The sequence below is a fragment of the Streptomyces cupreus genome (assembly GCF_014257025.1).
GTDB lineage: Bacteria > Actinomycetota > Actinomycetes > Streptomycetales > Streptomycetaceae > Streptomyces > Streptomyces cupreus.
On the sequence record NZ_JACMSF010000032.1, the window covers coordinates 1 to 56732 of the forward strand.

The 56732-nt window shown below is 69.8% G+C and carries 54 protein-coding genes and 2 pseudogenes (1 of these 56 running past the window's edge); 27 read left to right on the forward strand and 29 right to left on the reverse strand.

The window, feature by feature from the left end; all coding sequences use genetic code 11:
- The 3 genes from H4N64_RS26310 to glgB form a co-directional block, all read left to right on the forward strand.
- Nucleotides 1-438 (forward strand): alpha-glucosidase C-terminal domain-containing protein (locus tag H4N64_RS26310; protein WP_186284898.1); only part of this gene is annotated, 438 nt, incomplete at its 5' end.
- Nucleotides 439-519: 81 nt separating this feature from the next.
- Nucleotides 520-1932, forward strand: coding sequence for a maltokinase N-terminal cap-like domain-containing protein (locus H4N64_RS26315; protein ID WP_186284899.1), 1413 nt, complete (start codon nt 520-522; stop codon nt 1930-1932).
- The gene (gene glgB, locus H4N64_RS26320; RefSeq protein ID WP_186284900.1) at nt 1929-4415 is read left to right on the forward strand and encodes a 1,4-alpha-glucan branching enzyme; all 2487 of its coding nucleotides are present in this window, start codon (nt 1929-1931) and stop codon (nt 4413-4415) included. Before H4N64_RS26315 ends, glgB begins: the two co-directional genes overlap by 4 nt.
- Here glgB and H4N64_RS26325 read toward each other — a convergent pair.
- From H4N64_RS26325 to H4N64_RS26340, 4 genes are all read right to left on the reverse strand, one after another.
- A complete protein-coding gene (locus H4N64_RS26325; protein WP_186284984.1) occupies nt 4412-6631 on the reverse strand; it encodes a HelD family protein in 2220 nt (739 codons plus the stop codon). The genes glgB and H4N64_RS26325 overlap by 4 nt on opposite strands.
- A gap of 164 nt (nt 6632-6795) precedes the next feature.
- Nucleotides 6796-7110 (reverse strand): thioredoxin domain-containing protein, encoded by a 315-nt coding sequence (locus H4N64_RS26330; RefSeq protein ID WP_186284901.1) that lies wholly within the window; start codon nt 7108-7110, stop codon nt 6796-6798.
- 5 nt (nt 7111-7115) lie between these two features.
- The gene (locus H4N64_RS26335) at nt 7116-7487 is read right to left on the reverse strand and encodes a MerR family transcriptional regulator (RefSeq protein WP_186284902.1); all 372 of its coding nucleotides are present in this window, start codon (nt 7485-7487) and stop codon (nt 7116-7118) included.
- Between the two features lie 29 nt (nt 7488-7516).
- The gene (locus H4N64_RS26340; RefSeq protein ID WP_186284903.1) at nt 7517-7960 is read right to left on the reverse strand and encodes an AsnC family transcriptional regulator; all 444 of its coding nucleotides are present in this window, start codon (nt 7958-7960) and stop codon (nt 7517-7519) included.
- A 111-nt stretch (nt 7961-8071) separates the two neighbouring features.
- On the opposite strand from H4N64_RS26340, the gene H4N64_RS26345 reads away from it, so the two are divergent.
- Entirely contained in the window at nt 8072-8977 is a 906-nt protein-coding gene (locus H4N64_RS26345; protein ID WP_418896294.1) for an NAD-dependent epimerase/dehydratase family protein, read from the forward strand.
- 1 nt (nt 8978) lies between these two features.
- Nucleotides 8979-9878, forward strand: coding sequence for an aldo/keto reductase (locus H4N64_RS26350; protein ID WP_186284905.1), 900 nt, complete (start codon nt 8979-8981; stop codon nt 9876-9878).
- On the opposite strand, the gene H4N64_RS26355 is transcribed toward H4N64_RS26350, so the two are convergent.
- From H4N64_RS26355 to H4N64_RS26365, 3 genes are all read right to left on the reverse strand, one after another.
- Nucleotides 9865-10509, reverse strand: a complete 645-nt coding sequence (locus tag H4N64_RS26355; RefSeq protein ID WP_186284906.1) for a WHG domain-containing protein — start codon at nt 10507-10509, stop codon at nt 9865-9867. The two genes, H4N64_RS26350 and H4N64_RS26355, sit on opposite strands and share 14 nt — an antisense overlap.
- Before the next feature lie 77 nt (nt 10510-10586).
- Entirely contained in the window at nt 10587-12077 is a 1491-nt protein-coding gene (locus H4N64_RS26360) for an AAA family ATPase (RefSeq protein ID WP_260859987.1), read from the reverse strand.
- Between the two features lie 44 nt (nt 12078-12121).
- A complete protein-coding gene (locus H4N64_RS26365) occupies nt 12122-12802 on the reverse strand; it encodes a maleylpyruvate isomerase family mycothiol-dependent enzyme (RefSeq protein WP_186284985.1) in 681 nt (226 codons plus the stop codon).
- Between the two features lie 79 nt (nt 12803-12881).
- Between H4N64_RS26365 and H4N64_RS26370 the strand changes: the two genes are divergently transcribed.
- The gene (locus tag H4N64_RS26370) at nt 12882-13319 is read left to right on the forward strand and encodes a MarR family transcriptional regulator (RefSeq protein WP_186284907.1); all 438 of its coding nucleotides are present in this window, start codon (nt 12882-12884) and stop codon (nt 13317-13319) included.
- Between the two features lie 67 nt (nt 13320-13386).
- Here the strand turns inward: H4N64_RS26370 and H4N64_RS26375 are convergent, their stop codons facing one another.
- Nucleotides 13387-14799 (reverse strand): cation:dicarboxylate symporter family transporter, encoded by a 1413-nt coding sequence (locus tag H4N64_RS26375; RefSeq protein ID WP_186284986.1) that lies wholly within the window; start codon nt 14797-14799, stop codon nt 13387-13389.
- A 121-nt stretch (nt 14800-14920) separates the two neighbouring features.
- Between H4N64_RS26375 and H4N64_RS26380 the strand changes: the two genes are divergently transcribed.
- Both H4N64_RS26380 and H4N64_RS26385 read left to right on the forward strand, forming a co-directional pair.
- Nucleotides 14921-16567, forward strand: a complete 1647-nt coding sequence (locus tag H4N64_RS26380; RefSeq protein ID WP_186284908.1) for an ATP-binding protein — start codon at nt 14921-14923, stop codon at nt 16565-16567.
- The gene (locus tag H4N64_RS26385; protein WP_186284909.1) at nt 16564-17250 is read left to right on the forward strand and encodes a response regulator; all 687 of its coding nucleotides are present in this window, start codon (nt 16564-16566) and stop codon (nt 17248-17250) included. Before H4N64_RS26380 ends, H4N64_RS26385 begins: the two co-directional genes overlap by 4 nt.
- On the opposite strand, the gene H4N64_RS26390 is transcribed toward H4N64_RS26385, so the two are convergent.
- A complete protein-coding gene (locus H4N64_RS26390; protein WP_186284910.1) occupies nt 17247-17780 on the reverse strand; it encodes a hypothetical protein in 534 nt (177 codons plus the stop codon). The two genes, H4N64_RS26385 and H4N64_RS26390, sit on opposite strands and share 4 nt — an antisense overlap.
- Before the next feature lie 46 nt (nt 17781-17826).
- On the opposite strand from H4N64_RS26390, the gene H4N64_RS26395 reads away from it, so the two are divergent.
- From H4N64_RS26395 to H4N64_RS26415, 5 genes are all read left to right on the forward strand, one after another.
- Nucleotides 17827-18678, forward strand: coding sequence for a 5'-methylthioadenosine/S-adenosylhomocysteine nucleosidase (locus H4N64_RS26395; protein ID WP_336246806.1), 852 nt, complete (start codon nt 17827-17829; stop codon nt 18676-18678).
- A 225-nt stretch (nt 18679-18903) separates the two neighbouring features.
- A complete protein-coding gene (locus H4N64_RS26400; protein ID WP_336246807.1) occupies nt 18904-19200 on the forward strand; it encodes a tetratricopeptide repeat protein in 297 nt (98 codons plus the stop codon).
- A gap of 75 nt (nt 19201-19275) precedes the next feature.
- A complete protein-coding gene (locus H4N64_RS26405) occupies nt 19276-20649 on the forward strand; it encodes an extracellular solute-binding protein (RefSeq protein WP_186284912.1) in 1374 nt (457 codons plus the stop codon).
- 10 nt (nt 20650-20659) lie between these two features.
- Nucleotides 20660-21514 carry a carbohydrate ABC transporter permease gene (locus tag H4N64_RS26410; protein WP_186284913.1) on the forward strand — a complete coding sequence of 285 codons (855 nt, stop codon included), beginning with the start codon at nt 20660-20662 and terminating at the stop codon, nt 21512-21514.
- A 6-nt stretch (nt 21515-21520) separates the two neighbouring features.
- Nucleotides 21521-22348, forward strand: a complete 828-nt coding sequence (locus tag H4N64_RS26415) for an ABC transporter permease subunit (protein ID WP_186284914.1) — start codon at nt 21521-21523, stop codon at nt 22346-22348.
- Between the two features lie 115 nt (nt 22349-22463).
- On the opposite strand, the gene H4N64_RS26420 is transcribed toward H4N64_RS26415, so the two are convergent.
- A complete protein-coding gene (locus H4N64_RS26420; protein WP_186284915.1) occupies nt 22464-22904 on the reverse strand; it encodes a PPOX class F420-dependent oxidoreductase in 441 nt (146 codons plus the stop codon).
- Between the two features lie 185 nt (nt 22905-23089).
- On the opposite strand from H4N64_RS26420, the gene H4N64_RS26425 reads away from it, so the two are divergent.
- Nucleotides 23090-23815 (forward strand): helix-turn-helix domain-containing protein, encoded by a 726-nt coding sequence (locus H4N64_RS26425; RefSeq protein WP_186284916.1) that lies wholly within the window; start codon nt 23090-23092, stop codon nt 23813-23815.
- Here H4N64_RS26425 and H4N64_RS26430 read toward each other — a convergent pair.
- Together H4N64_RS26430 and H4N64_RS26435 are read right to left on the reverse strand one after the other, a co-directional pair.
- Nucleotides 23787-24968 (reverse strand): DUF3500 domain-containing protein, encoded by a 1182-nt coding sequence (locus H4N64_RS26430; RefSeq protein WP_260859988.1) that lies wholly within the window; start codon nt 24966-24968, stop codon nt 23787-23789. The genes H4N64_RS26425 and H4N64_RS26430 overlap by 29 nt on opposite strands.
- A gap of 168 nt (nt 24969-25136) precedes the next feature.
- Nucleotides 25137-26162: an ATP-dependent 6-phosphofructokinase gene (locus tag H4N64_RS26435; RefSeq protein WP_186284917.1), complete on the reverse strand. Its 1026-nt coding sequence runs from the start codon at nt 26160-26162 to the stop codon at nt 25137-25139.
- 204 nt (nt 26163-26366) lie between these two features.
- Between H4N64_RS26435 and pta the strand changes: the two are divergent.
- From pta to pyk, 3 genes and pseudogenes are all read left to right on the forward strand, one after another.
- Nucleotides 26367-28455, forward strand: a pseudogene (gene pta / locus H4N64_RS26440) (phosphate acetyltransferase).
- Nucleotides 28452-29666, forward strand: coding sequence for an acetate/propionate family kinase (locus tag H4N64_RS26445; protein WP_186284918.1), 1215 nt, complete (start codon nt 28452-28454; stop codon nt 29664-29666). Before pta ends, H4N64_RS26445 begins: the two are co-directional and overlap by 4 nt.
- Before the next feature lie 73 nt (nt 29667-29739).
- Nucleotides 29740-31170 carry a pyruvate kinase gene (gene pyk / locus H4N64_RS26450; protein ID WP_186284919.1) on the forward strand — a complete coding sequence of 477 codons (1431 nt, stop codon included), beginning with the start codon at nt 29740-29742 and terminating at the stop codon, nt 31168-31170.
- A 100-nt stretch (nt 31171-31270) separates the two neighbouring features.
- Here pyk and H4N64_RS26455 read toward each other — a convergent pair whose 3' ends face one another.
- From H4N64_RS26455 to H4N64_RS26470, 4 genes are all read right to left on the reverse strand, one after another.
- Entirely contained in the window at nt 31271-32575 is a 1305-nt protein-coding gene (locus H4N64_RS26455) for a hypothetical protein (RefSeq protein ID WP_186284920.1), read from the reverse strand.
- The gene (locus tag H4N64_RS26460) at nt 32565-33125 is read right to left on the reverse strand and encodes a DUF6114 domain-containing protein (protein ID WP_186284921.1); all 561 of its coding nucleotides are present in this window, start codon (nt 33123-33125) and stop codon (nt 32565-32567) included. The genes H4N64_RS26455 and H4N64_RS26460 overlap by 11 nt, the downstream gene beginning before the upstream one ends.
- A 129-nt stretch (nt 33126-33254) precedes the next feature.
- Nucleotides 33255-33893 carry a DUF6230 family protein gene (locus H4N64_RS26465; RefSeq protein WP_186284922.1) on the reverse strand — a complete coding sequence of 213 codons (639 nt, stop codon included), beginning with the start codon at nt 33891-33893 and terminating at the stop codon, nt 33255-33257.
- 660 nt (nt 33894-34553) lie between these two features.
- A complete protein-coding gene (locus H4N64_RS26470) occupies nt 34554-35531 on the reverse strand; it encodes a tetratricopeptide repeat protein (protein ID WP_186284923.1) in 978 nt (325 codons plus the stop codon).
- A 210-nt stretch (nt 35532-35741) separates the two neighbouring features.
- Between H4N64_RS26470 and H4N64_RS26475 the strand changes: the two genes are divergently transcribed.
- Complete coding sequence (locus H4N64_RS26475) at nt 35742-36365, forward strand: TetR/AcrR family transcriptional regulator (protein WP_186284924.1); 624 nt, start codon at nt 35742-35744, stop codon at nt 36363-36365.
- A 135-nt stretch (nt 36366-36500) separates the two neighbouring features.
- On the opposite strand, the gene H4N64_RS26480 is transcribed toward H4N64_RS26475, so the two are convergent.
- The 4 genes from H4N64_RS26480 to H4N64_RS26495 form a co-directional block, all read right to left on the reverse strand.
- On the reverse strand, nt 36501-38201 hold the full coding sequence (locus tag H4N64_RS26480) for an acyl-CoA mutase large subunit family protein (protein ID WP_186284925.1): 1701 nt from the start codon (nt 38199-38201) through the stop codon (nt 36501-36503).
- Between the two features lie 124 nt (nt 38202-38325).
- Nucleotides 38326-38664 carry a DUF3817 domain-containing protein gene (locus tag H4N64_RS26485; RefSeq protein WP_186284926.1) on the reverse strand — a complete coding sequence of 113 codons (339 nt, stop codon included), beginning with the start codon at nt 38662-38664 and terminating at the stop codon, nt 38326-38328.
- Nucleotides 38665-38728: 64 nt separating this feature from the next.
- Nucleotides 38729-39238 carry a MarR family transcriptional regulator gene (locus H4N64_RS26490; RefSeq protein WP_186284927.1) on the reverse strand — a complete coding sequence of 170 codons (510 nt, stop codon included), beginning with the start codon at nt 39236-39238 and terminating at the stop codon, nt 38729-38731.
- Nucleotides 39239-39260: 22 nt separating this feature from the next.
- Complete coding sequence (locus H4N64_RS26495) at nt 39261-39497, reverse strand: hypothetical protein (protein ID WP_186284928.1); 237 nt, start codon at nt 39495-39497, stop codon at nt 39261-39263.
- A 262-nt stretch (nt 39498-39759) separates the two neighbouring features.
- Between H4N64_RS26495 and H4N64_RS26500 the strand changes: the two are divergent.
- Nucleotides 39760-40011: pseudogene (locus tag H4N64_RS26500) on the forward strand (transcriptional regulator); the annotation flags it as partial.
- 183 nt (nt 40012-40194) lie between these two features.
- Here H4N64_RS26500 and H4N64_RS26505 read toward each other — a convergent pair.
- From H4N64_RS26505 to H4N64_RS26525, 5 genes are all read right to left on the reverse strand, one after another.
- Nucleotides 40195-40842: a TetR family transcriptional regulator gene (locus H4N64_RS26505; protein ID WP_186284929.1), complete on the reverse strand. Its 648-nt coding sequence runs from the start codon at nt 40840-40842 to the stop codon at nt 40195-40197.
- Nucleotides 40839-41522 carry a DUF4166 domain-containing protein gene (locus H4N64_RS26510; RefSeq protein WP_186284930.1) on the reverse strand — a complete coding sequence of 228 codons (684 nt, stop codon included), beginning with the start codon at nt 41520-41522 and terminating at the stop codon, nt 40839-40841. Before H4N64_RS26510 ends, H4N64_RS26505 begins: the two co-directional genes overlap by 4 nt.
- Nucleotides 41519-42280, reverse strand: coding sequence for a hypothetical protein (locus tag H4N64_RS26515; protein WP_186284931.1), 762 nt, complete (start codon nt 42278-42280; stop codon nt 41519-41521). Before H4N64_RS26515 ends, H4N64_RS26510 begins: the two co-directional genes overlap by 4 nt.
- 145 nt (nt 42281-42425) lie before the next feature.
- Nucleotides 42426-42725 carry an MTH1187 family thiamine-binding protein gene (locus H4N64_RS26520; RefSeq protein ID WP_186284932.1) on the reverse strand — a complete coding sequence of 100 codons (300 nt, stop codon included), beginning with the start codon at nt 42723-42725 and terminating at the stop codon, nt 42426-42428.
- Nucleotides 42722-43063 carry a DUF3817 domain-containing protein gene (locus H4N64_RS26525; RefSeq protein WP_186284933.1) on the reverse strand — a complete coding sequence of 114 codons (342 nt, stop codon included), beginning with the start codon at nt 43061-43063 and terminating at the stop codon, nt 42722-42724. The genes H4N64_RS26520 and H4N64_RS26525 overlap by 4 nt, the downstream gene beginning before the upstream one ends.
- 216 nt (nt 43064-43279) lie before the next feature.
- Between H4N64_RS26525 and H4N64_RS26530 the strand changes: the two genes are divergently transcribed.
- The 4 genes from H4N64_RS26530 to H4N64_RS26545 all read left to right on the forward strand — a co-directional run bounded on the left by H4N64_RS26530 (nt 43280) and on the right by H4N64_RS26545 (nt 45927).
- On the forward strand, nt 43280-43912 hold the full coding sequence (locus H4N64_RS26530) for an AIM24 family protein (RefSeq protein WP_186284987.1): 633 nt from the start codon (nt 43280-43282) through the stop codon (nt 43910-43912).
- Nucleotide 43913: 1 nt separating this feature from the next.
- Nucleotides 43914-44564, forward strand: a complete 651-nt coding sequence (locus H4N64_RS26535) for an AIM24 family protein (RefSeq protein WP_186284934.1) — start codon at nt 43914-43916, stop codon at nt 44562-44564.
- Entirely contained in the window at nt 44561-45355 is a 795-nt protein-coding gene (locus tag H4N64_RS26540) for an AIM24 family protein (RefSeq protein WP_186284935.1), read from the forward strand. The genes H4N64_RS26535 and H4N64_RS26540 overlap by 4 nt, the downstream gene beginning before the upstream one ends.
- A gap of 95 nt (nt 45356-45450) precedes the next feature.
- Nucleotides 45451-45927 (forward strand): MarR family winged helix-turn-helix transcriptional regulator, encoded by a 477-nt coding sequence (locus H4N64_RS26545; protein WP_186284936.1) that lies wholly within the window; start codon nt 45451-45453, stop codon nt 45925-45927.
- 7 nt (nt 45928-45934) lie between these two features.
- On the opposite strand, the gene H4N64_RS26550 is transcribed toward H4N64_RS26545, so the two are convergent.
- Both H4N64_RS26550 and H4N64_RS26555 read right to left on the reverse strand, forming a co-directional pair.
- A complete protein-coding gene (locus H4N64_RS26550) occupies nt 45935-47329 on the reverse strand; it encodes a sensor histidine kinase (RefSeq protein ID WP_186284937.1) in 1395 nt (464 codons plus the stop codon).
- Nucleotides 47326-47991 carry a response regulator transcription factor gene (locus H4N64_RS26555; RefSeq protein WP_186284938.1) on the reverse strand — a complete coding sequence of 222 codons (666 nt, stop codon included), beginning with the start codon at nt 47989-47991 and terminating at the stop codon, nt 47326-47328. The genes H4N64_RS26550 and H4N64_RS26555 overlap by 4 nt, the downstream gene beginning before the upstream one ends.
- A 114-nt stretch (nt 47992-48105) precedes the next feature.
- Here H4N64_RS26555 and H4N64_RS26560 point away from each other — a divergent pair, with 114 nt between their 5' ends.
- A complete protein-coding gene (locus H4N64_RS26560) occupies nt 48106-48726 on the forward strand; it encodes a PepSY domain-containing protein (RefSeq protein ID WP_186284939.1) in 621 nt (206 codons plus the stop codon).
- Between the two features lie 58 nt (nt 48727-48784).
- Here the strand turns inward: H4N64_RS26560 and meaB are convergent, their stop codons facing one another.
- Entirely contained in the window at nt 48785-49741 is a 957-nt protein-coding gene (gene meaB / locus H4N64_RS26565) for a methylmalonyl Co-A mutase-associated GTPase MeaB (RefSeq protein ID WP_186284940.1), read from the reverse strand.
- A gap of 30 nt (nt 49742-49771) precedes the next feature.
- A complete protein-coding gene (locus tag H4N64_RS26570) occupies nt 49772-50965 on the reverse strand; it encodes an acetyl-CoA C-acetyltransferase (RefSeq protein ID WP_186284941.1) in 1194 nt (397 codons plus the stop codon).
- 147 nt (nt 50966-51112) lie between these two features.
- Between H4N64_RS26570 and mce the strand changes: the two genes are divergently transcribed.
- From mce to H4N64_RS26585, 3 genes are all read left to right on the forward strand, one after another.
- Complete coding sequence (mce, locus tag H4N64_RS26575) at nt 51113-51553, forward strand: methylmalonyl-CoA epimerase (protein ID WP_186284942.1); 441 nt, start codon at nt 51113-51115, stop codon at nt 51551-51553.
- A gap of 271 nt (nt 51554-51824) precedes the next feature.
- Nucleotides 51825-55673, forward strand: coding sequence for a polarized growth protein Scy (scy, locus tag H4N64_RS26580; RefSeq protein WP_186284943.1), 3849 nt, complete (start codon nt 51825-51827; stop codon nt 55671-55673).
- A 183-nt stretch (nt 55674-55856) separates the two neighbouring features.
- Nucleotides 55857-56732, forward strand: partial view of a coiled-coil domain-containing protein gene (locus tag H4N64_RS26585; RefSeq protein WP_186284944.1) — the 5' portion only. It continues 60 nt past the right edge of the window; 876 of the gene's 936 nt are visible here — the first part of the coding sequence; it begins with the start codon at nt 55857-55859; its stop codon lies beyond the right edge, outside the window.

Consider the following 56732-nt stretch of genomic DNA (forward strand, 5'->3'; position numbering starts at 1 on the left):
AGGAACGCGGGCTTCTCGTCCTGCGATCCGGGCCGGCTCTATCTGCCCACGATCATGGACCCGGTCTACGGCTATCAGGTGACCAACGTCGAGGCGTCGATGTCCTCCCCGTCGTCCCTGCTGCACTGGACCCGGCGCATGATCGAGATCCGTAAGCAGAACCCGGCGTTCGGACTCGGCTCGTACACCGAACTCCAGTCGTCCAACCCGGCCGTGATCGCGTTCCTGCGGGAGTACGAGGACGATCTCGTCCTGTGCGTGCACAACTTCTCCCGGTTCGCGCAGCCGACCGAGCTGGATCTGCGGAGGTTCAACGGGCGGCATCCGGTGGAGCTGTTCGGCGGGGTGCGATTCCCGGCCATCGGTGAGCTGCCGTACTTGCTGACGCTGGCGGGACACGGCTTCTACTGGTTCCGGTTGCGCAAGGAGAACTCCTAGAAGCCCGGCGGGGCGGTTTCCTCCGCCCCGCCCGGGGCACGCATCACTCACACCCCGCCCCCGGGGAAAGGACGCGACGCCATGTCGGAAGCCGTCACCCGTACCCTCACCTCGACTCCGGGTTTCCTTGCGTCCCTGGACCCCCTGTTGCGGGAGTGGCTGCCGCGGCAGCGCTGGTTCGCCGGGAAGGGCCGTCCGGTCACCGGATTCTCGCTGGTGGCCGCCACCGAACTGCTGCCGGCCGACGGCAAGCTCGGCCTCTACCACCTCCTCGTGCGTGCTCATCAATCACCCCTGCCGGGCGACTGCTACCAGTTCCTCATAGGCGTGCGCGAGGCGCTGCCGCCCCGGCTCGCGCCCGCGCTGATCGGACACGTGGACGAGGGCCCGCTCACCGGACGCACGGTGTACGAGGCCCTGTACGACCCCCGGCCCGCCGAGCTGCTCCTGGAGGCGCTGCGCACCCAGGCCCGCATCGGCGGGCTGCGTTTCGAGCGGGAGCCGGACCAGGAGATCCGCCCGGGCCTGGTGCCGCGCGTGGTGACCTCCGAGCAGTCCAACTCGTCGATCGTCTACGGCGATACGTTCATCCTGAAGCTGTTGCGCCGGGTCGTACCCGGCGTCAATCCCGACTTGGAGCTGCCGCTGGCGCTGGCCCACGAGGGCTGCCCCCGGGTACCGGCGCCGACGGCATGGATCCGTGCCGAGCAGGCCGGGGAGCCGTATGTCCTCGGGGTGCTCCAGCCCTTTGTACAGGGCGCCTCGGACGGCTGGGAGCTGGCGCTGCGCGAGCTGTCCAAGGGCGAGGACTTCGCCGTAGAGGCGAGGGCGCTCGGGCGGGCCACCGCCGAGGTGCACACCGCGCTGGCCCGGGCGCTGCCGACGGTCACCCTCGGCGATGCCCAACTGGAGCTGATGGTCGACGGCATGCTGGAGCGTCTTGACGCCGCCGCGGAGGCGGTGCCCGCGCTCCGGCCGTACGCGCCCGGGCTGCGGTCCGCCTTCGAGGCGCTCGGCACGCTGGCGGCCGAGGGCCGTACCTGGACGGCCCAGCGCGTCCACGGCGATCTGCACCTCGGCCAGTGCCTGCGCTCGCCCGCCGGTCAGTGGTGGCTGATCGACTTCGAGGGCGAACCGGCCAAGCCGCTGGCCGAACGGCGGATGCCACAGCCCCCGCTGCGGGACATCGCCGGGATGCTGCGCTCCTTCGACTACGCGGCCCACTCGGCCGACCCGCCGATACCGGGCTGGGCCGAGACCTGCCGGGCCGCGTACTGCGCCGGGTACGCCGAGGTCTCCGGCGTCGATCCCCGTACCGACCCCGTGCTGCTGCGGGCGTGCGAGACGGACAAGGCGATCTACGAGGTCGTCTACGAGGCCCGCCACCGCCCCGACTGGCTCCCGGTCCCGCTGTCGGCCGTGCGCCGTCTCGCCACGGACGACGGCACTGCTCCCCCGCTCACCTCACCCTCGTCCAGGAGGCCCCACTCGTGACCCCCCGACCCCCGTCCCCCGGTCCCGATCCACACCAGTCGGCCGAGCAGGCGGCCGAGGAGAAGAGCGTCGCGAAGAAGGCGGTGGCGAAGAAAGCCGTGGCCAAGAAGGCGACTGCGAAGAAGGTCGCCGCGAAGTCGGCCGCCCCCAAGACGAAGTCCGCCGCTTCCAAGAAGACGACAGCGAAGAAGGGCACGGCGAAAAAGGCCCCCGCGAACAAGACGACCGCGAAGAAGTCGACGGCCAAGAAGGCCGCCAAGGCGCTGCCGCCGGAGCCCGTACCCGAGGTCGCCGTCTCCCCCGCCGTCGACGCCGACGACCGCGCCCGTCTCCTCGCCGGCACCCACCACTCCCCGCACTCCGTGCTCGGCGCCCACCCCGTGCCCGGTGGCGTGGCCTTCCGGGCTCTCAGGCCGTACGCACGTTCCGTGACCGTTCTCGCCGGGGAGCTGCGGGCCGAGCTGCACGACGACGGCGAGGGCTTCTTCTCGGGGCTGCTGCCGCTGCGGGGCGTGCCGGAGTACCGGCTTCTCGTGGTGTACGACGGCGCGGAGCTGGAGATCGAGGACCCGTACCGTTTCCTGCCCGCGCTGGGCGATCTGGACCTGCATCTGATCGGCGAGGGCCGGCACGAGCAGCTGTGGCAGGCGCTCGGGGCCGAGCCGATGACCCACCAGGGCGTGGCCGGGACGCGGTTCACGGTGTGGGCGCCGAACGCGCGCGGGGTGCGCCTTGCCGGGACCTTCAACTTCTGGGACGGCACCGGCTATCCGATGCGGTCGCTGGGATCGACCGGGGTGTGGGAGCTGTTCGTCCCGGCCATAGGAGAGGGCGAGCTGTACAAGTTCGAGATCACCCGGCCCGACGGTTCCCGCACCCTGCGCGCCGACCCGCTGGCCCGCCGTACGGAGGCCCCGCCCAACACCTCGTCGATCGTGCACGCCTCGCACCACGAGTGGGGCGACGAGGAGTGGCTGAAGCGGCGGCGCGGGCAGGTACCGGCGCACGAGGGCCCCTTCTCGGTCTACGAGGTCCATCTGCCGTCCTGGCGCCCGGGGCTGACATACCGTCAACTCGCCGAGCAACTCCCCGCGTACGTCAAGGACCTGGGCTTCACGCATGTGGAGCTGATGCCGGTCGCCGAGCACCCGTTCGGCGGTTCCTGGGGCTATCAGGTCACCGGCTTCTACGCGCCGACAGCCCGGCTCGGCACGCCCGACGACTTCAAGTTCCTGGTCGACGCCCTGCATCAGGCGGGCATCGGCGTGCTGATGGACTGGGTGCCCGCGCACTTCCCGCGCGACGACTGGGCGTTGGCGGAGTTCGACGGGCGTCCGCTCTACGAGCACGAGGACCCGCTGCGTTCGGCGCATCCCGACTGGGGCACGCTGGAGTTCGACTTCGGGCGCCGCGAGGTGCGCAACTTCCTGGTGGCGAACGCCATTTACTGGTGCGAGGAGTTCCATATCGACGGGCTGCGGGTGGACGCGGTCGCCTCGATGCTGTACCTCGACTACTCGCGTGAGCCGGGGCAGTGGATCCCGAATGTGCACGGCGGCCGGGAGAACCTGGACGCGGTGGCGTTCCTGCAGGAGATGAACGCCACGGTGTACCGGCGGGTGCCGGGTGTGGTGACGATCGCCGAGGAGTCCACGGCCTGGGACGGCGTCACCCGCGCCACCCACCACATGGGCCCGGGCGGCTTCGGGGGGCTGGGCTTCGGCCTGAAGTGGAACATGGGCTGGATGCACGACTCGCTGGGCTACCTGTCCCATGAGCCGATCCACCGCAAGTACCACCACAACGAGATGACCTTCTCGATGGTGTACGCCTACAGCGAGAACTACGTGCTGCCCATCTCCCACGACGAGGTCGTGCACGGCAAGCGGTCCCTGGTGTCGAAGATGCCGGGCGACTGGTGGCAGCAGCGTGCCGACCACCGCGCCTACCTGGGCTTCATGTGGGCCCACCCCGGCAAGCAACTCCTCTTCATGGGCCAGGAGTTCGCCCAGGGCGCGGAGTGGTCGGAGGCGCACGGCCCTGACTGGTGGCTGCTGGATCCGGCGTACGGGGCGGAGGCCGACCACCGGGGCGTCCGGGACCTGGTCCGGGATCTGAACATCGTCTACCGGCACACTCCGGCCCTGTGGCAGCGGGACACCGACCCGGCCGGCTTCCAGTGGGTGGTCGGGGACGCGGCGGAGGACAACGTCTTCGCCTTCCTGCGCTACGACACGGACGGCGTCCCGCTGCTGTCGGTCTCCAACTTCTCCCCGGTGGTACGGCACGACTACCGTCTGGGCGTCCCCGAGGACGTCCCGGCCTGGCACGAGACGCTGAACACCGACGGCGCGAAGTACGGCGGCAGCGATGTCACCAACCCCGATCCGCTCAAGCCGGAGCCCCAGGGCCGGCACGGCCGGGCGACCAGCATCCGCCTGACCCTGCCGCCCCTGGCGACGGTGTGGCTCCGGCCGGCCTAGCCGAGGCCGGCCGGCAGCGGTCCGGTGTGCAGTACGCCCAGTCTCTGCGTCGCCCGGGTCAGGGCGACGTAGAGGTCGCTGGTGCCGTAGCGGCCGGGCTCCACGACCAGGACCGAGTCGAACTCCAGGCCCTTGGCCTGCCTCGGGTCCAGCAGGACGACCGTCTGCGTGAGATCCGGTTCCGCGCCCGCCGTCACGCCGTCCAGGTGGGCGGCGAGCCGGCGGTGGAGGTCGCGCGGGGCGATGACCGCTAGGCGACCCTCCGCGGGGGTCAGTTCCTCGACCGCCTTGGCCACCGCGCCGGGGAGGTCGTCCGTCGCGCGGATCCACGGCCGTACGCCGGTCGAGCGGACCGAGCTCGGGGGCTCGAAGTCGGGGTTCTCGGCGCGGACCACGGCCGCCGCGAGTTCCATGATCTCGGCCGGGGTGCGGTAGTTGACGCCCAGTCGGGTGTGCTCCCAGCGGTCCTCCATGTACGGCTGGAGGATCCCGGACCATGAGCCGACCCCCGCCGCCTCGGCGGTCTGGGCCGGGTCGCCGACCAGGGTCATCGAGCGGGTCGGGCTGCGCCGCATCAGCAGCCGCCAGGCCATCGGCGACAGCTCCTGCGCCTCGTCGACGATGATGTGCCCGAACGCCCAGGTGCGGTCGGCCGCCGCGCGCTCGGCGGCGCTGCGGTGGTCGTCCTCCTCCTGCCGCTCGGCGAACCGCTCGGCGTCGATGATGTCGTGCGCGGACAGCACCTCCGAGGCGTCGGGATCACCGTCTTCCTTGTCCTCGAACTCATAGGTCCGCGAGGCGTACGACACGTCCAGCACGCCCTGCGCGTAGGCGATCTGGGTCTCCCGCTCGCGCTCCGCCCGCAGCCGCGCCGCCCGGTCGTCGTCGCCGAGCAGCTCGGCGGCCTCGTCGAGCAGCGGTACGTCCGCCACGGTCCAGCTCCGGGTCACCGGGCGGCGGATGGCGGCCGCGTCGGCGTCGGAGACGTACCCCTCCGGCTCGGCGAGGAAGTCGGCGACCACGCGCTGCGGGGTGAGCACCGGCCACAACTGGTCGATCGCGGACCAGACCTCGGGGTTCTCGGCGAGCTCGTCGCGGATCTGGGTGATGTCGCTCGGGTCGAGCAGGTTCGAGCCGTCATAGGGGTCGGTGCCGATGCGCTCGGCGACCATGTCGGTGAGGGTGTTGAGGATGTGGCCCTCGAAGTACTCCCGCGCCGCGTTGTGCGGCAGCCGCGCCGAGCGGGTGCGTTCGCGGGCGACGCCGACCAGACCGTCGTCGAGCATCAGGATCTCGCGGTCGTGCTCGATCGCGATCACCGGATCGGGCAGCGCCTGCCGGTCGCGTACGACGGCGGCGAGCACCTCCGCCATGTCGGCGCGGCCCTTCACGGCGGCCGCCTCCGGGGTGTCCGTCGCCTTCGCCCGGACACCGGGGAACAGCTCCCCGACCGTCGCCAGCAGGACGCCCGTCTCACCGAGGGAGGGCAGCACCTCGCCGATGTAGCCGAGGAAGGCGGGGTTGGGACCGACGATCAGTACGGCCCGCTTGGCGAGCAGTTCCCGGTGCTCGTAGAGGAGATACGCGGCCCGGTGCAGGGCCACCGCCGTCTTGCCCGTGCCCGGGCCGCCCTCCACCACCAGGACGCCGCGGTGCGGGGCGCGGATGATCTCGTCCTGTTCGGCCTGGATGGTCTGCACGATGTCGCCCATGCGGCCGGTGCGCGCGGAGTTGAGGGCGGCGAGCAGCACGGCGTCGCCGCTCGGGTCCTCGTGACCGGTGCGCTCCTGGTCCCCGAGGTCGAGGATCTCGTCGTGCAGCGCGGTCACCGTACGGCCGCTGGTGCTGATGTGCCGGCGCCTGCGCAGGCCCATCGGGGTGTGTCCGGTGGCCAGGTAGAAGGGGCGGGCGACATCGGCCCGCCAGTCGATGAGGATCGGGGTGCGGGCCGCGTCCTCGGTGCGCAGTCCGATCCGGCCGATGTGGTGGCTGACGCCGGAGGCGAGGTCGATCCGGCCGAAGCAGAGCGAGCCGTCGACCGCGTTCAGCGCGGCGAGCAGACCCGAGCGCTCGGCGACGAGGATGTCCCGCTCCAGACGGGCCTGCATGGGCGTGTTGCCCTGGGCGAGCGCGTCAGCGACGGAGGCCTCGGTGTCACCGCGCAGCGCGTCCACGCGCGCATACAGGCCGTCGATGAATTCCTGCTCGCCGCGCATTTCATCGTCCGGAAATTCGCTGTTTGACAATTCCACTCCCGCCCGGATATACTGCGCTTACTCAGCTTCTTCGCGACCCAATTCTCTTGAAGTCGCGAATCATTGAATATACGCAGAGAAATCCCCCGAGCGCAATTGCTCGGGGGATTTCTCTTGGTATCAGCTCACAGTACGTCGGCGATCTCCTCCAGGAGCCGCCGCTTGGGCCTGGCCCCGACCATGGATCTCACCGGCTCTCCGCCCCGGAAGACCATGAAGGTCGGCATCGACAGCACCTTGTAGGCGTTGGTGGTCCCCGGATTGTGGTCCACGTCCAGCTGCACCACCTTCAGCCGTTCCCCCTCCTCCGCCGCCAGCGCGCGCAGCACCGGTGCCATCTGCCGGCACGGCGGGCACCAGTCGGCGGTGAACTCCACCAGCACCGGCAGCTCGGACCCGATGACCTCCGCCTCGAAGTCGGCGTCCGTCACTTCACTCACCACGGCTACCCTCCCAGTTCGCACTTCGGATCCTCCGCGAGCGCAAGACGCACCCCGATCTGCGCCCGGACGGCCTGCAACTCGCCGATCAGCGCGTCGAGTTCGTCCAGCTTGCGCCGGTAGACCGCGAGCGAGGCCGGGCACGCGTCGCCCTCGGAATGCCCGGCCCGCAGACACTCCACGAACGGCCGGGTCTCCTCCAGTTCGAACCCGAAGTCCTGGAGCGTCCTGATCTGCCGCAGCAGCCTCAGATCGCTCTCGTCGTAGGTCCGATAGCCGTTGCCGGTGCGCCGCGCTGGCAGCAGGCCGCGCGCCTCGTAGTACCGAAGCGTCCGGGTCGTCGTCCCGGCCCGCTCGGCCAGCTCGCCGATTCGCATGCGTACGAACGTAAGCCTTCACCCCGACGTCAAGGCAACAGCGGTTTCCGCTCCACCGGCGAGGTGAGCACGATCGACGTCGTCGTACGGCCGAGCGCGGAGACCTCTTCGAGGACCTCCTCCAGATGGACCGTGTCATGGACGGCGACCTTGAGGATCCAGCAGTCCTCGCCGACCACGTGGTGCACCTCGGTGATCTCGGGGCGCTCCATCAGCTCCAGGGTCCTCGGATGCTTCAGGTTGTAGCCGCCGTGCGGATTGACCCGGATGAAGGCCTGGATGCCGTAGCCGAGCCGGGCCGGAACCACCCGGGCGCCGTAGCCGCTGATCACACCCGCCGACTCAAGGCGGCGCACCCGCTCGGTGACCGCCGCAGGACTCAGCCGCACCCGGCGGCCCAGCTCGCTGAGCTTGATCCGGCCGTCCGTCTGGAGGAGCTGAAGGATCTGCCGGTCGAGCGCGTCGAAGGCCACCGACGTTTCCTCGGCGGCGGCACGCAGACGCCGAGGTTCTTTTGGCGAAGCCGCCTGAACTCCCATGGTTCCCCCTTCAGAATACGGTGGTACGCGAAGAGAATTATGGTCATGGAAAAGGCACGAGAGGTACTGGTCATCGGCGGCAACCGCTATTTCGGCAAGCGCCTGATCCGCAGGCTGCTGGCGGCCGGTGACCGCGTCACGGTCCTCAATCGCGGCTCCGCACCACCGCCCACCGGCGCTGTTCATCTCGTCGCCGACCGCGACGACGAGAACTCCCTGCGGAAAGCGCTCGGTTCACGCACCTTCGACGTCGTGGTCGACCAGGTCTGCTACACCCCGCGCCAAGCGGCGGTCGCACGGCGGGTGTTCGGCGGCCGGACCCGGCGCTATGTGATGACGTCGACGGTCGAGGTGTACGAGTACGAGGACTCCCCCACCCCGGTCGTGGAGTCGGCCGTCGACCCGCGTACGGTCGCCGTCGATCTCGAACTCCCGTGGGACGACCCGGAGTTCCTTGAGTCGCACTACGGCGAGGGCAAGCGTCAGGCGGAGGCGGTACTGGCCACCGACCCCGCCTTCCCGTACGTGGCCGTGCGCGTCGCCCATGTGCTGGGCGGGGACGACGACTTCACCGGGCGGCTCGCGCACTACGCCGAGCGGATCCGCACGGGTGAGCCGATCGCCGTGCCGGTGGTGAACCGGCCCGCCACCTACATCCACGTCGAGGAGATCGCCGACTTCCTGGCCTGGGCCGTGGGCGAGGACTTCACCGGCCCGGTCAACGCGGCCTCCAACGGCCTGCTGGGCACCGACGAACTGTGCGAGGCGGTGGCGGCGCGGATCCCCGACGGCACGGTGGTGCTGCGGGGCGTCGAGGTCGGCGAGGTCTCACCGCTCTCCTTCGCCCGTTCCTACGGCATGGACAACGCCCGGGCCACCCGGCTCGGTTTCACCTTCGGCGACGTACGGCAGTGGCTGCCGAAGGCTGTCGCCGAGACCCTGGGGGACTGATATGCGGTACCGAAATCTTGGCCATGTACGCGTGAGCGCGATCGGGCTCGGCGCGATGCCGCTGTCCATCGAGGGGCGACCGGACGAGGCGCGGGCCCTGGCGACCGTGCACGCGGCGCTCGACGCGGGGGTGACCCTGCTGGACACGGCGGACTCCTACCACCTGCCGGGCGAGCCGCCCGGCCACAACGAGCTCCTGGTCGCCCGGGCGCTCGCCACATACGGCGGCGACACGGGGGATGTGCTGGTGGCCACGAAGGGCGGCAGGGGGCGGCCGGCCGACGGGAGTTGGACAGTGAACGGTGACCCGGACTGGCTGAAGGCTGCCGCGGAGACCTCGCTCAAGCGGCTGGGGGCGGAGGCGATCGGCCTCTACCAGCTCCACAAGCCCGACCCCGCTGTCCCCTTCGAGGAGTCGGTGGGCGCGCTGCGCGAGCTGGCCGACCAGGGGAAGATCCGGCTCGTCGGGGTCTCCAACACGGACGTCCGTCAGATCCGGGTGGCCCGCGAGATCCTCGGTGACCGGCTGGTCTCGGTGCAGAACCGGTACTCACCGGCCGTCCGGGACAGTGAGGCGGAGCAGAGGCTGTGCGCGGAACTGGGGCTGGGGTTTCTGCCGTGGAGTCCGCTCGGCGGGATCTCGCGGAGCTCGCTGGACGGGCCGTCGGCGATCGAGGGCGGTGGGGCGGGTCCGCTGGAGGCGTTCCATACGATCGCCCGGGAGCGGGAGGTGAGCCCTCAACAGGTATGTCTGGCCTGGCTGTTGGGACTGTCCCCGACGGTGATCCCGATCCCCGGGGCAAGCCGTCCGCGGACGATCCAGGACTCGGCCGGGGCGGCGGATCTGGTGCTGAGCGCGCAGGAGCGGGCGCGGCTGGACGACGCCGTCAAGAGCCGGTGAGGGATCGGGTCTCGGCGGCGTACAGCTCGGCCGGGTCGAAGCCCATGCCGGTGAAATGGCCGGCGAGTTCGAGGGACAGGACGCCGTGCAGGCGGGTCCAGAGGACCAGGGCCTGATGGAGGGCCGCGGGCGGGGCCGAGTGGTCGCCCGCCCAGAAGCGGTGCTCGGCGATATGCGTCTGGAAGGGGTCCTCGGCGACGACTCCCTCGGCCTCGCACGCGTCGAGGAGTACGGCCATGACCTCGGAGGCGATCAGGGTGGTGTCGGGCGGCGCCTGGTAGCCGGGGACGGGGGTGCCGTAGACCAGGAAGTACCGCTGGGGGTCGTCGAGGGCCCACTCGCGCATGGTCCGGGCGAGGTCGGAGAGGCTCGCGCCGGCCTTGGCGGCGGCCTGGAAACGGTCGGCGAGGCTGCGGTAGGCGTCCCTGATCAGCTCGGTGATCAGTTCGTCGCGGTTGGCGAAGTACCGGTAGAGGGCGGGGCCGCTCATCCCCATCTGCTTGGCGATCGCGTTGAGCGACAGCGCGGAGGCCCCGGCGCCGGCGATCTGCTCCCAGGCACGGGTCTTGATCTCGTCCCGCACCTGGGCGCGGTAGCGCTCGCGGGGGGTCTTGGCATCCGACTTGGGCACGATCGGCTCCTGACCGGTGGGGCTATAGCATCAATGGTTTGCTAGACGCTATCACCGGGGCCTGCCGTCGCCTGCCGCTACGGCGCGAGGCCGGGGGTCGGTTCCTGGGAGCGGTGGAGTGTGGCCGCGGGATCCGCTTCTTCCGGCCGCCAGTCCTCCTCGACCTCCTCCCCCTGCACCCCGAGGAGCTTACGGGTCAGACGGTCGCGGTCGGACAGGAGCTCGTCGAGGGCGGCGCGGACGTCGCAGGGGCGGGTGCGGTCGGATTCGGCCTCCGCCGCGATCAGTACCGCACGACGGACCAGCTCCTTGGTGAAGGACGCGGTCGTGCCTTCGGTACGGGTCACCACCTCCTCGGTGATGTCCTCGCCGAGGCCGAGACCCGCGCCGTACAGGTCGAGGAGGCGGGCGCGGCCCTCCGTGTCCGGGAGGGGGATCTCGACCGCCAGGTCCACGCGGCCGGGGCGCTGGACGAGGGCCGGTTCCAGGAGGTCGGCGCGGTTGGTGGTGAGCAGGAAGGCCACGTCGGCGTCGTCGCCGAGGCCGTCCATCTCGTTGAGGACCTGGAAGAGCAGGGGCTGGTCACCGCCCGCGTAGTCGCGGGCCTCGGCGATCAGGTCGCAGTCCTCCAGGACGACCAGTGCGGGCTGGAGCATCCGCGCCAGGGCGCAGGCCGGGCCGATCGCCGAGATGCTGGTGCCGGCGAGGACCACGACCGTGAACTGCGGGAGGTGGGAGAGGAGATAGCGGATCGTGTGGGTCTTGCCGGTGCCGGGCGGGCCGTAGAGGAGGAGGCCGCGGCGCAGGTGCTGGCCGGCGGCGCGGAGTCGCTCGCGGCGGCGGGCCACGCCGACGACCTGGCGCTCGACGCGGTCCAGGAGGCCGGTGGGGAGCACGATGTCGTCGCGGGAGAGGCTGGGGCGGCGGTGGAAGCGGAAGGGGCCGAGGCCGTGGCGGAACTCCGAGCCCTCGAAGGAGAGGACCTGGCCGCGGAAGATGTTGTGCTCGCGCACCAGGCGGTCGATGTCGGCGAGGAGGCGGTCGGCGAAGGCGGTGTCGGCGGCGAGGACTTCGAGTTCGACCTTGTTGCGGCCGTACTCGTCCTGGGGACCGCGCAGGAGGACGGCGAAGCGGTTGTCGCCGTCGGTGCCGAGGTAGAAACCGCAGGAGACACAGGCCAGTTCCTCGTCGGCGGAGACGGGGAGGCTGGCGTAGGCGACCGCGCCGATGGTGAAGCGGTCGTAGCGGTCGGCCGCTTCGAGGATGTCGCCGAGGGTGAGGTCGCCGTGGTGCTGTGAGCCCCTGAGGCCGACGAGTTCGTGGGTGCGGCCGTCCTGGGCGAACCAACGCTCCAGGGCGAGGTGGACGTTGGGGAGGTCGTACGGGGCGTAGGCCGCCTTGACCACGGGGCGGTCCGTGGGGGTGGTGCCGAGGTGTTCGCGGAGGCGGTTGCTGAGGTTGCGGGCCGGGTCGTGGTCGCGGTGATGGGGGTGGGCGACGGCGGTGAGGAAGTCGTAGAACAGTTCGCTGACTCGGTCGAGGTCGATGGGCTGTTCCGACTCGCTCATGCGGGTGCCTCCGGGGGCGGACGGGCCGTTTCATGCCGAGGTGTTCAGGGTGGGGGTGGAGTCGCGCGGGGGTCAAAGGAATTCCTTCGCCCCCGCCACCCCTCCCCCGGAGGCGGACCCCCGGACGGGCTCGGCGTGCGTCCCGTCAGGAGCATCAGCAGGTCCGCCATCGGTGCCCGGACCTCCTCGCCGCTCCCCCTCGTCCACTCGATGTCCGTCGCCACCAGCCTCGCCCGCGGAAGGGGCCAGGGGCGCGGGGGGAAGCGCATGGTCCAGACCCTGTCCGCCGCGTCCCGGGCGGCCGCCGCCGGCATCTCGCGTCGGTGGCCGAGGGCCAGCGCGATGTCCTGGCCGTGGACCAGGATGTCCAGAAGGGGTTCTCGGGGCGTGGTCGTCGGGGCCAGCCGGCGGTTGCCGATGACGGCTCGGAGGTTCGTCACGATCTCGGCCGTGGACAACCGCGCTTCGCGTACCGCCGTGTCATGGATCAGTCGGTTCATGTCGCCGCGCGCCCGGATCCAGTCGCGCACCAGGTCGCCGTACGAGAAGCGGGGCGCCAGGGTCAGATGGGCCGCCACATCGCGAACCCGCCAGTCGCCGCAGGCCGTCGGGGTTTCCCACTGCTCCGGGGTCAGGCCCTCCAGGAGGTCCGCCAGGCTCGCCCGTTCCTCGTCGACGACGCGCCAGCGCTCGTCCGTCCCCAGTACGACACCCACGGGAATCACCACCCACTCAAGTGGTAAGCTTCACTGACCAAATTAGTCAGAGAGCCTGACTAGTGTCAAGGTGGAAGCGGGAGGCTTCGTGGAGAGTGAGCTCAACACCGGCGTGCTGCTGTTCCTCCCTTACCGAGCCCTGGAGAACCGCGTCTTCGCCGCTCTCGCCGAGGCCGGTTTCAACGACTTCACGCCCGCCCAGGCCCGGGTCATGCAGCGCATCGCGCCCGACGGCACCCGGCTGACCGAGCTGGCCGAGCAGGCTCAGGTCACCAAGCAGACAGCGGGGTTTCTCGTCGACCAGCTGGAGAAGGCCGGCTATGTGACACGCGTGCCGGACCCCACCGACAGGCGGGCCCGGCTGGTGCGCGGCGCGGAGAAGGCCTGGGCGGCCAAGGAGGTCGCCGACGCCGTGGTCGCCGAGGTGGAGCGGGAATGGGAGGAGCACCTCGGCAAGCGGCGTATGAGGCAGCTGCGCGAGGCGCTCATCCTGCTCCGGGAGATCACGGACCCGTGGCAGACCTGAAGAAATGAGCCGAGCGGCCAGGCTACGGGGGAGTGCCTGACCGCTCGGTGTTCCGAGGGAGCCGGTGCTACGCCTTCGCGAGCTCCTTCTCGCCGGTGCCCTGCTCGGGGACGTCGACCGGGGCCTGGTCCGAGGCGCCGTCGTCCAGCAAGGTCTGCTCGTCGAACGGGATCCGACCGGCCAGCACCTGGTCGACCCGGCCGCGGTCGATCTCCTTGGTCCAGGTGCCGATCAGGACCGTGGCCACGGCGTTGCCCGCGAAGTTCGTCAGGGCGCGCGCCTCGCTCATGAACCGGTCGATGCCGACGACCAGACCGATGCCGTCCACCAGCGCGGGCTTGTGCGACTGGAGACCACCGGCCAGCGTCGCGAGACCGGCGCCGGTGACACCCGCCGCGCCCTTCGAGGCGACCAGCAGGAACAGCAGCAGCGGGATCTGCTCGCCGATCGACATCGGCGTACCCATGGCGTCGGCGATGAACAGCGAGGCCATGGTCATGTAGATCATGGTGCCGTCGAGGTTGAAGGAGTAGCCGGTCGGAACGGTGATGCCGACGACCGGCTTGCTGACACCGAGGTGCTCCATCTTCGCGATGAGCCGCGGCAGCGCGGACTCGGACGAGGACGTCGACAGGATCAGCAGGAACTCACGGCCCAGGTACTTGAACAGCGTGAAGATGTTCAGGCCCGCGACGACCCGCAGCAGCGCGGCGAGCACGATGAAGACGAACAGGAAGCAGGTGGTGTAGAAGCCGAGCATCAGCACGGCCAGGCTCTTGAGCGCGTCCACACCGGCCGAGCCGGTGACGGCGGCGATGGCGCCGAAGGCACCGATCGGGGCGGCCCACATCACCATGGCGAGGATGCGGAAGACGAGCCGCTGGATGTGCTCGACACCGCGCAGGATCGGCTGCCCGGCGGAGCCCATGGCCTGGAGCGCGAAGCCGGCGAGCAGGGCGATGAGCAGGGTCTGGAGGACCTCGCCCTCGGTGAACGCGGACACCATCGTGGTCGGGATGATGCCGAGCAGGAACTCGGTGGTGTCCTTGGCCTCCGCGTCGACCTGCGCGTGTCCGGCCTCCTTGACCGCGTCGGTCACCGCGAGGCTGGAGCCCGGGTCGAGGAGGTTGCCGACGACCAGGCCGATGCCGAGGGCCACCAGCGACATGACCAGGAAGTAGACGAGGGCGATACCGCCGACGGCGCCTACCTTGGCGGCCTTCCGTACCGAGCCGATGCCCAGCACGATGGTGCAGAAGATGATCGGCGAGATCATCATCTTGATCAGGTTCACGAAGCCGGTTCCGATCGGCTTCAGCTCCACCGCGAAGTCGGGTGCGACCAGACCGACGGTGATGCCCAGGGCAACCGCGACGATCACCGCGATGTAGAGATAGTGCGTACGGTCCCGCTTGGCTGCGGGTGCCGTATCGGGGGTGCTGGCGGCCACGGCTGCCCTCCTTGACGTCTTCGTCGGCATCACCGGCGTGCGGCTCACATCCGGGGGTTTTGAGGAATGCCGTGACTATCTCCCGCCCTGTGAGGGCGGTCACGCTTCCGTTCATTTAGTTCACGCTTAACCGGAGAGGCACACTGACGACATGCGCTTCCCCGTCCCCCGACCCCGCAGCCTGGCCGGCCAGCTCTTCGCCATGCAGGCTGTGCTGATAGCGGTGCTCGTCGCCGGGTACGCGCTGTTCAGCTACGTCAGCGACCGCAGCCAGGCCGAGGACGCGGCGGGCCGCCAGGCGGTGGCCGTGGCCCGCTCGGTCGCCGACTCCCCGTCGGTACGGCAGGCGATCCGCACCGACGACCCCTCGTCCTCGCTCCAGCCGTACGCGCTGCACGTCCAGCAGGACACCGGGGTCGACTTCGTCACGATCATGGACACGAAGGGCATCCGCTGGACCCACCCCAACCCCGAAGAGATCGGCCAGCGCTTCATCGGCCATATCGAGGGCGCGCTCAAGGGCGACTCGTTCACCGAGACGTACACCGGCACCCTCGGCCCCTCCGTGCGCGCGGTCACGCCCATCTGGGACGGCGGGAAGATCGTCGGCCTGGTCAGCGCGGGCATCAAGGTCGAGGAGATCAGCAAGCGGGTGCAGGACCAGCTGACGGCGCTGATCGGCGTGGCGGGCGGCGCGCTCGCGCTCGGCGCGGTGGGCACCTACGTCATCAACGCCCGCCTGCGCCGCCACACCCACGGTATGAACGCGGCCGAGCTCAGCCGGATGCACGACTACCACCAGGCCGCCCTGCACGCCGTGCGCGAGGGCCTGCTGATGCTCGACGGGCAGTTCAGGGTGGCGCTGATCAACGACGGCGGCCGGGAGCTGCTGGGCGTGTCCGAGGAGGCCGTGGGTACGTCCGTCGCCGACCTCGGGCTGCCGCCGTCGCTCACCGGTGCGCTGCTGGCGTCGGAGCCGAGGGTGGACGAGGTGCATCTGACGGCGGACCGGGTGCTGGTGGTGAACACCTCCCCGGTGTCGGGCGGGGAGCGCCGGGGCACGGTCGTCACCTTGCGCGATGTCACCGAACTCCAGTCCTTGATGGGTGAGTTGGACTCCGAGCGGGGCTTCACACAGGCGCTGCGCTCGCAGGCGCACGAGGCGGCCAACCGGCTGCACACAGTCGTCTCGCTGATCGAGTTGGGCCGGGCGGAAGAGGCGGTGGAGTTCGCGACGGCCGAACTGGAGCTGGCGCAGGCCCTCACCGACCAGGTGGTGGCTGCGGTCAGCGAGCCGGTGCTGGCGGCCCTGCTGCTGGGCAAGACGGCCCAGGCGAACGAGCGGGGCGTGGAGCTGGTGGTGTCGGAGGACAGCCGGCTCGACGACGGACTCCTGCCGCCGTCGCTGCCCGCCCGGGACCTGGTGACCATCCTCGGCAACCTGATCGACAACGCGGTGGACGCGGCGCAGGGCAGTGTGCGGGCGCGGGTGACTGTGACGGCGTACACGGAGGCGTCTGACCTGGTCATGAGGGTGTCGGACACGGGCGCGGGGGTGGATCCGAAGCATGCCGAGGTGGTGTTCGAGCGGGGGTTCTCGACGAAGCCGGCGGGCCCTGGGGGGCGTGGCCTGGGACTGGCGTTGGTACGGCAGGCGGTGAGCCGGCACGACGGGACGCTGACGGTGGCCGGGGCCGCCGGGGGCGGGGCGCAGTTCGAGGTGCGGCTGCCGCTGGGGACCGCACGGGCGAGTGAGGGCGTAGTTTCTGGGGGCGCAGTCTCTGGAGGCGACGTATGAGCACCGAAAAACCGATCCGGGTCCTGGTCGTGGAGGACGACCCGGTCGCCGCCGACGCGCATGTCATGTACGTCAACCGGGTCCCCGGTTTCACGGCGGTCGGCAAGGCGCACACGGGTGCGGAGGCGCGCCGCGCACTGGACCGCACCCCGGTGGACCTGCTTCTCCTGGACCTCCACCTCCCGGACGTGCACGGCCTCCAACTAGCCCGATCCCTCAGGGCATTGGGCCATCACGCGGACGTGATCGCGGTGACGTCCGCGCGGGATCTGGCGGTGGTGCGGGAAGGCGTGTCACTGGGTGTGGTCCAGTACGTCCTGAAGCCGTTCACCTTCGCGACCCTGCGGGACCGTCTCGTCCGGTACGCCGAGTTCCACGCGGCGGCGGGCGAGGCGAGCGGCCAGGACGAGGTCGACCGGGCGCTCGCGACTCTGCGGGCACCGGGCCCGGCGGCTCTGCCGAAGGGTTTGAGCGCGCCGACGTTGGAGCGGGTGACGGTGGCGCTGCGGGACTGCGCGGAGGGGCTGACGGCAACGGGGGTCGCGGAGGCGGTGGGTATTTCGCGGATCACGGCGCGGCGCTATCTGGAGCATCTGGTGGACGCGGGGAGGGCGGCGCGGAGTCCGCAGTACGGGACGGTGGGGCGGCCGGAGTTGCAGTATCGGTGGGTGAGCGGTCCCTAGCTGAACGGCCGTGCATAGAGGACGACTTGGGTGGCAAGTCCCATGAGGGCGAGGGCTTCGAGGACGGAGACGACGAGCAGCCCGGTGGACGTCTGCCCGGCACCCCAGTAGACGGCGAGCCCGGCGAGCGGAGCGACCGCGAAGGCCAGCAGGTCGATGGCGCACTGGATGGCTTTACGGGTGCTGCGGCGGGGGTCGGTGCGATGGGCTGTCTCCCAGCCGAACGCGCGCTCGGCCTGGGCGAGTTGGGTGAGGCGGGGGCCGAGGTCGTCGCGTATGTACTTCCCGATGGCGGAGATCTTCTCGTCGTTGACGAGGTAGGTCCAGCCGAGCACGACGCACACCGGCGGGATGGCCAGCAGCATGGCGGACTGCTCGGCCTGCGCGGCGGCGGCGATGACCGCGGCGACGACGGTGAGGGTGACATAGAGGAGGTTGTCGCGGAAGCCGATACGGGTCTTCTGCTCGTCCTTGACGGTCTGGTACTCGGCGAGGAGCAACTGTCCGACGCTGACGTCCGACTCCGCCATGCGCTTTCCTTCCCCCGGTGCACGTGCTTGGCAGTACCTTAAACGCGTGCCGAAGACTTCACCCACCGTCGTCGTGCTCACCGCCCTGCCTGAGGAGTACGACGCCGTACGCGCCCATCTCGATGACGATGTCGAGGAGTTGGTCCACGAGGACGGAACCCGGGTGGAGCGGGGCCGGCTCGCGGGGACGGACTGGACGCTGGCCGTCGCCGAGTTGGGCGAGGGGGCGGTGAACGCGTCCGCGCTGACGACGCAGATCCTGGGCTGGCTCCGGCCGGAGGCGGTGCTGTTCGTGGGCGTGGCGGGTTCGTTGAAGGCGGATGTCGCGATCGGTGACGTCGTGGTCGGCACGAAGGTGTACGCCGTGCAGGGCGGCAAGGTCACACCTTCCGGTTTCCACGCCCGGCCCGAGGTCTGGCACGGGTCCAACCGGCTGGTGCAGGCGGCGCGGTCGGCGTTGCGGGGGCTGGACGGGGTGCGGGGGCATCTGAAGCCGATCGCTTGCGGGGACGTGGTCCTGACGGACGACAGGTCGGCCTTCGCCGAGTTCATCAAGCGCCACTACAACGACGCGAACGCCATCGAGATGGAGGGCGCCGGCGCGGTCCATGCGGCGCATGTCAGCGGGCAGTTGGACGCGCTGGTGATTCGCGGGATCAGCGACCGGGCGGACGCCGGGAAGTCGACGGCGGACGCAGGCGGCTCCCAGGAGCGGGCGGCTGCGCAGGCGGCGGCTGTGGCGGTGGGGGTGCTGCGGAAGCACCGACCGCGGGGTGCCTCCGGCGGGTCCTCTTCCGGCTCCAAGGAGGGGCCCCAATACGGGGGCGATCACATCGACTTCCGGGGCGGGGTCTTCAACCGGCCTGTTATCGGCAAGCGGGTCGACCGGGAGCGGTAGGGGGACGGTCGACGGTCCGGTGCCCCGGGCTACGGCGACGCTGCCGCCGCGGCCGCTGGGGTCCACGGGGCGGTCTTCCGAACTGGAGCGGTTGCTGACCCAGCTCGCGCCGGGGGCGGGTGGAGAGGCGGTACTGATCTTCGCCGTCACGGGGATGGGCGGGATCGGGGGCTCTCCTGGAGGCGGGCCGGGTCCAGGAAGCGATCGACGCCCACATCCGGGACCGTGACCTCTGCCAGGCCGCCGGGGACCGATCACGGTGAGGGCCTGGCGTGGCACAACCTCGGCGCTGCCCTTCGGGATGCGGGCCGCGTCGCAGAGGCGTTTGAGGCGTACGAAACGGCGCTGGAGATATACCGCGAGTTCGAGGACTGGTACTGGGCCGGTCAGGCCCTGGAGGGCCTGGCCTTTGCGCACGAGACCGCCGACCACGTCGACGAGGCCCGCGCCTACCGCCTCCGGGCCGCCGAAGCATTCACCCGGGCCGAAGCGGCCGGCGCTAATCCTCCGCAGACGCATTGACCTGACTAGACCACCCCACCTACGTTCACCGGGCAGCCATCCCCGCGCCACAACGACGTGAGCCCGCAGGAGGTCATGCCCGTGCGCCCCACCGCCGCCCTGATAGCCACCGCCCTCTCCCTCGCCGCCGCGACGACCCTCAGCGCCTGCGGCGGCGGTTCCGGAAGTGATCCGGACACCGTGAAGGTCTCCTTCAAGCAGTCCACGGACAACAACATCAAGGTGATGGACAACTTCCTCGCGGACATCAAGAAGGAGTTCGAGAAGAAGTACCCGGGGAAGAAGGTCGAGTTCATACCCATCAAGGCCCCGGACTCGGAGTACTACACCAAGCTCCAGCAGATGCTCCGCTCCCCCAAGACCGCCCCGGACCTGGTCTACGAGGACACCTTCCTCATCAACTCCGATATCACCAGCGGCTACTTGAAGCCCCTCGACGACTACCTCGCCGAATGGCCGGACTGGAACCAGTTCATCGACACGGCGAAGGAGGCGGCGAAGGGCGAGGACGGCAAGACGTACGGCGTCCCGGACGGCACCGACACCCGCGGCCTCTGGTACGACAAGGCCATCTTCGAGAAGGCCGGCATCCCAACACCCTGGCAGCCGAAGACCTGGGACGACGTCCTGGACGCGGCCCGCACGATCAAGGAGAAGGTCCCGGACGTCACGCCCCTGAACGTCTACACGGGCAAACCCGCGGGCGAGGCCGCCACCATGCAGGGCTTCGAAATGCTCCTGTACGGCACCAACGACGGCAGGACGGACCCCCTCTACGACACGGCATCGAAGAAGTGGATAGCGGGAAGCCAGGGCTTCAAGGACGCCCTCGCCTTCGTCGAGACGGTCTACAAGGAGAAGCTCGGCCCCGATGTCGCCGACGCCCTGGACCCCAACTTCGGCACCCGCGTCCGCGGCGAACTCCTCCCCCAGGGCAAGCTCGGCATAGACCTCGACGGCTCCTGGCTCCCGCAGGACTGGCTGGAGGGCAGCGGCCACGAATGGCCGGAGTGGTCGGAGAAACTCGGCCTCGCCGCCATGCCGACGCAAGCCGGCCAGGCCCCCGGCAAGGTGAGCATGTCCGGTGGCTGGACCTGGGCGATCCCCGACAAGGCGGCCAACCCCGATCTGGCCTTCGACTTCATCAAGACGATGCAGACCAAGGCGAACGCCCAGAAGTGGTACGTCGCCAACTCCGGCATCGCGGTCCGCGAGGACGTCGCGAACGACCCCGCGTACGCCGAGGCCCAACCCGGCATCAAGTTCTTCACGGACCTGGTCGCGAGCACGCACTACCGCCCGGCGTATCCCGCGTACCCGAAGGTCTCCACGGCCATCCAGGAGGCGATGGAAGGCGTCACGACAGGGGACATGTCAGTCGAAGAGGCGGCGAAGAACTACGACGAGGAGCTCAAAGCAGCGACCGACGACCAGGTGATCCAGAAATGAGTCCCCGCGCATGAGGACGATCAGCCGCGCGCTCCCGCTCACCCCTGCCGTCGTCCTCCTGCTCCTCTTCCTGGCCGGCCCGATCGCCTACTGCGCCTACATCGCCTTCACCGACCTCCAACTCACCGGCCAGGCCGAGGAGTCGTTCATCGGCTTCGAGAACTTCCGTACGGCGTTCGGGGACGAGGCCTTCCTGAACGCCGTATGGCTGACCCTCGTCTTCACGGTCGTATCGGCGCTGATCGGCCAGAACACGCTGGGCCTGGCGCTGGCGGCCCTGATGCAACGGGCGTCGAAGCCGATCCGCACACTGACGGGCGGCATAGTCATCGCGGCCTGGGTCCTCCCGGAGGTGGTGGCGGGTTTCCTGCTCTACGCCTTCTTCCGCCGCGAGGGCACCCTGAACGCCATCCTGGACTGGCTCCATCTCCCGTCCCAGAACTGGCTGTTCACGTTGCCGATCCTGGCGGTGTCCTTCGCGAATGTGTGGCGGGGAACGGCCTTCTCGATGCTGGTGTACTCCGCCGCCCTGAATGAAATCCCCAAGGAGATCACGGAGGCGGCGGAAGTGGACGGCGCGGGCGGGTGGCGCCGCATGTGGCATATCACGCTCCCGATGATCCGCCGCTCCATCAGCACGAACCTGATGCTGATCACCCTCCAGACCCTTTCCGTCTTCGGCCTGATCTGGGTGATGACGAGGGGCGGCCCGGGCGGCAAGAGCCAGACGCTGCCGTTGTTCATGTACGAGGAGGCGTTCCAGAAGAGCATGATCGGCTACGGCACGGCGGTAGCGCTGCTGTTGTTGGTGGTGGGTTCGCTGTTCTCGGTCGTGTATCTGCGGCTGCTGCGGACGGAGGTGTAGGGCCCCGTGCGATCCCGAAGTACAACTCGCCGCCTGGCGGCCGACACGGGCCTGTTGGCGGTGGCGGCGGCCTTCGTGCTCCCGCTGGCGTGGGTTGTCCTCTCCGCCCTGGACCCGCGGGCGGATCTGAGGGTAAAGGTCCCGGGCGGGGTGACGTGGGACAACTTCGACGCGGTACTGACGGAGGAGATTACCTTCACCCCCCTGCTCAACAGCCTGCTGCTGTGCGGGGGCGGGACGTTGCTGACGGTGGCCTGCGCGGCGCTGGCGGCGTACCCGCTGTCCCGCTTCCGCTCCCGCCTGAACCGCCCGTTCCTCCTGACGATCCTCTTCGCGACGTGCCTGCCGATCACGGCGGTGATGGTCCCGGTCTATGCCCTCTTCGTCCAGGTGAACCTGATCGACACGATGCAGGGCACGATCTTCTTCTTCGCCGCGTCCCAACTGCCGTTCGCTATTTGGTTGATGAAGAACTTCATGGACGGCGTACCGAAGGAGCTGGAGGAGGCGGCGTGGACGGATGGGGCGTCGTCATTCCAGTCACTGCTGCGGATCGTGCTGCCCCTCATGGGACCGGGCGTGGCGGTGGTGACGGTGTTCTCGTTCGTGATGATGTGGGGGAACTTCTTCGTCCCGTTCATGCTGCTGCTCACGCCGGACCAAATGCCGGCGGCGGTGAGCATCAATGAGTTCTTCGGGAATCGGGGGACGGTGGTTTATGGGCAGCTGGCCGCGTTCTCGGTTATTTATTCGACGCCGGTGATTTTGCTGTACGTGGTGGTGGCTCGGCGGTTGGGTGGAGGGTTTGCGTTGGGTGGGGCAGTCAAGGGGTGAGGCTGTCTGCTGCGTCGCGGGCTTCGGCCGCCTCGGCAGGGGCGTTGGCTCGGGTGAAGGCGTCAACAGCACGGAGCCAGTGGGCCGAGCCTGGGCGGTGCGGCACGGAAGCCCCCTACCCCTCCGGCAAAACCCCCTTCCGAAACGCCTCCACCCCCACAACCCTCCGCACCCGCTCAGCCTCGATCAACAACATCACCCTCCGCTCCCCCGGCAGCAACCACGGATACCGCTCCTCCCCGATGTACTTCCGCGCCAGCCGGTCCATCGCCCGCTCCGCCGCCTCCCCCTCCACGAACCGCACCACCCGCCCCCGGATCTCGGCCCGGTCGTACGGGTTCTCGGGGTCGATGTGGGACAGCGAGACGTACGGATTGCGCCGCAGGTTGTCGACCTTCACGCGCCCGATCGACGTGTTGACCATGGCGTACTCATCTTCGATGTCCGCCCACATGGGCGAAACGTGGGGCGCGCCGTCGGGGCCGACCGTCGCGAGGTGCCAGAAGTTCGGGGCCAGGAGCCGCTCTCGAATATGCCCGCTGAGCTTGCCGTTCATCACCGCGTCACCTTCCCGGGGCGCCCGCGCGAGCCCCCCGGCGTGAGCCTCACCCGCCCCCGCCCTCACTAACCGGCGATCTTCAGCCACCCCTCCCTCACGGCCGGAACCGTACGTTCCTACAATCCGTAATCCTGGCCGAACAGACCGTAGTCGCCGCACGCCTCCAGCCCTAGCTTGGCCCCGTGCGCCGACCCCCAGCTCAACCGAACCAGCCCCCTGTCCCACCGACACCGCCCTTCAACGCCCCCGCCGCCCGAAGACTCCGCGCCGCCCTGAACATGGGCCCCGAACATGTCGCCTACGGCATGCGTGTGTCGTACGGACTGCCCTACGTCACGCCCGATCTCGTCATCGCCTGGGAACGGGGGGTCACCTCCCCCTCCAATCCCGAACTCACCGCCCTCGCGGGCGTGTTGTGGTGCTCGCCCGGTGAACTGCTCGGCCGTCCGCGGACCCTGCGTGAGCACCGCATGGCCCGCGGGCTCGCCCCCGAGGACGTCGCCCGTGCCGTCGGGCACGAGCTCCACGCCTATCTGCGCATGGAGGAGAGCGACGACTGGCGTGGCACCGAGCGTCAGACCTCCGCGCTCGCCGATCTGCTCGGGCTGTCGCTGCCGGACTTCGTCACTGTCACCGGGCGCGACAGCAAGCTCGCCGATCTGCTGCGCAGCGCCGTGACGACACGCTGGCAGGCGTATGTGCGCCCGATCGGCAAGCTCGTGCCGCTGGACCGGCGCCTGGTGGAGGACGCCCTCCAGGAGCTGCACCGGGAGTACCACGGCCAGATGGTGGCCACCCTGAGCTGGGGCGGCGACAGCGGCTCCAGCGCGGCGGGCCGGGAGTTCCTGGACCGGATCGTGGACCATTTCTGGACCAGGGTCAGTGATCGTTCTCCAGGTGGAGTCTGAGCAGGTCCACTCCGTAGTCGCCGGCGTTCGGGGTGCGGACGATCGTGTGGATGTGCTGTTGGGTGGGCGTACCGTTCGGGCCCCCCATGCCTCCGCCGCTCGACTCGTTCCCGTACGCCAGCGGCGACTGGGCGTCGTACTCGATCAGGACCACCGGGCTGTGCACCCGGTAGTAGAAGGCCGAGCTGTCCTTCGTCTCGCCGATCCAGTAGAAGTACGTGTCGTCGAGGTGCTCCTCGACCTCCGCCAGCCTGACCTCGGCGTGCCCTTCGTTCATGTAGCCGACGTAGACGCCCACCAGGTCGAGCAGCTTCTGCCGCTGCGCGGAGGTGAGTTCGGAGCACTTCAGGCCCTCGTAGGCGAGTTCGAGGTTGTCGGCTCCCGCGCCCGCCTTCATATCGGCGCCGCTCTTCTGGGCCGTGGTCGAGATCGCCTCGGCCTGCTGCGCCTTCGTCAGGGAGCGCAGCATGGCGAGGCCCGCCGTGGTCTCCGTCTTGAAGGTGACGATCTTCTCGCCCTGGTACGTCGCCGATGTGGGCTCGGAGCCCATGAAGGTGGGGGTCATGACGACCTGGTCGCCCAGGACGAAGTAGTTGATCGCCAGATGGTGGCCCTCGTACTGGAAGCCCCACGGCTTCGTGGTCGACGGGGTGCCCATGAAGGTGAAGTAGTAGTGGCCCTCGGTGAGGGTCTCCTTGCCGCCGCCGCTGTAGTCACCGAGGTAGGCGTTGAGCTTCATGATGTTGCGGGCCTGGGTCAGGCCGTCTGCGGACAGGGCGGCGCCGAGCAGGGCGTACCCGAGTTCGCGCTTGTTCTCGGTGAGGTCGCCCATGCGGACGCCCTTGCGTTCGTATCCGTCGACGTTGCTCCAGGCCGGCCACTCGTCGTCCTGGATGTCGTACTGCGCGGACCGCTTCTCCTTGGTGGACAGTCCGTCGAGGAAGTTCTGCGCCGCTTTCACGATCGGGTCGGTGGAGACGCCGGTGGAGTGGATCGAGTAGAGGTCCTCCTGGACCTTGCCGTCCGCGGTGACGCCGACGAAGTCGTCGTCACCGCGGAGGCGCCGGGGCCCATGCCGCCGCCCGGCCCGCCGGAGGGCATGCCGCTCGGGGCGGCGGACGACGCCGTGTCCACCGATGAGCCACTCGAACAACCGGTCATCGTCGCCACCGCGGCGGCCCCGCCGAGCAGCAGCGACCTGTTCATGAACCAGCGGCGGGTGCGTTCGGCCTCAGGGGTGCGTGGTCTGTGTGTGTGCATAGGCACACGGTCCCGGCCGTACCTGAAGCGCCCCTGGGCCGAACCTGTGAGAACCCTGGGCCTAGAAGACGGACTCCGCCTCGTCCATGCGGTCCTTCGGCACCGTCTTCAGCTCGGTCACGGCCTGCGCCAGCGGCACCATCACGATGTCGGTGCCGCGCAGCGCCGTCATCCTGCCGAACTCGCCCTGGTGGGCGGCCTCCACGGCGTGCCAGCCGAAGCGGGTGGCGAGGACACGGTCGTACGCCGTCGGTACGCCACCGCGCTGGACATGGCCGAGGATGACCGGCTTGGCCTCCTTGCCGAGGCGGCGCTCCAGCTCGAACGCCAGTGCCGTACCGATGCCCTGGAAGCGCTCGTGGCCGTACTGGTCGATCTCGCCCTTGCCGTAGTCCATGGAGCCCTCGGCGGGGTGGGCGCCCTCGGCGACGCAGATGACGGCGAACTTCTTGCCGCGCGAGAAGCGCTCCTCGACCATCTTGACCAGGTGGGCCGGGTCGAAGGGGCGCTCGGGCAGGCAGATGCCGTGGGCGCCGGCGGCCATGCCGGACTCCAGGGCGATCCAGCCCGCGTGCCGGCCCATGACCTCGACGACCATCACGCGCTGGTGGGACTCGGCGGTGGTCTTGAGGCGGTCCATCGCCTCAGTCGCGACGCCGACCGCCGTGTCGAAGCCGAAGGTGCGGTCCGTGGAGGAGATGTCGTTGTCGATCGTCTTCGGGACGCCGACCACCGGCAGGCCCGCGTCCGACAGCATCCGGGCCGCCGTCAGGGTGCCCTCGCCGCCGATCGGGATGAGGGCGTCGATGCCGAAGTCGCGGGCGATGTCGGGAGCGTTGTCGCAGGCCTCGCGCAGCCGGTCGCGCTCAAGGCGGGAGGAGCCGAGGATGGTGCCGCCGCGGGCCAGGATGCCGCTCACCGCGTCGAGGTCGAGAGTGCGGTAGTGGCCGTCCAGCAGACCGGCATACCCGTCTTCAAAGCCGATGACCTCATCGCCGTAATGGGCGACGGCTCGGTGCACGACCGACCGGATCACTGCGTTCAGGCCGGGGCAGTCGCCGCCGGCGGTGAGAACTCCGATACGCATCGTGCTGTGTCTCCTGCTCGCTGTTGACACCAATGAGCCAGTCCGATTGTTTCACGTCCCAGAAGACGATGCCGCTTCCGTCCCGTCCGCCCCGATCCGCCCTTTCCAGCGTTCGGTCCTGACGGGCGCCTTATCTATCGACAGAGGTATTGTCAAGAGGGTTCTGCTCACCTCGGTGGGCGATTTTTATGATGCTGACGAAGGATGAAGGGGAGACCACGCGTGACGCGCAGCGTGTACGTGACGGGTATCGACCGCGGCGACGGACGCCAGGTCGTCGAACTGGGGGTCATGGAACTCCTGACCCGGCAGGTCGACCGGGTGGGTGTCTTCCGGCCCCTCGTCCACGACGGGCCCGACCGGCTCTTCGAGCTGTTGCGCGCCCGCTACCGGCTGGCGCAGGACCCGGCGACCGTGTACGGCATGGACTACCACGAGGCGTCCGCGCTCCAGGCCGAGCGGGGCGCCGACGAGCTGGTCTCCACCCTGGTCGACCGGTTCCACCTGGTCGCCCGTGACTACGACGTGGTCCTCGTCCTCGGCACCGACTACGCCGACACCCAGTTCCCGGACGAGCTCTCGCTGAACGCCCGGCTCGCCAATGAGTTCGGCGCCTCCGTCATACCCGTGGTCGGCGGCCGCAAGCAGACCGCCGAGTCGGTGCTCGCCGAGACCCGCAACGCCTACCGTGCCTACGACGGCCTCGGCTGCGACGTCCTCGCCATGGTGACCAACCGGGTCGCGCGGGGCGACCGGGACCAGATCGCCGAGCGGCTCGCCAGCCGGCTGCCCGTCCCCTGTTACGTCCTTCCCGACGAGCCCGCCCTGTCCGCGCCCACGGTCGCGCAGATCGCCCACACCCTCGGCGCGAAGACGCTCCTCGGCGACGACTCGGGCCTCGCCCGGGACGCGCTGAACTTCGTCTTCGGCGGTGCGATGCTGCCGAACTTCCTCGGCGCCCTGACCCCGGGCTGCCTGGTCGTGACCCCGGGCGACCGGGCCGATCTGGTGGTCGGCGCGCTCGCCGCGCACAGCGCCGGCACCCCGCCGATCGCCGGTGTGCTGCTCACCCTCAACGAGGTCCCCAGCGACGACGTCCTCACCCTCGCCGCCCGCCTCGCCCCCGGCACCCCGGTGATCTCGGTGCCCGGCAACAGCTTCCCGACCGCCGAGCAGCTCTTCTCCCTGGAGGGGAAGCTGAACGCCGCGACCCCGCGCAAGGCGGAGACCGCGCTCGGCCTGTTCGAGCGGTACGCCGACACCGGCGACCTGCTCAAGCGGGTCAGCGCCCCGAGCAGCGACCGGGTCACGCCGATGATGTTCGAGCACAAGCTGCTGGAGCAGGCCCGCTCCGACCTTCGGCGTGTGGTGCTGCCCGAGGGCACCGAGCCGCGGGTGCTGCACGCGGCGGAGGTGCTGCTGCGGCGCGGGGTGTGCGAACTGACGCTGCTCGGCCCTGTGGACCAGATCCGCAAGAAGGCCGCCGATCTCGGCATCGACCTGGGCGACACCCAGCTGATCGACCCCGCGACCTCCGAGCTGCGCGACGCCTTCGCCGAGAAGTACGCCGCCCTGCGCGCCCACAAGGGCGTGACCGTGGAGCTGGCCTACGACGTCGTCTCGGACGTGAACTACTTCGGCACCCTGATGGTCCAGGAGGGCCTCGCCGACGGCATGGTCTCCGGCTCCGTGCACTCCACGGCGGCCACCATCCGCCCCGGGTTCGAGATCATCAAGACCAAGCCGGACGCCTCCATCGTGTCGTCCGTCTTCTTCATGTGCCTCGCCGACAAGGTCCTCGTCTACGGCGACTGCGCCGTGAACCCCGACCCGAACGCCGAGCAGCTCGCCGACATCGCCATCCAGTCGGCGGCGACGGCCGAGCAGTTCGGTGTGGAGCCGCGGATCGCGATGCTGTCGTACTCGACGGGTACGTCCGGTTCGGGCGCCGATGTCGACAAGGTGCGCGAGGCGACGGAGCTGGTGCGGCTGCGCAGGCCCGATCCAGTACGACGCCGCCGTCGAGCCTTCGGTCGCCGCGACCAAGCTGCCGGACTCCGAAGTCGCCGGGCAGGCAAGCGTGTTGATCTTCCCCGACCTGAACACCGGCAACAACACCTACAAGGCCGTGCAGCGCTCGGCCGGCGCCATCGCCGTCGGCCCGGTGCTGCAGGGTCTGCGCAAGCCGGTCAACGACCTGTCCCGCGGCGCGCTCGTGCAGGACATCGTCAACACCGTCGCCATCACGGCGATCCAGGCCCAGTCCCCCATCGAGAAGGCGTCCCAGCAGTGAGTTCGTCCCGTGTCCTCGTCCTGAACTCCGGCTCCTCGTCGGTGAAGTACCAGCTGCTCGACATGAGCGACGGCAGCCGGCTCGCGGTGGGCCTCGTCGAGCGCATCGGCGAGGAGACCTCCCGGCTCAAGCACACCCCGGCGGTCGGCGAGTCCCGGGAGTGGACCGGCCCCATCGCCGATCACGAGGCCGCCCTGAAGGCCGTGTCGGAGGAACTGGCCAAGGACGGTCTGGGGCTGGACTCCCCTGAGCTGGCCGCGATCGGGCACCGGGTGGTGCACGGCGGCAAGCACTTCACCGAGCCGACCGTCATCGACGACGCGGTGCTCGCCGAGATCGAGCGGTTGATCCCGGTCGCCCCGCTGCACAACCCGGCGAACCTCACCGGCATCCGTACGGCCCAGGCGCTGCGGCCGGATCTGCCGCAGGTCGCCGTGTTCGACACCGCGTTCCACACGACGATGCCGGAGTCGGCCGCCCGCTACGCGATCGACGTCAGGACCGCCGACGAGCACCGCATCCGCCGCTACGGCTTCCACGGCACCTCGCACGCCTACGTCTCCCGCGCGACGGCGAAGCTGCTGGGCAAGTCTCCGGAAGAGGTGAACGTGATCGTGCTGCACCTCGGCAACGGCGCGTCCGCCTCGGCGGTCAGGGGCGGCCGGTGCGTGGACACCTCCATGGGGCTCACGCCCTTGGAGGGTCTGGTGATGGGTACGCGCTCGGGAGACATGGACCCGGCCGTCATCTTCCATTTGATGCGTGTTGCCGGAATGTCCACCGATGAGATCGACACTCTTCTCAACAAGAAGAGCGGTCTGATCGGCCTGTGCGGTGACAACGACATGCGCGAGATCCGACGCAGGGTCGACGAAGGTGATGAAGAGGCGCAACTCGCCTTCGACATCTACATTCACCGGCTGAAGAAGTACATCGGCGCCTATTACGCCGTACTCGGACGGGTGGACGCGGTCGCCTTCACAGCGGGAGTCGGGGAAAACGCGAGTCCCGTGCGAGAAGCTGCCGTCGCCGGCCTGGAGGAGCTCGGGCTGGTGGTGGACGGCGAGCTGAACGCCGTACGGAGCGACGAACCGCGGCTGATCTCGCCGGAGTACGCCCGGGTGGCCGTGGCCGTGGTGCCGACCGACGAGGAACTGGAGATTGCGACGCAGACGTACGCGCTTGTAAATGGGTCACGGAACCTCACCTGAGCGGCATCCCGCCCTTTTGTATTTTCCGCCAGACGGAATATTCCGTAGCGAAACAAACCGATAGGATCGCCCCATGCGCCGTTCGAAAATCGTCTGTACTCTCGGCCCCGCGGTCGACTCCCACGAACAGCTCGTGTCGCTGATCGAGGCCGGCATGAATGTGGCCCGCTTCAACTTCAGCCACGGCTCGCACGAAGAGCACCAGGGGCGGTACGACCGCGTCCGGGCCGCCGCCCAGGAGACCGGCCGGGCCATCGGTGTGCTCGCCGACCTCCAGGGGCCGAAGATCCGTCTGGAGACCTTCGCCGAGGGCCCGGTGGAGCTGGAGCGGGGTGACGAGTTCGTCATCACCACCGAGGACGTCCCGGGTGACAAGCACATCTGCGGAACCACCTACAAGGGCCTGCCGGGCGATGTCTCGCGCGGCGACCAGATCCTCATCAACGACGGCAACGTCGAGCTGAAGGTCCTGGACGTCGAGGGCCCCCGGGTCAAGACCATCGTCATCGAGGGCGGTGTCGTCTCCGACCACAAGGGCATCAACCTGCCCGGCGCGGCCGTGAACGTGCCGGCGCTGTCCGAGAAGGACGTCGAGGATCTGCGGTTCGCGCTGCGCATGGGCTGCGACCTGGTCGCGCTGTCCTTCGTGCGGGACGCCAACGACGTGCAGGACGTGCACAAGGTCATGGACGAGGTCGGCCGCCGCGTCCCGGTCATCGCCAAGGTGGAGAAGCCTCAGGCGGTGGCGAACATGGAGGACGTCGTAATGGCGTTCGACGGTGTGATGGTCGCGCGTGGCGACCTGGCCGTCGAGTACCCCCTCGAAAAGGTCCCCATGGTGCAGAAGCGGCTCATCGAGCTGTGCCGCCGCAACGCCAAGCCGGTGATCGTGGCGACCCAGATGATGGAGTCGATGATCACCAACTCCCGCCCGACCCGCGCCGAGGCCTCCGACGTGGCCAACGCGATCCTGGACGGCGCCGACGCGGTCATGCTGTCGGCCGAGTCGAGCGTGGGCGCGTACCCGATCGAGACCGTCAAGACGATGTCGAAGATCGTCCAGGCGGCCGAGCAGGAGCTGCTCGCCAAGGGCCTTCAGCCGCTGGTGCCGGGCAAGAAGCCGCGCACGCAGGGCGGTTCGGTCGCCCGCGCGGCCTGCGAGATCGCCGACTTCCTCGGCGGCAAGGGCCTGATCGCCTTCACCAAGTCCGGTGACACCGCCCGTCGGCTGTGCCGCTACCGCGTCGCCCAGCCGATCCTGGCCTTCACCACCGACGAGTCCACCCGCAACCAGCTCACCCTCAGCTGGGGCGTGGAGTCGCACGTCGTCCCGTTCGTGAACAGCACCGACGAGATGGTGGACCTGGTCGACGGCGAGTTGGTCAAGCTGGGCCGGTTCAACGACGGCGAGATCGTCATCATCACGGCCGGCTCGCCCCCCGGCGTCCCCGGCACCACCAACATGGTCCGCGTCCACCACCTGGGCGGCGGCGGCATCAACTGACGTCCCCGTAAAGGGTCTTGTACGGCGCTGAGGGCGCCCCCCGTCTTGGGGGGGGCGCCCTCAGGCGTTGTGCGGCTCCCGAACGGGCCTTGGGGGGCGCTCAGTCGGTCGTGAACTGGTGCAGCCCGGGAACGTGCAGGGTTCCGCCGAACTGGCCGGCCTGCACGACCTTCACGTTGGTGAAGTAGATCAGCGGGATGTTCAGCGGCGGCGGGTTCTCCGGGCTGAACGTCACCGGGATCAGCCCCAGCAGATTGCCGGAGATGGACTCGGTGTACATGATCGTCTTGCCGTCGCGGATCGTCGACGTCGAACCCTGGGCCGCCTGCACGTGGTACGTCTTGCCCGCCTGGGGGTCCTTCACCGTCTGGTGCAGATCGCCGATGTCGGTGCCGTCGGAGATGACGTACTTCAGAACGTCCTTGGTGGTGCCGCTCGCCGTCTTCACCTTGACGATGCCCTGGTAGTCGGCGCCCTTGAGCAGCAGCGAGCTGGCGTTCAGGTACCACGGGTCGTCGGGCAGGGGGACGGTGTTGTCGACACCGCCCTTGTCGTCCGTGGCGACCGGGCAGTCCTCGGGGTCGGTGGTGGAGCTCGCCGACGGGCTCGGGGTCGCGGTGACTTCCTCGGCCGCTTCCTCTGCCGCTTCCTCGACCGCCTTGCCGGTGTCCTCGGCCGCCTCCGACGCCGTGTCGGTGGTGTCCTTCACCGTGTCCTCGACCGTGTCGGTGACCTTGTCGGCGGTCTCCTGCACGGCGTCGGACGTGCCCTCCTCCTCGGCGCTCGGCGACTCGGAGGCCGACGGGGTGGCCGAAGGCGACGGGCTCGCGCTCGCCGTACCGTCCTCGCCGCCGGTGAAGATGCCCTCGATGGCGTCGCCGATGTCCTCCAGCAGGTTGCCGTCCGACTCGGACGGCGACGGCGAGGGGGACGCCGTGGCGGTGTCGCCGTCACCGGACTGGGGCTCGGTGGTCTTGCTCTCGGACGGGGACGGCGTGGGCTCGGCCTCGTCGTCGGAACCTGAATCCGACGACGAGGAACCGCCCGTGGAGGCCGACGGGGTGGGGGTCGGCTCCGCCGTGTCGTCCTCGGCAGGGGACTCGCTCGTGCTCTCGCTCGCGGACGGCGACGGGGACGCGGTCTCGCCCTCCAGGGCGGCCACGCAGTCCTTGTACTCGTCGGCCGTCAGGCTCTTGGCGGCAGGCTGGTCCTCCGCGTTGGCAAGCGTCGGCGTGAACCCCATCCCCATGAGGACCGCGGTCGGCATCGCGGCCAGGGCTATCGCCTTGCCGGCCGGCATGTGGAACCTGGTGAACAGCGGCTTCTTGGGAGCCGCGTGCCGCGGCCCGGTTCTCGCACGGGACGTATCCACGTCAGTCCCGTGGGTCACCTCGTCAGCCGGCACTGTGCCTCCCGTTCGCCCCGTTCGCCGGGCTCGTTCCTGACAGATCGTTCGGCTCGTCCACCGGGTCAGCCTGGGCCGGGACCACGCCCTCGGGGGCGCCGTCCTGCTTGACCGTGGCCTCCTGCGCCGGCTGCGGCTCGGGCGGCACACCCGGCGCCCACGCCACGGCCATCGCGCCGCCGACGAGAGCGAACAGGAAGCCGATCAGGAAGCCGCCCAGGTTGGACACGGGGATGGACACCAGCGCCAGCAGGATCGCCGCGACACCCGCGAAGGTGCGTACATGCTTCTGGAACCAGAGGCTGACGCCGAGCACGACGAGCAGCACGCCGATGATCAGGGACCCGGCGCCCGCCGTGGTGGACATCGCCAGGGTCAGGTGACCGATCTGGAGGTTCGCGTACGGGAAGTAGGCGATGGGGAGTCCGCCGAGGATGACGAACAGACCGGCCCAGAAAGGCCTCGCGCCCCGCCAGGCACGGAAGTGCCGCCTGAGGACCCGGAGGTAGTGCTCGTCGCGGCCGGGTACGGCAGGAGTCTCGGCGCTCATGGAAAACAGCTCCCTGGTACGGCTTTGCTGTGGTGGTGAGTTGTGAAGCTCGGGTCGGACGTGTGAAGACACGGCCGGAGTGGGGGACGGGCGGGGGCGCCACCGGCTCCCCCGCCCGTCAGAGAGTGCTTAGTAGCACTCCTTGACACCCGTCGACAGCTTCATCGACAGACCGCTGAGCTTGAAGGTTCCGGCGGTGGTCGCCCACGCCGTCTGCTTCACGTCCTTCAGCACTACCGAGTCGGCCTGCTGGGCGAACCCGAACGGGTTGGCCTGCTCCTTGCCGCCCTTCATGCCGGGACCCTTGGTGGCGTCCTTGGCGGCCACACCGATGTCGATGCCCTTGAACGTGGCATCGGCCTCGAGGTCGGCGACGTCGATGTACAGGTTCTCGGCCTCGACCGGCTTGTCCGGGTCCTGGCCCGCACGCAGGATCAGGCTGACGCTGCCGAGCAGCGGGATGTCAGGGGTGACAACCGACTGGCACAGGCTGTTGATGGTCGCGGACTTGAAGGCCGAGACCGCGACGGGGTGAACCGTCTTCTTGCCGCTGAGCGTGTAGCCCTCGTCAAGGGCGCCGTACTGGGCGAAGCCCGTACCGTCGAGCTGCTTGGTCGTCACCTTGAACGACTGACCCGACACGCTGAACGACGCGGCGAGAGCGCCCTGCGCGAGGGCGACACCTATCGCTGCCGTGGCGGCCACGCTGGGCACCATCACGACGGCGAACCGCTTCCATCTGGTCCCGCCACGCACCTGGGACTCCATATTTCCTCCTTCTCGGACGTACATCTCCTGGCCCTGACTGCCCCTGTCGAACTCGACGGCTCAGCCGGGCAGGGATGGGAGAAGTGCTACGTCCTCGGGAAGGAGAGCGCCCGCGCTCGGTGGCGCGAACCGCGCCCGAATCACCGGCGATCACCCCCGAGCGACAACCACTGGTCGCGCCTGACACGCATCACGCACAACCTTGCTGGACAGGCTTCGCCTGTCGGCGAAGACCCCCCTGCCCAAGAGCCGGCGCCACTGCCGCCGGCTCTGCTCGGTGGGGACCCTGGACTCCCGTCGCCCGACCGGCTGTCGGGTAGTACGGGAATGGACCGAGCGTCGCCGATCGTGGTGCATTCTCGCCGCCCGCACAAGGGGGTTCGTTACTCACTAGTAACGGCCGGATAACCGAACAACGACCCGTCGGTCTCGGACGGCGACGCAGGGTGGTGTCAAGCGGGCTGACATATCCATGAATGGCTGGACAGAATCCGACAGAACGACGCCCTCGACTTACTGCCAGTAACAGCGGCCGCGATTACCAAGATTTGGTAAAGCGCGGCCGCACTGACACTCCGTCGGCAGTTCTTTCACTCGGGCCACACACGCCCTCGCGTTTAGTGACTGGTCAGAACGGGGCTGCCGACCCGCTCGGCCCGCTCAGAAAAGAGCGCGTGCGAGAGCCCTGCGCGCCGCCGTCACTCTCGGGTCATCGGCCCCGACGACCTCGAACAGCTCAAGCAGCCGCAGTCGTACGGCCTCCCGCTCGTCGCCCGCGGTGCGCTGCACCGTCTCGATGAGCCGCCCGAAGGCGTCCTCGACGTGCCCGCCCACCAGGTCCAGGTCGGCGGCGGCGATCTGGGCCTGCGCGTCGGCCGGCTTGTCGGCGGCGTCCTTGCGCACCTGCTGCGGATCGGCGCCCTGCACCCGCTGGAGCAACTCGGCCTGCGCGAGGCCCAGTTTGGCCTCGGTGTTCCCCGGGTCGTCGCTCAGCACGTTCTTGTACGCCTGGACCGCCCCGCCCAAGTCCCCCGCGTCCAGAGCCTGTACGGCGGCCTCCAGCAGCGCGTCGTAGGGCCCGGCCGGTGCCTCGGGGGCCGCCTGGGCGCCACCGCCCGGCTCGGCCTCCGGGTCGACGTCAAGACCGGTGAGCCCGAACCGCTGCTCGGCCACGGTCACCAGTTGGTCGAGGGTCTGCCGGATCTGCGCCTCTGCGGCGGCACCCTGGAAGAGCGGCAGCGCCTGCCCCGCGACGACGGCGAACACAGCGGGGATCCCCTGCACCCCGAACTGCTGCATCAGCATCTGGTTGGCGTCGACATCGATCTTGGCGAGGACGAAGCGGCCGTTGTACTCGACGGCGAGCCGCTCGAGGACCGGGCTCAGCTGCTTGCAGGGCTCGCACCACTCGGCCCAGAAGTCGATGACTACGGGCACCTCGGTGGACCGCTGAAGTACGTCTCGCTCGAACCCCGCCTCATCGACGTCGATGACGAGGTCGGCGGGCGAGACGGCCCCTCCCCCGCCCTGCCGGGCGGCATCGGCGCGCGCCTGCTCCGCCTTCGCCTTGGCCTCCTGGGCCGCCTTCACCGCGGCGAGGTCGACGACTCCGCTCATGGACATGTTCCGTGGCTGCATGCGTCTATCCTCCCCCGTTCTCGCGCGCGAGTGAAAAACGATGAGAAAGCCGGTCGAGCTTCTCTGTTCTGCCGGACGCCGGGTCCCCACCCCACGCCAGTGGTTTCGCTACGAGTCGTAGCGTAATGGCACCGAGTGCCTCCGGTACACCGTGCCCTGGTGATCTCCCTCACGGCGCCTACGGGAACCGCCGGTGGTTATGGTCTGGGGATGCAGAGCAGCACTCCCGCACCACGCGCCACAGGGCGCCCCCGCAGCGCGGCGGCGGACGCCGCGATCCTCGCGGCGACGCGGGAGGCGCTGGTGGAGCTGGGCTGGTCGAAACTGACCCTGTCGGACGTGGCCGTCCGCGCCGGGGTCGCCAAGACGACGCTGTACCGCCGCTGGTCGGGCAAGAACGAGCTGGTGGTGGACGCGGTGGCGGAGCTCTTCGACGAACTGGAACTCCCGGACCGCGGAACGCTGGGCGCGGACATCGAGGGAGTGGTCCTCCAATTCGCGGCCATCCTGGCGCGTCCGGAGGCGAAGAGCGGCCTGATGGCGGTGGTGGCGGAGTCAACCCGCGACGAGGCGCTGCGCGAACGCATCCGCGCGTCGATCGTGGACCGTCAGAAGCGCCTGGTCCTGGAGGGCCGTTCCCGAGCCGAGGCGCGCGGCGAACTCCCCCCGTCTGCGGACCCGACCGAGGCATCCCGCACGGTGGACCTGATCTTCGACGTGGTGGCGGGCGCAGTGGTCCACCGCTGCCTGGTAAGCGCGGAACCGGCGGACGAGGAGTGGGTACGGAGCTTTACGAAGGTACTGGTGGCGGGGTTGGCGGCGGCAGCGGCCTAGCTGCGGGCAGTCGTGCCTCCCCCAGTGCCTTAAGGGCCTGGGCGGTGCCCCCAGGCGGCACGGGTGGGCGCAGCGGCACCCCGGTAGCGCCGGGCCGCGCGACCCACCCCCGGCCCGCCCCAGCAGGCGGCAAGGTCAGAAGCCGGCGGGCTCCGTGTACACCCCCCACTCGTCCCGCAGCACGCCACAGATCTCGCCCAGCGTCGCCTCCGCCCGCACCGCGTTCAGCATCGGCTCGATCATGTTGGAACCGTCCCGAGCCGCACCGATCATCGCGTCCAGCGACGAGCGCACCGCCGCCTCGTCACGCGAAGCGCGGCGCCCACCCAGCACCCGCACCTGCTCCCGCTCCACCTCATGACTCACCCGCAGGATCTCCAGATCCCCGGTGACAGACCCGTGGTGGACGTTCACGCCGACGACCCGCTTGTCGCCCTTCTCCAGCGCCCGCTGGTACTGGAACGCGGACTCCGCGATCTCCCCCGTGAACCACCCGTCCTCGATCCCCCGCAGGATCCCGGACGTGATCGGTCCGATCGGATGCCGGCCGTCCGGATGCGCCCGCAGCCCCCGCTCCCTGATCTGCTCGAAGATCTTCTCCGCGTCCGCCTCGATCCGGTCCGTCAACTGCTCCACGTACCACGAACCACCCAGCGGATCCGCGACGTTGCCGACCCCGGTCTCCTCCATCAGTACCTGCTGAGTCCGCAGCGCGATCTCCGCCGCCTGCTCACTCGGCAACGCAAGCGTCTCGTCCAGCGCGTTCGTGTGCAGCGAGTTCGTCCCGCCCAGCACCGCCGCCAGCGCCTCCACCGCCGTACGCACGACGTTGTTGTACGGCTGCTGCGCCGTCAGCGAGACACCCGCGGTCTGCGTGTGGAAGCGCAGCCACTGGGCCTTCTCGGACTTCGCGCCGTACACGTCCCGCATCCACCGCGCCCAGATCCGCCGCGCCGCACGGAACTTGGCGATCTCCTCGAAGAAATCGACATGCGCGTCGAAGAAGAAGCTGAGCCCCGGGGCGAACACGTCCACGTCCAGGCCTCGCGACAGCCCCAGCTCGACGTACCCGAAGCCGTCCGCCAGCGTGTACGCCAGCTCCTGCGCGGCCGTCGCCCCGGCCTCGCGGATGTGGTAGCCGGAGACCGACAGCGGCTTGTACGCGGGAATCCCGGCCGCGCAGTACTCCATGAGGTCGCCGATCAGACGCAGATGCGGCTCGGGCTGGAAGAGCCACTCCTTCTGGGCGATGTACTCCTTGAAGATGTCGGTCTGAAGGGTCCCATTGAGCACCCCCGGATCCACACCCTGCCGCTCCGCCGCCACCAGGTACATGCAGAAGACCGGCACCGCCGGTCCGCTGATCGTCATCGAGGTCGTGACATCGCCCAGCGGGATGTCCTTGAACAGGACTTCCATGTCCGCCGCCGAGTCGATCGCCACCCCGCAGTGCCCGACCTCGCCCAGCGAGCGCGGGTCGTCGGAGTCACGGCCCATGAGCGTCGGCATGTCGAAGGCGACCGACAGACCTCCGCCACCGTTGGCGAGGATCATCTTGTAGCGCTCGTTGGTCTGCTCGGCGTTGCCGAACCCGGCGAACTGCCGGATGGTCCAGGTACGCCCGCGGTAGCCGGTCGAGTACAGCCCGCGCGTGAAGGGGTACTCCCCCGGCCAGCCGATCCGCTCGAAGCCGTCATAGGTGTCCCCGGGACGGGGACCGTACACCGGCTCCACCGGGTCCCCGGAGAGCGTGGTGAAGTCAGCGTCGCGCTTGCGTGCGGCGTCGTACCGGGCCTGCCAGCGGCGGCGGCCCTCCTCGATGGCGTCAGCGTCCATACCGCCAAATTACTAGGACGTCCTAGTAAATGTCGATGGCTATCGGCCATTCGCCAGGGCGTCCTAGTAATTCTCCAGCAAGAACCGCCGGACGTTCGAGTCCGTCCGGCGGCAGAGGCAGCGGCTACGCCTTCGCGACCGCCGGCGACTCCCCGGCGATCTTGCCGTCCAGCTCGTGACTGATCTTCCGCTCCACGAAGAACGCGGCGGTCGGGATCGTCCCGGCGAGCAGCACCCACAGCTGCTTGGCGACCGGCCACTTCGCCTTGGAGCCCAGGTCGAAGGCGAAGACCAGGTAGAGGACGTACAGCCAGCCATGGGCGATGGCGACGACACGGGTGAAGTCGGCGGCGCCGTCCACGTCGAGGACGTACTTGGCGATCATGCCGAGGCACAGCAGGACGAGCAGCACACCGGTGACGTAGGCCAGGACGCGGTAGCGGGTCAGCACGCTCTTTTTCATGCCTACGAGCGTAACGGCCGTTCCGGGGCGATCTTCCGCCGCCCCCGCCCGGCCGGACCGGCCCCTACTGTTCCTCGAAGTCGTGCGCAGAGATCCGCAACGGCCGCAGCATCGCGAAGATCTCCGCGCACTCCTCGGCGTCGTACACACCCAGCCCGAAGTCCATCGCCATCAGGTCACGTGTGGCCGCCTCGACCACCTGGCGCCCCTTCTCGGTAATGGAGGCGAGCGTGCCGCGCCCGTCGTTGGGGTTGGGCCGCTTGTCCACGAGCCCCGACTTCACCAGCCGGTCGACGGTGTTCGTCACGGACGTCGGGTGCACCATCAGCCGCTCGCCGATCTTGGACATCGGCAGCTCGCCGGCCTTGGAGAAGTTGAGCAGCACCAGCGCCTCGTAACGCGCGAAGGTCAGCCCGTACGGCTTGACCACCGCGTCGACCTCCGCGAGCAGGATCTGCTGGGCGCGCATGATCGAGGTGATCGCGGCCATGGACGGCACGTTTCCCCAGCGCTGCTTCCAGAGTTCGTCGGCGCGGGCGATGGGATCGAAGGGAAGGCTGAGCGGCTTCGGCACGGCACTAGACCTTACCGGCCGGTCATATGGCGGTCAGCCCCGTCTCGCCCATCGGTCCCCGAGCGGTCCGCCGGACCTCCAGGACGAGGCACAGGCAGCACACCGTGCCGAGCGCACCGACCCCGCCCACGACGGTCGCGACCGGCCAGAACTCGGCCGCGGCCCCGGCGAGCGCCATGCCGATGCCCTGGATGGTCATGAGGCCCGCGGTGTGCACGGTCATCGCCCGTCCGCGCAGTTCCCGCGGCACCGCGTCCACGAACCAGCGGTCCAGGCCCAGGGTGTACGCCCCCGCGAGCCCGGTGACCAGTAGTGCGGCCAGGATCCAGCCGAGGCTGGGGCGAGCGGGTAAACCAGCAGGGGCGGCAGGGCGCCGGCAGCGAGCGGGCGGCGGGCGAGAGGGCGGGACCGGCGTACACCTCGCCGATGATCGTGCCGACCGGCATGGCACCCATCAGCAGCCCGACCCCGGCCGTACCGATGCCGATCTCGTCGGCGTATGCGACGGCCAGCGCCTCAGGCGCGACCTCGGCGGGCAGGGCCTCGTCCTGATGCCGAGCGTCTTCTCCTGGCCGGACGTGATCAGCGGCCTCGAGCCGCCCCGGCAGCCCACGGTCGTCTACCCGGCCCGAGGCATCGGCAGCCTGTGGACCGAGCCCGCGGGTGCCACGCCCGAGGCACTCGTTCGACTGCTCGGACGCGGCCGGGCCGCCGTACTGAACGCCCTGGACGACCCCGCCACGACCTCCGCCCTCGCCCACCGCCTCGACCTCGAGTACTACAAGGGCGCCGGTGAGCAGGGCGCCAGGGTCATCAGGAGGACGCGGGCCGACGGCAGGCGCCGGATGTCCGTCGCGATCAACCTCATGAGGTGGAACGAGCCGGACGCCCCGCAGGAACACCCCATCGACCACGCGCCGCGGGCGCTGTGCGGGGAAGCGATGTGCTCGGACGGGTCAGCGCTGAGCGCGCCGTAGGTGATGGCGGACCGCGCGCTGGGCCACCGGGCCCAGGTCGTCCAACGCCGCGACCAGACGGCCGAGTTGCTCCAGGGCGTCAAGGGCCGCGCCCGCCCCCTCCGCGTCCACGCCTTCGTACAGCTCGATCCCCACGAACGAGCCCGCCACCGCCCGTGCGAGACCGGGCGGGTCCACGAACTCGCCGAACGGGGTCTGCGCCAGGACCCTGGTCAGAACCTTCTCGATCTCGGTGATCCACAGATCGAGTCCGGCGGCGGTGGCGGGGGCGAGGCTCTCGTGGGTCTGGGCGCCGGCCAGGAGCTGGCCGAGGAGGGAGACATAGCCGGAAGCCCTCTCCTCCTCGTGCATCTCGCGGCCGAAGGCGAGGAGTTCGGACAGGGAGGTGATGGTGGCGAAACGGTCGCGGTAGCGGGAGACCCGCTGCTCGGCGCCGTACCGGCAGGCCGCCGCCAGCAGCTCGTTCAGGGAACCGAAGTGGTAGAAGACCAGCGCCTGATTGACCCCGGCCGCCGCCGCGACCGTACGCGCCGAGGTCTTCGCGATGCCCTGCACGGTCAGTGTCCGCAGCGCCCCTTGAAGGAGCTTCGTCTTCGTCTCCAAGGACTTGGCGGTCTCCGGGCTCACGCGCGCGCCTCCTCGCGCACCGGGCGCAGACCGGGGCGGACACCGCAGTGCCGGATGTCGGTGTACGTGGCGCGGAAGGAGCCCTCGTAGCCGAAGAGGGGGCCGAAGTACTTGTTCACCACCCGGACCTGGATACGGAAGCGGTCGGTCGCGTCGTCGTAGGACTCGCGCACCTCCGCCGTGGCGCCGACCAGTTCGGGTACCCGGACGTCCACCACGCCTTCCCGGAAACGGTGTTCGCCGGAGCGGATGAGGAGCGAGCCGTCGGGCTCGGCCGTGAAGTGCAGGTCGGTGGCGAGGTGTTGGTGGGTGCCGAGGTAGTCGAGGACGCGGTCGCCCCGGGGGCCCAGCACCATCCGGGCGTCGAAGCGGCGGGGCCGGCCGGGCAGCTCGAAGGTGCGCACGAAGGTCACCGTCTCACGCCCGAAGGTGTCGGTGTACGGCACGTTCTCGATCACGAAGGGCACCTGGCGGCCTTCGCGCGGGACCAGGATGTTGCGGGTGGTGCCGAGGGCCAGGAACGGCTTCACGAAGGCCCCGCCGTGCCAGATGCGGTCCATGACACCCCGGCCGGTGCACGCCTCCCCGCTCGTCAGGCCCACGGAGAAGCGGCGCTGGAGCTGCGGGTGCAGTCGGTCGAAGTCGGCGTCGCCCATCGCCGTGCGGAAGATCGAGGTCATCGCGGGTTCTCCAGGGTGCACAGGAGGCGGGGGGCACGCGCGCGTGTGGGTGGTTGGCGCAGGCAGCGCCGGGCGGCCGGGGTGCCGGACAGGGGCGCCTTGAAGAGCGCCACACAGATGACGACGGCCAGCACGAGCGGGCAGACGTACGCCATCGTCGGCGCGAGCGGGCCGAACAGGCGCAGGGAGGAGTCCAGGCCCAGACCGGCGCAGGCGAGGGTGATGACGAGCACGCGGACCGTCAGCTCCGCCAGCCAGTTCAGGCGGGCCCGCTCCGGACTGATGCCCCGCTCCAGCCACAGGCGCAGGCGGTCGAAGGACCAGGCCGTCGCCCAGCCCATCAGCGGGCGGAACAGGAGGCGGTCGGCGAGGGCACCGAGGGCGCCCCAGCGGGGGCGGTAGTCGTAGCCGGTGAGGAAGCGGACTCCGTCGCCGTCGGGGATGTAGCGCCAGTAGCCGCTGCCCTCGGCGAGCAGGGAGAGGGGGTGCGGGGAGGAGAAACGCAGGGCGGAGGTGCGGGCGCCGTCGGGGCGTTCCTTCTCGCCGGCCGAGACTCCGGTGCCGGCGACGGTGAGGAAGGGCAGCACGCGCGTGGCGTAGCGGAAGTGCTGCGGTTCGCCCTCCGCGCGCGGGAGGTGGGCGATCTCGGTGAAGCGGAGGTCCCAGCGCTGGTGCTGGGACGGCTCCTGCGTGCGTGACCACAGGTCGTCGAGATCGGCGCGGATCCGCGCCTCTATGTACAGACCGGTGTGACCCATGTGATTCCCCCAGGTCAGCCTGTTGTTTGAGCGAGTGCTCAAACTTGCTGTACAGGAAAGTACACTGTTTTGAGCGACTGCTCAAACAGCAGGGGCGGGAAAACCCCGGCCCGCGCGGGGCCGGGGTTCACGGTGGTGCGGGTGGCTATTCGGCGGCGAGGTACCGCTCCACCGTCTCGACCTTGGAAGTGAGGCCGTCGGTCACGCCGGGGCGGATGTCCGCCTTGAGCACCAGGGACACGCGCGGGGCGCGCGCCTCGACGGCGGCGACGGCACGCTTGACGACATCCATGACCTCGTCCCAGCTGGCGCCCTCGATCGAGGTGAACATCGCGTCGGTGCGATGCGGCAGGCCGGACTCGCGGACCACACGGACGGCGTCGGCGACGTACTCCCCCACGTCCTCGCCGACGCCGAGCGGCGTCACGGAGAAGGCGACGATCACGACGTCTTCACCTCGGCGCGGGCGCGGGAGGCGATGACCGCGTCCTCGGCCTCGCGCTTGAGCTTGCGCTCGGCGAAGAAGCCGCCGGTGGGCAGGACGGAGAGGACGAAGTAGAGGGCGGCGGTCGTCACGGGCCACTTCGTACGGTTCCAGGCGTCCGCCCAGAAGATCACATAGAGGATGAACAGGACGCCGTGGATCATGCCCATCACGGGCACCGCGTTGAAGTCCGTGGTCCGCTTCAGCACCGAGCAGACCAGCAGGAGGAGGAAGGAGACCGCCTCGGGCGCGGAGACGAGGCGGAGGCGGCGGAGGGCGGAGGCGGTCTTGATGTCCACGGGTCACCTTCGGTGGGAGAGACGTCGGGGTTTGTGAACACATGCACAAACGTCCGTCCATTGTGGCAAACAGGCGGGGGTGGTTCGGGCCGGGGGGCGGAGTCCGGGTCCACGGCAGGACAGTGCCCCATCCCCTAAGGGGACATTCAGGGTGGATCTCAGCACACAGCCCCCTGTCCGCGGCGGCCGTGCGCGGGCTACCTTCGCTGCGTGGCGATGTTCCGACTTCAGGGCAGCAAGGTGCTCGCCGTCGAGATGACCGGGGACGCCGTCAAGGCGAAGAACGGCTCGATGGTCGCGTACGACGGACAGATGGCGTTCAAGAAGCTCAGCGGCGGAGGTGAGGGCATCCGGGGCATGGTGACCCGGCGCATCACCGGCGAGCAGATGACGGTGATGGAGGTGAAGGGGCACGGGACCTGCTGGTTCGCGGACCGGGCGTCCGAGATCAACCTCGTGGGCCTCCAGGGGGACAAGCTGTACGTGGAGTCGAGCAATCTGCTCGCGACCGACGGCGGCCTCAGGACCGGCACGAGTTTCACGGGCCTGCGCGGGGCCTCGCAGGGCAACGGCCTGTTCACCACGACCGTGGAGGGGCACGGCCAGGCGGCGATCACCTCGGACGGCCCGGCGGTCGTGCTGCGGGTGAGCGCGCAGTACCCGCTGACCGTCGACCCCGGGGCGTACATCGCCCACCAGGGCGACCTCCGCCAGTCCTTCCAGTCCGGCGTGACCTTCCGCACGCTGATGGGCGAGGGCGGCGGTGAGGCCTTCCAGATCCGCTTCGAGGGCGACGGCCTCGTCTACGTACAGCCGAGCGAGCGGAACACGATCGCGGGGGACGTCTGACATGGCCTTGCGTGAGATCAACTCCAAGATGGTCGAGGCGACCGTGATGCCCGGCCAGCGGCTGTTCAGCCAGCGCGGCGCGATGCTCGCCTACAAGGGCGAGGTGTCCTTCACGCCCAACACCTCGGGCGGCCAGGGCGGGCTGATGTCGATGGTCGGACGCCGGGTCGCCGGTGAGGCCACCCCGCTGATGACCATCGAGGGCAGCGGCACCATCCTGTTCGGGCACGGCGGCCACCACGTCCAGGTGATCGGCCTGACCGGCGACACCCTGTACGTCGAGGCGGACCGCCTGCTGGCCTTCGAGGGCACGCTGGAGCAGGGCACGATGTTCATGGGCTCCCAGGGCGGTGTGATGGGCATGGTCCGCGGCCAGGTCACCGGCCAGGGACTGTTCACCACGACCCTGAGGGGGCACGGCTCGGTCGCCGTCATGGCGCACGGCGGCGTGCTGGAGATCCCCATCACCCCCCAGCGCCCGGTCCATGTCGACCCGCAGGCCTACGTCGCCCACCACGGCGACGTACGCAACAAGCTGTCGACCGCGCTCGGCTGGCGGGACATGGTGGGCCGGGGCTCCGGCGAGGCCTTCCAGCTGGAGCTCAGCGGCAGCGGTGCGGTGTACGTCCAGGCCTCGGAGGAGAAGCTGTGAGCACCTACCCGGGTGCGGGCCCCGTGATCCACGACCCGATGACCCTGCCGTCCGACGACAACGTCAACAACTACACCTTCTGCGTGGAGCTCAAGGGGACCCAGTGGTTCCTGCAGAAGGGGAAGATGATCGCCTACTACGGCTCGATCGACTTCAACGGCATCGGACACGGCCGGCTGGACCGCCTCGTCCGCTCGTCCTTCCATTCGCCTCTGCACGCGAGCGACTGGGTCGTGGCCGAGGGCTCGGGCAGGATGCTCCTCGCCGACCGGGCCTTCGATGTGAATTCGTACGACCTGGAAGACGGCAACCTGACCATTCGCTCAGGCAACCTGCTCGCTTTTCAGCCAAGTCTTTCGCTGAAGCAGTCGATCGTGCCGGGTTTTCTGACCCTCATCGGAACCGGAAAGTTCGTGGCCGCATCTAACGGTCCGGTGGTGTTCATGGAGCCCCCGATCCGGGTGGATCCACAGGCGCTCGTCGGCTGGGCCGACTGCCCCTCCCCGTGCCATCACTACGACTACGGCTACATGACCGGCCTGATGGGCGGTCTACGTGCGATGACGGGCCTCGGAGGGGCCTCCGGAGAGGAGCACCAGTTCGAGTTCGTGGGAGCCGGCACCGTGCTCCTGCAATCCTCGGAAGCCCTCATGGCCGAGCAGGCGACAGGGACGGTTCCACACCAGGCGGGGGTGCCCGGAAGCGGAGGCTCCACAGGTGGCTCACCGCAAGCCGGCGCACCGCGCCTTCCCGGACAGCTGGGGGACCTCCAGCGTCGCTTCGGGCTGTGAGCGGTAGTCTGCGGAGTGTGACGACTTCGAACGCGTGCGCACTGTCACACCGCCCTCACTAGTTAGCTTTTCAACATTTTAGGTAGACTTCATTTATGGAGACCGAGACGGCCACGCGCTGGCTGACCGATGCGGAGCAGTGCGCCTGGCGCACCCACCTGGAGGTCAACAGGCTGTTGACGTACCAGCTTGAGAGGGACCTCCAGCCGTTCGGCCTGACAATGAACGACTACGAGATCCTGGTGAACCTCTCCGAGTCCGAGGACGTACGGATGCGGATGAGCGACCTCGCGTCCGCCACCCTCCAGTCCAAGAGCCGCCTCTCCCACCAGATCACGCGTATGGAGAACGCGAACCTGGTGCGCCGCGAGAACTGCGAGTCCGACCGGCGCGGGCTCTACGCCGTCCTCACCGAGCACGGCATGGAGACGATGAAGAAGGTAGCGCCGCATCATGTGGCGTCTGTCCGGAGGCACTTCATCGATCTGCTCTCCCCCGAGGCGCTCACCGAGCTCAGCCAGGCGCTCAAGCCGATCGCGGAGCAGCTGCGCGGACAGCGCGGCCGCCCCTGACCCCTACCTAGGCGATGGGCAGGCGGAGTTCGAACAGGGCTCCGCCTGCCGGCGCGTCGCGGACAGTGAGTGTGCCGCCATGCCGCTGCGCGACGTCGCGGGCGATGGCGAGGCCGAGCCCGGCGCCGCCTTCGTCCCGGCTGCGGGCCTCGTCCAGCCGTACGAACCGCTCGAAGATCCGCTCCCGGTCGGCCTCGGGCACGCCGTCGCCGTCGTCGGCGACCTGGACGAGGGCCCACTGCCCGTCCCGGCGGACGGTCACGGTGATCGCGGAACGGGCGTGCCGGCCGGCGTTGTTGAGCAGATTGGCGAGCACTCGCCTCAGTTGCCCCCGCGATCCGGCCACTTCCACCGGCGCGTGCGCCCCCACCATCACCCCGGTCCGCCCCGCGGCCTCCTCCTCGGCCAGCACGGCGAGATCCACCCGCGCGTCGGTGGGCCGCTCCCCCGCGTCCAGCCGGGCGAGCAGCAGCAGGTCGGCGGCGAGGTGTTGCAGTCGTACGGTGTCCTCGACGGCCCCGTCCAGATCGAGGAACTCCGGGTGGGCGGCGGCCACTTCGAGCTGGGTGCGCAGGGAGGCGATGGGGCTGCGCAGCTCGTGGGAGGCGTCGGCGACGAAGCGGCGCTGGCGTTCGACGGAGGCCTCCAGGGCGGAGAGGGTCTCGTTGGTGGTCCGGGCAAGGCGGGCGACCTCGTCGTGCGTGTCCGGCTCGGGCACCCGCCGGGACAGATCCTCGGAGGCGGTGATCTCGGCCATCCCCCGCCGGATGCCCTCCACGGGGCGCAGCGCGCGCCGGGTGACCACCCAGGTCACCGAGCCGACCACGGCGATCAGGGCGGGCAGCCCGATCAGCATGACGGTCGATGCGGTGCGTACGGCGTCCCGCTCGGCCTCAAGAGAGGCACCGGCGTAGACAAGGACGGTCTCGCCGCGCGGGTCGGTGACCTCGATACGGGCGAAGCGGTACTCGTCCCGCTCACCGTCGACGGTGGCCCACCCCTGCCCGTGCCAGGAGATCTCCCCGAAGTCACCGCTCTCAGAGTCGTCGTCATCATCGTCGTCATCGCGCTCACTGCCCGGACTCCGCGCGGGCGTGACGTCGGAGACACCGGTGCCGCTGATCGCCTCCAGACCCTCGGTCACGGCGAGCACCCGTCCGTCCTGGTCCACCACTTGCACGGGATGGTCCTCGTCCAGGTCGAGTTCGGTGTACGGCACCTTCCGCGCGATCTGGCCGGCGACCGAGCGGGCGGCGTCGTCGGCCTCCGAGTCGGCCTGGCCGGTGAGATTGCTGCGCAGCGTGAGCAGCACGACGACACCGGCGGCGACGAGAGCCACCGCGACGACGAGGGTGGCGGCGAGGGTCGCTCGCGCGCGGACGGACCCGAAGAGGCGCTTCATCTGCCGGACTCCAGTCGGTACCCGGCGCCGCGGATGGTACGGATGAGGCCGGCGCCGAGTTTGCGGCGCAGATTGCTGATGTACACCTCGACGATGTTGGGGTCGCCGTCGTAGGCGAAGTCCCAGACGTGGTCGAGGATGTGCGCCTTGGACACCACCTGGCCCGCGTGCAGGGCGAGCTGCTCCAGGACCGCGAACTCCTTGGTGGTGAGCGGGATTTCGGTGCCGTCCCGGAAGACCTGGTGGGCGCCGGTGTCGACGCGGAGCTCGCCGAGGGTGAGCACCGGGGATCCGGCGCCGGTGTTGCGACGGCGAAGCAGCGCCTTGATCCGGGCGACGAGGACGACGTACGAGAACGGCTTGGTCAGGTAGTCGTCCGCCCCGGTGTCCAGGCCCTCGGCCTCGTCGTACTCGCCGTCCTTGGCGGTGAGCATCAGGATCGGCACGTCGTTGCCGGCGGCGCGGAGGGCGGAGCAGACGCGGTAGCCGTTGAGGCCGGGCAGCATGATGTCGAGGACGACGAGGTCGTACGCCCCCTCCGATGCCCGGTACAACCCCTCCCGCCCGTCATGGACGACGTCCACGGCATACCCCTCGGCCGTCAGCCCTTTGGCGAGCGACAGGGCAAGCCTCTTCTCGTCCTCCACGATCAGCAAGCGCATGGGTACAGCCTGGCAAAGCGACCCTGAAGATCTCTTCAGGGTCCTTCAGCTTCTCCTCAGCGTCGGTTCGCCAGATTGGTTCCCGTCAAACCGAACGACTCGGGAGGAACCAGGATGAAGCGCAACATCGTCATCGCCACCGTCGCCGCCGCGACCCTCATCACAGGCGGCACCGTCGCGGCCTACGCGTCCGGTGACGACGACAGCGCACCCACACAGCGGGAGCCGAACGTCCGCGCCGCCGACGACCGGGACGACGACACCAAGAAGGCCCGCACCGCCGAGGTCACCGCCGCCGACGCCGTAGCGGCCGCGCTGAAGCACACGCCGGGTACGGCCGTGGCCGTCGACCTGGAGGACGACGGCGAGGACGCCTGGAATGTGGACGTGGCGAAGTCGAACGGCACCGAGTACACGGTCAAGGTCTCCCCGAGCACCGGCAAGATCCTCGGCATCCAGCGCGACGACGACGAGGACGACACCCGCGACGACCTGGCCGCCCTGAAGGGCACAACCGTGAACGCCCGCGAGGCCGCCCAGGCCGCCGCGGCCCACGGCACCGTCACCGAGGTCGACCTGGACGACGACGGCCCCGCGGTCTGGAACGTGGAGACCACAAAGGGCGAGTGGAAGGTCGACACCAGGACGGGCAAGGTCACCCAGGACCAAGACGACGACCGGAACACCCAGGACGACGGCGACGACCGCGACGACCGCGAGGGCAACGACGACTGACGTCACCCAACCCGCACGACAGGGGCGCCCCATCACGGCGGCGCCCCGCACCGCTGCCTCAGCCCTGCGTAAGCCCCGCCACCAGTTCGTCCGCCGCCCGGTACGGGTCCAGTTCGCCCGCCACGATCCGTTCCGCCAGTGTGCTCAGGCGGCGGTCGCCGTGGAGGTCGCCGATTCGTTCGCGCAGGGCCGTGACCGCGATCGTTTCCACCTCGCGGGAGGCGCGGGACAGACGGCGTTCCGTGAGGACGCCCCGCTCTTCCATCCAGGCTCGGTGCTTCTCCAGGGCCTCCACTACCTCGTCGATGCCCTCGCTCCGCGCCGCCACGGTCTTCACGATCGGTGGCCGCCAGTCTCCGGGGCCTCGGGACTCGCCCAGGCCGAGCATGTGGTTCAGCTCGCGGGCGGTGGCGTCGGCGCCGTCCCGGTCGGCCTTGTTGACGACGTACACATCGCCGATCTCCAGGATGCCCGCCTTGGCCGCCTGGATTCCGTCGCCCATCCCGGGAGCCAGCAGCACCACCGACGTGTCCGCCTGCGACGCGATCTCCACCTCCGACTGGCCCACCCCGACCGTCTCCACGAGGATCACATCGCAGCCCGCCGCGTCGAGGACCCGGATCGCCTGGGGAGCTGCCCACGCCAGGCCGCCCAGATGGCCGCGGGTCGCCATGGACCGGATGTAGACGCCGGGATCGGACGCGTGCTCCGACATGCGGACGCGGTCGCCGAGGAGGGCGCCGCCCGAGAACGGGGACGACGGGTCGACGGCGAGCACGCCGACCCGCTTGCCCTGCTTGCGGTACGCCGTCACCAGCGCGGACGTGGACGTCGACTTGCCCACGCCCGGCGAACCCGTCAGGCCCACCACATACGCCCCGCCGGTGAGCGGTGCGAGTGCCGCCATGACCTCCCTGAGCTGCGGGGACGCCCCCTCCACCAGGGAGATCAGGCGAGCCACGGCCCGCGGCCTGCCCTCCCTGGCCTGGGCCACCAGCGTGGAGACGTCCTGCATCACAGCTCCGTTCACTCAGAGAAAGTCGGCTCAGGCCTTCGGTACCCGCACGATCAGCGCGTCGCCCTGACCACCGCCACCGCACAGCGCAGCCGCGCCCACGCCACCGCCCCGGCGCTTCAACTCCAGCGCCAGGTGCAGCACGAGACGCGCGCCCGACATGCCGATCGGGTGACCGAGGGCAATCGCACCACCGTTGACGTTCACCTTTTCCGTGGACACCCCGAGGTCCTTCATTGACTGGACCGCGACCGCCGCGAAGGCCTCGTTGATCTCGATCAGGTCGAGGTCGGAGACCTCAAGCCCTTCCTTCTTCAGCGCGTGCAGAATCGCGTTCGACGGCTGCGACTGAAGGCTGTTGTCCGGGCCCGCCACATTGCCGTGGGCGCCGATCTCCGCGATCCACTCCAGGCCGAGCTCCTGCGCCTTCGCCTTGCTCATCACCACGACCGCGGCCGCGCCGTCGGAGATCTGCGAGGACGTACCCGCCGTGATCGTGCCGTCCTTCGCGAACGCCGGGCGCAGCTTGCCCAGCGACTCCGCGGTGGTGTCCGCGCGGATGCCCTCGTCCTTGCTGAAGACGACCGGCTCGCCCTTGCGCTGCGGGATCTCGACCGGGGTGATCTCGGCCTCGTAGATCGCGTTCTTCTGGGCGGCGGCGGCGCGCTGGTGGGAGAGCGCGGCGATCTCGTCCTGCTCCGCGCGGCCGATGCCGAGGCGGGTGTTGTGCTTCTCCGTGGACTCGCCCATGGCGATGCCCTCGAAGGAGTCGGTCAGACCGTCGTGGGCCATCGAGTCGAGCATCTCGATCGCGCCGTACTTGAAGCCCTCGCGGGACTTCGGCAGCAGGTGCGGCGCGTTGGTCATGGACTCCTGGCCGCCCGCGACGATCACGTCGAACTCACCGGCGCGGATCAGCTGGTCGGCGAGCGCGATGGCGTCGAGGCCGGAGAGACAGACCTTGTTCACGGTCAGCGCCGGGACGCTCATCGGGATGCCGGCCTTGACCGCGGCCTGGCGCGCCGGGATCTGCCCCGCCCCGGCCTGGAGCACCTGGCCCATGATCACGTACTGCACCTGGTCGCCACCGATCCCCGCACGGTCGAGGGCGGCCTTGATCGCGAAGCCACCGAGGTCGGCTCCGGAAAACGACTTCAACGAGCCGAGCAACCGTCCCATGGGCGTCCTGGCGCCCGCGACGATCACCGAAGTTGCAGAAGACATGAGCTGCGATCCCCTTCCAGCTTGTACAGCCGAGGAGTGAACGAGGGTTTACTTCGAATGTACTGATGGCACTCCGTGCCGTCATCGGGCTGTCAGTGTGATCGCTGGCACGTTGCGTAACCACCTCCGGAGCGCTGCACTAACAGCATGCTGACGCGAATCGACCACATCGGGATCGCCTGTTTCGACCTCGACAAGACCGTCGAGTTCTACCGGGCCACCTACGGCTTCGAGGTGTTCCACTCCGAGGTCAACGAGGAGCAGGGCGTGCGCGAGGCCATGCTCAAGATCAACGATACGTCCGACGGCGGCGCGTCCTACCTCCAGCTCCTGGAGCCGACCCGCGAGGACTCCACCGTCGCGAAGTGGCTCGCCAAGAACGGCGAGGGCGTGCACCACATCGCCTTCGGTACGGCGGACGTGGACGCGGACGCCGCCGACATCAAGGGCAAGGGCGTACGCGTTCTGTACGAGGAGCCCCGACGCGGCTCCATGGGGTCACGGATCACCTTCCTGCACCCCAAGGACTGCCATGGCGTGCTGACAGAACTGGTCACTTCGGCGCCTGTTGAGTCACCTGAGCACTGACCCTCGTACATATGGGCCGGTAGGGTTGGGGGCGGTCGCCGCTCCATGGGGGGTGACCCGGTCCCTCCGTCAAAGGTGGCATCTGCCCTTCGGGCGGACGATGCCACCTTTGACGGAGGGACCGCCGGGGACCAGGTTTCGGGGGTACGAGCGGCGGGCAGCAGCCCATGCTCCGCCGTTGATCTGACACCATTCCCCGGGGGCCCCGTTCGGCGGATGGACGGAGCTCGTATGGAGAGACTTGCGACCAGGGGACGGATGGGACCGCGCAGTGCGGGGCTACGAACGCCAGGAGCGAGAGCCGGCGGCTGACGTCGACCACCTCTCTCGGTTCGAGGCCGAGATGGAGCGGCTGAAGACCGAGCGGGAAAAGGCGATCCAGCACGCCGAGGACCTCGGCTACCAGGTCGAGGTGCTGCGCGCCAAGTTGCACGAGGCGCGGCGCACCATCATGTCCCGGCCCGACTTCGGCGGCGGTGACATCGGCTATCAGGCCGAACAACTGCTGCGGAACGCGCAGATCCAGGCCGACCAGCTCAGGCAGGACGCCGAGCGGGAGCTGAGCCAGGCCCGCGCGCAGACCCAGCGCATCCTCCAGGAGCACGCCGAGCAGGCCGCGCGGCTCCAGGCGGAGCTGCACCAGGAGGCGGTCACCCGCCGTCAGCAGCTCGACCAGGAGCTCGCCGAGCGTCGCCAGACCGTCGAGTCGCACGTCAACGAGAACGTGGCGTGGGCCGAGCAGCTGCGTGCCCGCAGCGAGTCCCAGGCCCGCCGGCTCCTCGACGAGTCCCGCGCCGAGGCCGAGCAGGCCATGGCGGCCGCCCGCACGGAGGCCGAGCGCCTCACCGCGGAGGCCCGCCAGCGCCTCCAGAGCGAGGCGGAGACCGCCCGCGCGGAGGCCGAGCAGCTGCTACGGCGGGCTCGTACCGACGCCGAGCGGCTGCTGAACGCCGCCTCCACCCAGGCCCAGGAGGCCACCGACCACGCCGAGCAGCTGCGCAGCTCCACGGCGACTGAGTCGGACTCCGCCCGCCGTCAGGCCGCCGAGCTGAGCCGGGCCGCCGAGCAGCGTATGGCGGAGGCCGAGGAGGCGCTGCGCAAGGCGCAGTCCGAGGCGGAGAAGGTCCTCACCGAGGCCAAGGAAGCCGCGAGCAAGGCGCTCAGCAGCGCCGAGTCGGCCAACGAACAGCGCACCCGTACGGCCAAGGAGCAGGTCGCCCGGCTGGTCAGCGAGGCCACCAAGGAAGCCGAGGCCACCAAGGCGGACGCCGAGCAGGTCGTCGCGGACGCCCGCGCGGAGGCCGAGAAGCTCCTGGCGGAGGCCGCCGAGAAGGCCCGTACGCTCACCGCCGAGGAGAGCGCGACCCAGCTGTCGAAGGCGGCCAAGACCGCCGAGGACGTCCTCAACAAGGCGCAGCAGGACGCGCAGAACACCACCAAGGCCGCCGCCGAGGAGGCCGAGCGGATCCGCCGGGAGGCGGAGACCGAGGCGGACCGGCTGCGCGCCGAGGCGCATGACATCGCCGAGCAGCTCAAGGGCGCGGCGAAGGACGACACCAAGGAGTACCGCGCCAAGACGGTCGAGCTCCAGGAGGAGGCCCGCCGGCTGCGCGGCGAGGCCGAGCAGTTGCGCGCCGACGCGGTCGCCGAGGGCGAGAAGATCCGCGCGGAGGCCCGCAAGGAGGCCGTCCAGCAGATCGAGGAGGCGGCCAAGACCGCCGAGGAACTGCTGTCGAAGGCCAAGCAGGACGCCGACGAGCTGCGCCGGGGCGCGACGGCGGACAGCGAGAAGGTCCGCACCGAGGCCATCGAGCGGGCCACGACGCTGCGCCGGCAGGCCGAGGAGACGCTGGAGCGCACCCGGCAGGAGGCCGAGCGGCACCGCGCCGAGGCCGTCGAGCAGGCCGAGGGCATCCGGGACGAGGCCGAGCGGGCCGCGCGTGAGCTGCGCGAGGAGACCGAGCAGGCCATAGAGGCCCGTCGTCTGGAGGCCGCCGAGGAGCTGACCCGGCTTCACACGGAGGCCGAGCAGCGGGTGACCGCCGCCGAGCAGGCGCTGACGGAGGCCCGTGAGGCGGCTGCGCGGATCCGCCGCGAGGCCGCCGAGGAGACCGAGCGGCTGCGCGCGGAGTCCGCCGAGCGGATCCGCGCGCTCCAGCAGCAGGCCGAGGCGGAGGCCGAACGCCTGCGCACCGAGGCCGCCTCGGACGCGTCCGCCTTCCGGGCGGAGGGCGAGGCCATCGCCGTACGTCTGCGCTCGGAGGCCGCCGCCGAGGCGGAGCGGCTGAAGTCGGAGGCGCAGGACAGCGCGGACCGGGTGCGGGCGGAGGCGCAGGCCGCCGCCGAGCGGCTCGCGACCGAGGCGTCGGAGACACTGGCCGCAGCCCAGGAGGAGGCCGCCCGGCGCCGGCGCGAGGCCGAGGAGACCCTCGGCAGCGCGCGGCAGGAGGCGGACCAGGAGCGCGAGCGGGCCCGCGAGCAGAGCGAGGAGCTGCTGGCCTCGGCGCGCAACCGCGTGGAGGAGGCGCAGACCGAGGCGCTCAGGCTGGTCGAGGAGGCGGATCGGCGCGCGACCGAGATGGTCTCCGCGGCCGAGCAGCACGCCCAGCAGGTGCGGGACTCCGTCGCCGGGCTGCACGAGCAGGCCCAGGAGGAGATCCAGGGGCTGCGCAGCGCCGCCGAGCACGCGGCGGACCGTACCCGGCGCGAGGCCGAGGAGGAGGCGGACCGGGTCCGAGGCGACGCCTACGCCGAGCGGGAGCGGGCCTCCCAGGACTCGGGCCGGATCCGGCGCGAGGCGGCGGAGGAGACGGAGGCCGCCAAGGCGCTGGCCGAGCGCACGGTGTCGGAGGCCATCGCGGAGGCCGAGCGGCTGCGCGCGGACGCGTCCGAGCACGCTCAGCGGGTGCGGACGCAGGCCTCGGACACCATCGCCGAGGCCGACCAGGCCGCCGCGCGCACCCGGGCCGACGCCCGCGAGGACGCCAACCGCATCCGTTCGGACGCGGCGACGCAGGCCGACACCCTCATCACCGAGGCGCGTGCGGAGGCGGAGCGGCTGACCACCGAGACGGTGGAGGAGGCCGAGCGGGTCCGTGCCGATTCGGTGGCGCAGGCCGAGCAGCGGCTCTCGGACGCCACCGGGGAGGCGGAGCGGTTGCGGGCCGAGGCCGCCGAGACGGTGGGCTCCGCGCAACAGCACGCCGAGCGGATCCGCAGTGAGTCGGAGCGGGTGAAGGCCGAGGCGCTGGCGGAGGCCGAGCGGGTCACCGCGGCCGCGCGCGCGGAGGCGGAGCGGACCCTGGACGAGGCCCGCAAGGACGCCAACAAGCGGCGCTCGGAGGCGGCGGAGCAGGTCGACAAGCTGATCTCGGAGACCGCCGCCGAGGCCGACAAGCTGCTCTCCGAGTCGCAGAAGCAGGCGCTGAAGACGACCGCGGACGCGGAGTCGCAGGCCGACACCATGGTGGGCGCCGCCCGCAAGGAGGCCGACCGGCTGGTCGCGGAGGCGACGGTCGAGGGCAACTCCCGGGTGGAGAAGGCCCGTACGGACGCGGACGAGCTGCTCGTCGGCGCCCGCCGGGACGCCACCGCGATAAGGGAGCGCGCGGAGGAGCTGCGCGACCGCATCACCAGCGAGATCGAGGAGCTGCACGACCGGGCCCGCCGCGAGGCCGCCGAGACGATGAGGTCGACCGGCGATCGCTGCGACGCGCTCATCAAGGCCGCCGAGGAGCAGCTCGCGAAGGCCCAGGCGAAGGCGAAGGAGCTGGTCTCGGAGGCCAACTCCGAGGCGGGCAAGGTCCGTATCGCCGCGGTCAAGAAGGCCGAGGGGCTGCTCAAGGAGGCCGAGCAGAAGAAGACCTCGCTGGTCAAGGAGGCCGAGGAGCTCAAGGCCGAGGCGATCCGCGAGGCGCGGCGGACGGTCGAGGAGGGCAAGCGCGAGCTGGAGGTGCTGGTGCGTCGGCGTGAGGACATCAACGCCGAGATCTCCCGTGTCCAGGACGTGTTGGAGGCGTTGGAGTCTTTTGAGGCCCCGGCGGCCGGCAAGGACGGTGGCGTCAAGGCGGGTGCCACGGTCGGTGCCCCACGATCGGGTGGCAAGTCGTCGGAGAGCTAGCCAGGCGAACTCATTCCGGTGTCTTCTGGGGCCTTTGACCAACTTTTTGGCAAGTGGTCCGACGGTCAGCCACCCAAAAGGGGTGTCATTCTCCAGATCAAACACGTATCCGCTCGATGACACACCGCTTCGGCCCCTAGGATTCCACCTATCACCTCACCGGTCTCATTCGACAGGAACCCCATGAGCGACACTTCCCCCTACGGCTTCGAGCTTGTGCGGCGTGGGTACGACCGCGCTCAGGTGGACGAACGGATCTCTAAGCTCGTCTCCGACCGTGACAGCGCTCTCGCCCGCATCACCGCTCTGGAAAAGCGCATCGAGGAGCTCCACCTCGAAACGCAGAACGCCCAGGCCCAGGTAAGCGACGCCGAGCCGTCGTACGCCGGTCTCGGCGCGCGCGTCGAGAAGATCCTCCGTCTCGCCGAGGAAGAGGCCAAGGATCTGCGCGAGGAGGCCCGGCGCGCTGCCGAGCAGCACCGCGACCTCGCCGAGTCGGCGGCCCAGCAGGTCCGCAACGACGCGGAGTCGTTCGCGGCGGAGCGCAAGGCCAAGGCGGAGGACGAGGGCGTCCGGATCGTCGAGAAGGCCAAGGGCGAAGCCGCCCAGCTGCGGTCCGAGGCGCAGAAGGATGCGCAGTCCAAGCGTGAGGAGGCGGACGCCCTCTTCGAGGAGACCCGCGCCAAGGCCGCGCAGGCCGCAGCCGACTTCGAGACGAACCTGGCCAAGCGCCGCGAGCAGTCCGAGCGCGATCTGGCCTCCCGTCAGCAGAAGGCGGAGAAGCGTCTCGCGGAGATCGAGCACCGCGCGGAGCAGCTGCGCCTGGAGGCGGAGAAGCTGCGCACGGACGCCGAGCGCCGCGCTCGCCAGACCGTGGAGACCGCGCAGCGCCAGGCCGAGGACATCGTGGCCGACGCCAACGCCAAGGCCGACCGCATCCGTTCGGAATCCGAGCGCGAGCTCGCGGCGCTGACCAACCGCCGCGACTCGATCAACGCCCAGCTGACGAACGTCCGCGAGATGCTGGCGACCCTCACCGGTGCCGCGGTGGCCGCCGCG

Coding starts and splice junctions, on each gene's coding strand:
- H4N64_RS26315 (WP_186284899.1), top strand. CDS start 520: ATGTCGGAAGCCGTCACCCGTACCCTCACCTCGACTCCGGGTTTCCTT.
- H4N64_RS26325 (WP_186284984.1), bottom strand. CDS start 6,631: ATGCGCGGCGAGCAGGAATTCATCGACGGCCTGTATGCGCGCGTGGAC.
- H4N64_RS26335 (WP_186284902.1), bottom strand. CDS start 7,487: ATGCGAATCGGCGAGCTGGCCGAGCGGGCCGGGACGACGACCCGGACG.
- H4N64_RS26345 (WP_418896294.1), top strand. CDS start 8,072: ATGGAAAAGGCACGAGAGGTACTGGTCATCGGCGGCAACCGCTATTTC.
- H4N64_RS26350 (WP_186284905.1), top strand. CDS start 8,979: ATGCGGTACCGAAATCTTGGCCATGTACGCGTGAGCGCGATCGGGCTC.
- H4N64_RS26360 (WP_260859987.1), bottom strand. CDS start 12,077: ATGAGCGAGTCGGAACAGCCCATCGACCTCGACCGAGTCAGCGAACTG.
- H4N64_RS26375 (WP_186284986.1), bottom strand. CDS start 14,799: ATGCCGACGAAGACGTCAAGGAGGGCAGCCGTGGCCGCCAGCACCCCC.
- H4N64_RS26380 (WP_186284908.1), top strand. CDS start 14,921: ATGCGCTTCCCCGTCCCCCGACCCCGCAGCCTGGCCGGCCAGCTCTTC.
- H4N64_RS26385 (WP_186284909.1), top strand. CDS start 16,564: ATGAGCACCGAAAAACCGATCCGGGTCCTGGTCGTGGAGGACGACCCG.
- H4N64_RS26390 (WP_186284910.1), bottom strand. CDS start 17,780: ATGGCGGAGTCGGACGTCAGCGTCGGACAGTTGCTCCTCGCCGAGTAC.
- H4N64_RS26405 (WP_186284912.1), top strand. CDS start 19,276: ATGCCCGTGCGCCCCACCGCCGCCCTGATAGCCACCGCCCTCTCCCTC.
- H4N64_RS26410 (WP_186284913.1), top strand. CDS start 20,660: ATGAGGACGATCAGCCGCGCGCTCCCGCTCACCCCTGCCGTCGTCCTC.
- H4N64_RS26420 (WP_186284915.1), bottom strand. CDS start 22,904: ATGAACGGCAAGCTCAGCGGGCATATTCGAGAGCGGCTCCTGGCCCCG.
- H4N64_RS26435 (WP_186284917.1), bottom strand. CDS start 26,162: ATGCGTATCGGAGTTCTCACCGCCGGCGGCGACTGCCCCGGCCTGAAC.
- pyk (WP_186284919.1), top strand. CDS start 29,740: ATGCGCCGTTCGAAAATCGTCTGTACTCTCGGCCCCGCGGTCGACTCC.
- H4N64_RS26460 (WP_186284921.1), bottom strand. CDS start 33,125: ATGAGCGCCGAGACTCCTGCCGTACCCGGCCGCGACGAGCACTACCTC.
- H4N64_RS26465 (WP_186284922.1), bottom strand. CDS start 33,893: ATGGAGTCCCAGGTGCGTGGCGGGACCAGATGGAAGCGGTTCGCCGTC.
- H4N64_RS26470 (WP_186284923.1), bottom strand. CDS start 35,531: ATGCAGCCACGGAACATGTCCATGAGCGGAGTCGTCGACCTCGCCGCG.
- H4N64_RS26475 (WP_186284924.1), top strand. CDS start 35,742: ATGCAGAGCAGCACTCCCGCACCACGCGCCACAGGGCGCCCCCGCAGC.
- H4N64_RS26480 (WP_186284925.1), bottom strand. CDS start 38,201: ATGGACGCTGACGCCATCGAGGAGGGCCGCCGCCGCTGGCAGGCCCGG.
- H4N64_RS26485 (WP_186284926.1), bottom strand. CDS start 38,664: ATGAAAAAGAGCGTGCTGACCCGCTACCGCGTCCTGGCCTACGTCACC.
- H4N64_RS26510 (WP_186284930.1), bottom strand. CDS start 41,522: ATGACCTCGATCTTCCGCACGGCGATGGGCGACGCCGACTTCGACCGA.
- H4N64_RS26515 (WP_186284931.1), bottom strand. CDS start 42,280: ATGGGTCACACCGGTCTGTACATAGAGGCGCGGATCCGCGCCGATCTC.
- H4N64_RS26530 (WP_186284987.1), top strand. CDS start 43,280: ATGTTCCGACTTCAGGGCAGCAAGGTGCTCGCCGTCGAGATGACCGGG.
- H4N64_RS26535 (WP_186284934.1), top strand. CDS start 43,914: ATGGCCTTGCGTGAGATCAACTCCAAGATGGTCGAGGCGACCGTGATG.
- H4N64_RS26545 (WP_186284936.1), top strand. CDS start 45,451: ATGGAGACCGAGACGGCCACGCGCTGGCTGACCGATGCGGAGCAGTGC.
- H4N64_RS26550 (WP_186284937.1), bottom strand. CDS start 47,329: ATGAAGCGCCTCTTCGGGTCCGTCCGCGCGCGAGCGACCCTCGCCGCC.
- H4N64_RS26555 (WP_186284938.1), bottom strand. CDS start 47,991: ATGCGCTTGCTGATCGTGGAGGACGAGAAGAGGCTTGCCCTGTCGCTC.
- H4N64_RS26560 (WP_186284939.1), top strand. CDS start 48,106: ATGAAGCGCAACATCGTCATCGCCACCGTCGCCGCCGCGACCCTCATC.
- meaB (WP_186284940.1), bottom strand. CDS start 49,741: ATGCAGGACGTCTCCACGCTGGTGGCCCAGGCCAGGGAGGGCAGGCCG.
- H4N64_RS26570 (WP_186284941.1), bottom strand. CDS start 50,965: ATGTCTTCTGCAACTTCGGTGATCGTCGCGGGCGCCAGGACGCCCATG.
- mce (WP_186284942.1), top strand. CDS start 51,113: ATGCTGACGCGAATCGACCACATCGGGATCGCCTGTTTCGACCTCGAC.